The organism is Bradyrhizobium macuxiense (assembly GCF_001542415.1).
Classification (GTDB): Bacteria; Pseudomonadota; Alphaproteobacteria; order Rhizobiales; family Xanthobacteraceae; genus Bradyrhizobium; species Bradyrhizobium macuxiense.
In genome coordinates, this window is the sequence record NZ_LNCU01000029.1 from 1 (window position 1) to 41,601 (window position 41,601).

The following is a 41,601-nucleotide window of genomic DNA, read 5'->3' on the forward strand; positions in this document are numbered from 1 at the left end:
AGAGTCTGACTCAAAAAGCGTGTTGGGGCCTGGCGAGGCGTCTGATCAGGAGCCTGAGATGGGCGACGAGAAGCCAAGCGACTTCGGTTGCCGCGGAGCCCTCGAAGTCCTTGGCGAGACGACGGCACCTGCCGAACCAGGCAAAGGTACGCTCGACGACCCAGCGTCGGGGTAAGAGCTGGAAGCCTTTGACGCCGGGTGGCCGCTGGACAATATCGATGGTCCATTGGCCGCAATGGGACAGTGCGTCGAGCAGCTGTTTGCCGCGATAGACTCGGTCAGCAAAGACATGCTGAAGCCTGGGGAAGTGTTCTCTCAGATGTTCCAGCAGAGGGACAGCACCGTGGACATCCTGAACGTTGGCGGGATGCACGTGGACTGCCAGCAGCAGACCATTGGTGTCAGTGACGATGTGCCGCTTACGTCCATGAAGGCGCTTGCCGGGGTCGAAGCCGCGTGGCCCGCCGGCCTGCGTCGTCGGAGCCGTCTGGCTATCGATGACGGCAGCCGTCGGTCCCGGCTTGCGCCCGAGTTTCCGCCGCGCTTGCCGGACCAAGGCTCCGACGATCCGGTGCCACCGGCCACTGTCGCGCCAGGCATAAAAATAGCCTTGGACCGTCGAGTATGGCGGGAACTCGCTCGGCAGGGCTCGCCATTGGCAGCCCGTCGACAAAATGTAGAAGATCGCCTGCACGACCTCGCGCAAATCGACTTCCCGCGGGCGTCCTCGTCGCTGTCGCGCCGGCATCTTCCGGGATATCAGCGCCCACTCCGCATCGGTCAGATCGCTTGTGTAGCGCAGCCCTTTGCGTTGATACTCGACACGAGTGATTTCGGTCCACGGCATCGTACCCTCCCTCGAATCTTCGCAAATCCGAAGGAATCACAGCCAACCGAAATCACTCACTCCTTTTTCAGTCAGGCTCTGAGGACGCGCCGGGGCCGTCTTTTTGTTTTTGGCGTTGCCGTTGCTTCACGCTGGAAACAGCGTCACAGGCTGGCCAAAGCCCTTCAGGGCATGATCCGAGCCGCCCGCCGTTATCATGCCGCGGGTTCGATCACGCACGGCCTCGGTGACGAGAATCTCGCCCGATCTCGCCACCGCTTGCGCACGGGCCGCGCGATTGACGACGGTCCCAACGGCCGTCAGGTCGCGGTGGCTTTGCCCGAACTCCCCGAAATTGGTCTCGCCGCTATCCATCCCGATTCCGATTCCAATCTCGAGATCGCCCGCGCCGATGATCTGTCCCAGCTCGGCGCGCCGGCGCCCAAAGCTTTGCTGGATTTCGCGGGCGGCCATGAGCGCCTGCGCCGCATGATCTTCCCGCCGAACCGGAAAATTGAAGATCGCAAACACAGCGTCGCCGATGGTCTTGTTGAGGATGCCGTCGTAGCGCCAGATCGCGGCGGCACAATCGTCGTAGAACGCGTCCAACAGCAGCGTCAGCCCGTTCTGCTCGATGGTTTGCGTCAACGCAGTGTAGCCACGCAGGTCGGCGAACATGATCGTGGCGTCGATGGTGACGGCACGCGCCTTCATGATCTTCGAGAACGCCATCTCGCAAATCGTGCATGTGTTCGGATTCATGCGACTGGGCTTGATGCCGAACAGCCGGAATGGGGCCGACAACGGGCCGCGCAACGGAATCGGCATGTGCAGATTCTGCCAGCAGCCGAGACAGACCGATGCAGGTTCGGGTGTCATTGAAGCACCTGCTGTTCCAGTCATGAAACCGGATCAACGTAGCACCATTATCGGCGTCCCGGCAGATAATTGCCGATGGCACTTGCTCAGGCGGTCGCGACGAAGCTCAGCCCGATCCGGGTCTTCTTGCTCCAGATCACCTGGCACTCGTAGACAACAGAAGCATCATTCGCCAAGACCAGGCGAAAGCGATGCGGGACAAAGGCCGGGTTCTCGACCTCGATGGCCGCCCCCTCCGGCGAGATGTTCACGATCACGCAATGCATGACCGAACCGCCCGACGAGATATAAGCGGGTTCGTTGATCTCGGTTCGCGGATGTTTGCGCTTCTCGTCCATCCGATTGGGTCTTGACCATCCACGCCGAGCCTTGGCGATTGGCGCAGAATTAGTCAACGGGCCCACGCGTCAGCAACCGGCTTACGCACCGAGATTTGTGCGCAGCAGCAAGCCACAGGCGCATCGCCTGGGCGCAGACGAGCCCCGCGCCAGCCCCGGCTTGTCGTCCGCGACGGCAGAAGGATAGCCTTGCAGCATCGGCGGTGCGCTGGCGCGACGCCCGTCCCGAACAAGAACGAACAGGCGCCAAGGGGAGACGCCATGTTCGAGATTCTCGATCGCCGGACGACTCTGACCGGCAACCAGATCAAGATCCTCGCCGCCGCCATCGTCGGCGACGCGCTGGAATTCTTCGACTACTTCCTGATCGGCTTCGTGCTCGCCTTCCTGATCGGGCCGTGGAAGCTCACCTTCGGCCAGTCCGCCACCGTGCTGATGAGCTCCGGCATCGGCGCCATCATCGGCGCCTATCTTTGGGGCTGGCTCGCCGACCGGATCGGGCGCCGTATCGTGTTCATCGGCACGGTGCTGAACTTCTCGATCGCGACCGGCCTGCTCTATTTCACGCCCGATAATGGCTGGATCTATCTGGCGATCCTGCGGTTCTTCGTCGGCACCGGCGTCGGCGGCCTCTATTGCGTCGACCTGCCGCTGGTGCAGGAGTTCGTGCCGTCGCACAAGCGCGGCTGGGTCGGCGGGCTCGTCACCTGCGTGATCCCGCTCGGCGTCGGACTTGGCGCAGTGCTGGGAGCGTTCGTCGGCACCGACCAGTGGCGGCTGTTGTTCGCGATGGGTGTGTTGCCGGCGCTTCTGGTGCTGCTGGTGCGATTGTGGGTCCCGGAGTCGCCGCGCTGGCTGTGCCGGCAAGGACGCTATGACGAAGCCCGCAAGTCGCTCGCGTGGGCGCTGCAGGTCGAGCCGTCGGACCTGCCATTGCCGACCGCAGCCGACGCCGGCCCGATCATCAAGACAAGTTTTCTGGACCTCTTCAAATATCCGCGCAGCCTGATCGTGTCCTGGCTCGGCAATGCCGGCGCCCAGACCGGCGTCTACGGCATCACGCTCTGGGCGCCCGCGCTGTTCGTACTGCTCCTGAAGGCCACGCCGCAGGAGGCTGCCAAGATGATGATCCCGCTCACCATCTCCGGCTTCATCGGCCGCGTGTCGTTCTCCTATTTCTCGGAGCTGTTGGGACGGCGCATCGCGGGCGGCCTGCTCGGCGTCGGCGCCGGGGCGCTGACGATCATGGCCGGCTATCACTACGACTCTACGCTGTTTGGCGTGTCGGCATTCTGGCTGCTGTTGATCGCGGCGTTCTTTTTTGCCGACGGCGGGTTTGCCATCGTCGGGCCGTATGCGGCGGAGGTCTGGCCGTCGCATCTGCGCACCACGGGCATGGGCTCGGCCTATGGATTCGGCGGCATCGGCAAGATCATTGGTCCGGTCGGCCTCGCCCTGATCGTCGGCTCGAACAACTACCTCAAGCCGGACGTGCCCCTGACGCAGATTCCGACCGCCTTCGTCTATCTCGGCTGCTGGTTCCTGATGGCCGGCGCTGTCTATTACTTCGTCGGGATCGAGACCCGGGGCAAGTCGATCGAGCAGATCGACAAGGAACTGAACGCGACGGCCGATGTCGCGGCCTCCGCGACGATCCGGCAGATATGAGGGAGGTGGGCGTGAGCGTGACATCATCCGATCTTGTTGGCGATCACGGCGTGATCGCCCGCGCCGAAGCGATACGGAGCGACGTCGCAGCGGCCTCGGACCACATCGAAACGACGCGCCGGCTGCCGCCTGCGCTGCTCGACCGGCTGCACGAGGCGCGGCTGTTCCGCCTGCTGCTGCCGCGTTCATCGGACGGGATCGAGACCGACCCCGTCACCTTCTTTCACGTCATCGAAACCATCGCCAAGGCCGATGCCTCGACAGCCTGGTGTCTGAGCCAGGCGGGCGGTTGTGCGATGTCGGCCGCCTATCTCGACCTGCCGGTTGCGCAGGAGATCTTCGCCGATCCCCGCGCGGTGCTCGCCTGGGGTCCGGGACCGAAGGTCAAAGCGATCGAGTGCGAAGGCGGGTTCCGCGTCACGGGGTTCTGGTCGTTCGCCTCGGGCGGCCGGCACGCCACCTGGCTCGGCGCCCACTGCCCTATCTATACGGCCGACGGCTCGCCGAGGCGGNGAGCAGGTCGAGCGCACCATGCTGGTGCGCACTGAAGACGTCGTGTGGACCGATATCTGGAACACGGTCGGATTGCGCGGCACGGCGAGCGACCAGTTCGCACTGAACGATTTCTTCGTCCGATCTGACCATTCGATCACCCGCGAATTCGATCGCGAATGCCGCGAGGCCGGCCCGCTATACCGGATGAGCGCGCACACCTGCTACCAAGTCGGCTTTGCCGGCGTCGCGTGTGGCATTGCGCGCAGCGCGCTCGACAATTTCGTCGACGTTGCCCGCAACAAGGTGCCGCGCGGCATGAAGAGCCCGATCCGCGACAATGCCGTGGTGCAGTCCGGCCTGGCGCAGGCCGAGGTCAACCTGCGCGCCGCCCGCGCCTTTCTGCTGCAGTCGATGGCCGATATCTGGAAGGATCTGGTCGCCGGCCACAGCATCAGGGTGGCGCAGCGCGTCACCATCCGCATGGCGGCGACGCACGCGATCCACAAGGCGCGGGAGGCCGTGGACTTCGCCTACAACACCGCCGGCGCGACCGCGATCTTCGAGGGCCATCCGCTCGAGCGCCGTTTCCGCGACATCCATACCGTAACGCAGCAGTTGCAGGGCCGGCTCAGCCATTTCGAGACTGTGGGCGCCTGGATGCTGGGCGCCGATGCCGATCTCGCCTTCGTCTAACCCGGTTTCTCAAGGAGAAGAAGCATGCCATTGGGCGGACTGCAGCATTACACGATCGAGCCACAGAATCTCGAGCGGACCAGGGAGTTCTATTGCGACGTGCTTGGCCTGGAGAACGGCGATCGCCCGCCGCTCGATTTCCCCGGCTACTGGCTCTACTCGGGCGGCCAGGCGACCGTTCATCTGATGGGCACCCGCAAGCCGCGCGACGGCATCGTGGTGCGCGGCACCGAGAGGACATATCAGGACACCGGACGCCTCGACCACATCGCCTTTGCCGCCACCGATGTCGACGGCGTTCGAAAGCGGCTGCAGGCCAGCAACGTCAAATTCCGCGAGCAGATCGTGCCGCGTACCGGCGACACCCAGATCTTCCTTTACGACCCCGATGGCATCGGCGTGGAATTGAATTTCCCTAAGACATGAAAGGACGCCGGGTTCCCGACAAGGCCCTGACTCGGCCATCAGTCGGGCGTCATCCGGTCCGCTTTTCTTCAACATTGAATGACGATGTAGCCGGGCCGCGCCGCTGCGGCAGGATAGCCGGGAGCTGCGCCTTTAACCTACCCCAGGGCCTGGCGGCCCGGCTATTCGTCGCGGCGGGACCGAGTTTGCGTCAGTCGAGTCCACGCTCGTGGCTCAGCCGCACCATCTCGTTGATGAACGCCTGCTTCTGCTTGTCGTCCAGGCTGGCATAGAGCGGCTCCGCGGCATCGGCGACGTTGCGCTGATCAACCGCGCGATCGTTGAGGAACTGGGCCTCATTGCGCATCTGCTCGATGATGTCGTCCGGCGGATCGCGTTGCGCCCGCGCGATGCGCAGGTTGAGGCGGTCGGCGCCGTTGTGGCCGAGATAGTGCATCGCACTGCTGAATTCAGCCCAGTGCTTCTCCTGCTCCGGCGTGAGGTTCAGCTCCTTCTTGATCCGCTCGATATTGGCGTCGCTGTTGGCGACGATCTGCTCAGCGGTGAGCTGCGGCGCCCCGTTCTGGGTCAGGACGGCCGCTTGCTTCGATTCCTTGTCCTTGCCGGCCTTGGCCGACTTCGTACCCTTGGCGCCCTGCCTGTTGCCCGGCGCTGCTGGCTGGGACTGCGCGCTCTTGCCGTTCGCCGCGCTGGGTGGGTTGGCGTTGTTGCCGGTGAACACCCCGGTGACGCCGGTCACCACCCCGACCACGCCGCCGATGGCTCCACCCAACACGCCGCCGACCGGCCCGGCGGCCTTGTTGCCTTCGCGCGCCCCTTTTTCGACGCCCTGCACGATCTGCGCATCGACGATGTGAGGTGCTCCAAGAAGCACGACCCCGGCCGCCGCGAGCGCGACACACAGTTTCCACCGCGGACGCGGCTTCCCTACCGGGATGGGCATTGTCGGGTCTCCATGATCGATGGTGGGATTGAAGGCTTCGAGTCCATGCGGCAGCAATGCGGGTCGGTCGACTGATCCTGACCTTATCGTTTCCAACTTCGCCAAGTCTATTGGTCGCGCCGTCGCGACGGCGGCATGCGCGTTGCCTGAGCCGGCTCGCCGACCAACCGGGAACCTGCGGCTCAACCGCGCACCGGGAGAAGACGTGCGCGCTGCAGCCTGCGCGTGCGGCGCAGCATGATCGCAAAAGCTGCAGCAATCGGGCGTGTAATCGTCATCACTGGCAACGCATGGCCTGCGCTTTGACCACAACATTAGTTCTATGCGCGCAAGTCTGTGATTTCTCGACAGACGCCGGCAATTCTGTTCTGATCAACACCAACGAAATCTCTCGACGTCGCGCGAACGCGGCGCACAAAGAAAACAACGAGATTTCCAAAGTCTTTTGTCCGTCGGCTCGCCAGGGAGGGAATGCCATGTCACGGAAGAAGCTTTCACGACGACAATTCGTTACTGCGACAGCGCTGTCGTCGGCGGCGCTGATCACGGCGCCGTATGTGCGTGGCGCCTATGCTGCCGGAAAGCTCTCCATGGGCTTCTGGGATCATTGGGTGCCGGGTGCCAACAAGGCCTCCACCGAACTCGTCAACGAGTGGGCCGCAAAGGAGAAGGTCGAGGTTCAGCTCGACTACATCACGAGTCAGGGCAACAAGAACATCGTGACGATCGCCGCCGAAGCGCAGGCGAAATCCGGTCACGACATTTTCCAGATGCCGACGTGGTGGCCACAAGCCAACGCCGAGTTGCTCGAGCCGGTCAACGACATCATGGAGCCGCTCATCAAGCTGAACGGCGAGGTTAACGGCACCGTGAAGTATCTTGGCCAGGCCGACGGCAAGTGGCTTGGAGTTCCCGCCAGTGTCGGCAGCCAGATCAAGGGCCCCTGCTCGCGCATCGACTTGATGAAGAAGTACGCCAATATCGACGTGCAGGAGATGTATCCGGCCGGAAGCCCACCGAAGGCCGACAACTGGACCCTGGACACATTCCTGAAGGCGGCCGAAGCTTGCCATAAGGCCGGCTTCCCGTTCGGCATTGGCCTCGGCGAGACCAGCGACAGCGTCGACACCGCGGGCGCGATCTTCCAGTCATTCGGCGCGCAACTCGTCGATGCCAAGGGCAATCTGACCGTCAAGACCGACGCGGTCCGCCAGGCCCTCGACTTCTACAAGAAGCTGATCGCTTTCCTGCCGCCGGACGTGTCGGCCTGGGACGACGCTTCCAACAACAAATGGCTGGTGTCCGGCAAGGGCGCGATGATCATGAACCCGCCAAGCGCATGGGCGGTTGCCAAACGCGATGCGCCGCAGGTCGCCGAGCAATGCTGGACCCACGGTTTCCCGGCCGGCCCCAAGGGACGCTTCGCGCCCTATCTGCCGTTCTTCTGGAACATCTGGTCGTTCTCCAAGAACAAGGAGGCGGCGAAGAGCCTGCTGTCGTTCCTGTCGCAGCCCGCTTCGATCGAGAAGATGGTCGTCGCGAGCGGTGGCTACGATCTGCCTGCCTACGAGAAGCTCACGACCTTGAAGGTATGGGCTGAGGAAGAGCCCCCGAAGGGCACGCTCTACCACTACCCGAACCCCTACCATCACCAGACACTGTCGATTGCGGCGTCGCCCGCGCCGCCCAAGGTCGCGCAGCAAATCTACTTCCAGGCCACGCTGACCAAGATGTGCCTGAGATATTATCAGGGCGAGAGCATGGAGAGCACGCTCGCCTGGGCCGAAGGCGAGTGCGAAGGCTTCATGCGAAGCTGACGACAACCCCGGTCCTCGCGACGGTCCGTCCAATCTCGGCCGCGCGAGGACCTGCCTTCGCATCCCGGCTGCCGCTTCGGCGGCCGGCCGTGCAAACAACCCACGCGAGGGACCTGCGTCATGGTTGATGTCACACTGCAATCGAACCGCGTCGCGCAAGCCACGCGAAGGCGCACGGGCTTGCGCAATGCACTGCGACGCAAGTCGATGGTCGCGTTCCTGATGACGCTACCCTTGATCCTCCTCGTCCTCTTGCTGGTGGTCTATCCGGCCTTCTACTCCGTACACCTGGCGACGCTGAACAAGCCGATGACCAAGTTCGTGGGCTTCGGCAACTTCGAGTTCCTGTTCAGGCGCGACACCTTCTGGCTGGTGGTCAAGCAATCATGCATCTTCGCCATCTCGGCGGTGGTCTTTAAGGCGCTGATCGGCTTCATCGTCGCGCATTTCGTGCACAACGTACCTGCCAAGAAGCAGCGCAAATGGCGCGGCATGCTGCTGGTGCCATGGGTTATCCCGCCGGCGATGAGCACCCTGGCCTGGCTGTGGCTGTTCGACCCCTCTTACAGCGCCTTCAACTACACGCTCGGCCTGTTCGGCATCGGCCCGATCCCCTGGACCGGCGACGCCATGTGGGCGCGTTTCTCGGTCATCCTTGTCAACGTTTGGTACGGCGCGCCGTTCTTCATGATCATGTACCTGGCCGCACTGAAATCGGTGCCCGAACAGCTCTACGAGGCGGCGGCGATCGACGGCGCGAACTGGTGGCAGAAGATCTGGTACGTGACGCTGCCGATGATGCGCAACATCATCGCGATCACGACGCTGTTCTCGCTGATCGTCACCTTCGCGAATTTCGACATCGTGCGCATTCTGACCGCAGGCGGACCGCTCGATCACACCCATATCTTTGCGACCTGGGCGTTCCGCGTCGGCATCGAAGGCAGCGATATCCCGCTCGGCGCCAGCGTCTCGTTGTTCATGGTGCCGATCCTGGCGATCGCGGCGATCTTCATCCTGCGCGACGTCACCAAACGCGGGAATGAAGCCTGATGAGCACGGTCACGATCGACAAGTCCGGCCCCACACGCAAAGTCAAATACGGCAGCATGAGCCGCGACCGCGCCTGGGCGCTGCGCTGGTCCTATTTCTTCCTGGTGCTGTTCGCGATCTTCTCGCTGGTGCCGCCGCTCTACATGCTGATCACGTCGCTGAAGAGCAGCGCCGAGATCTCGGCCGCAACCAATCCGTGGTGGGTCTACCACCCGACACTCAGCAACTACGTCGAGTTGCTGACCTCGAACCAGTTCCTGCGGTTTTTCTGGAATTCGGCCTGGGTGTCCATCATCGTGGTCACCATCACGATGCTGATCAGCGTGCCGGCGGCCTTCGCGCTGGCGCGAATGAAGTTCTGGGGCTCGGCGACGCTCGCGACCGGCGTATTCCTCACCTATCTCATTCCGGACAGCTTGCTGTTCATCCCGCTCTTCAAGATGTTTGCCGTGATCGGCGACTGGACCGGAATCCAGCTCATCAATCGCTGGTACGTGCTGCTGTTCATCTATCCGACGCTGACGGTGCCGTTCTGCACCTGGATCATGATCGGCTATTTCGCCTCGATCCCCAAGGAGCTTGACGAAGCCGCGATCATCGATGGCGCGAGCTGGTTCCAGACGCTGACGCGGATCTTCATCCCGGTCGCGTTGCCGGGCCTGATCGCGGCCACGATCTTCGCCTTCACCGTCTCCTGGGCCCAGTTCCTTTATCCGCTGGTGTTCACGACCTCGACCGACCAGCTCGTGCTGCCCGTGGGCATCATCACGACCCTGATCAAGGGCGACGTGTTCAACTGGGGCCAGATCATGACCGGTGCCCTGCTCGGCGCCGCGCCGCCGCTGATCATCTACGCCTTCCTGATGGACTACTACATTGCCGGCCTGACCGCCGGTGCGACAAAGGGTTGAACTGATGGCTGACGTTACGTTGCGCAAGGTGGTGAAGCGTTACGACGACGTCGAGGCGGTGCGCGGCATCGACCTCGACATCGCCGATCATGAGTTCGTGGTGCTGGTCGGGCCGTCGGGCTGCGGCAAGTCGACCACGCTCAGGATGATCGCCGGCCTAGAGGACATCTCCGACGGCGACATCATGATCGGCGGCGACGTCGTCAACGATGTGCCGCCGAAGGACCGCGACATCGCGATGGTGTTCCAGAACTACGCGCTCTACCCGCACATGACGGTGGCCGAGAACATGTCGTTCGGGCTCAGGCTGAAGCACTATCCGAAGGCCGAGATCAAGACCCGGGTCGCCGAAGCGGCGCGCATGCTCGACATCACCGACCTGGTCGACCGCAAGCCGAAGCAACTCTCCGGCGGCCAGCGCCAGCGCGTCGCGATGGGCCGCGCCATCGTGCGCAATCCGAAAGTGTTCCTGTTCGACGAGCCGCTGTCCAACCTCGACGCCAAGCTTCGCGTGCAGATGCGGATCGAGATCAAGAAGGTGCACCAGAAGGTGCGCACCACGACCGTCTATGTCACCCACGACCAGGTCGAGGCGATGACGCTGGCCGACCGCGTGGTGGTGATGAATCACGGGCGCATCGAACAGATCGGCACGCCCAACGAGCTCTATCACAAGCCGGCGACCCGGTTCGTTGCGAGCTTCATCGGCTCGCCGGCGATGAATTTCGTGCCGTGCCGCCTCGAGGACGACGCCGGCAAACTGAATCTGCGGCTGACCGACCGCCTCGCCTTCCCGGTGCCGCCACAGCGTGCGGCCCGCTACCAGGCCGTGCCACGAACCGACAAGTTGCTGCTGGGCATCCGGCCGGAGCATATCGCCGAGTCCAGGCCGCATGCCGAGTCCGGGGTCGAGCCGTTCGAAGCGACGCTCGACGTCACAGAGCCGATGGGCATGGAGACGCTGGTTTATTTCACGCTCGATGGCACTCCGCTCTGCGGCCGGGTCAGTCCGAATGCCGGCGCGCAGGATGGCAGCCCGCTCCGATTGGCTGTGGACCTTAACAATATGCATTTGCTAAACGAGGTGACCGGCGCCGTCCTTTGACGGCGCACAAGAAACCTCAAGGGCAGGAAATGGCCACCAACAAGAACAAGATTTTCGTCACCCAGACATTGTCGCCGGGGGCACGGGCTCTCCTTAATGCACGGGACGACGTCGAACTCGTCGAATTTCCGAACCTGATCTCCGCCAAGGATTTCCAGGCCATGCTGGAGCAGCACGCGCCGGTCCATGGCGTGGCGCTCGGCGCGACCCGCTTCGGCGAGCCGGAGCTCGAAGCATCCAAGGACATGAAGGTCGTGACGCGGATCGGCGTCGGTTATGACGCCGTCGACGTGCCCGCGCTGTCCCGCCGCAAGGTGCCGCTGATGGTCGCCGGCACCGCGAACTCGCCCTCGGTCGCCGAACAGGCGTTGTTCATGATGCTGACGCTCGCCAAGCGCGCCCAGGAGATGCACAGCGTGGTGAAGGACGGCACCTGGGCCAGCCGGCTCGGCGTGCTGCCTTACGATCTCTACGGCAAGACGGTCTTGATCGTGGGCTTCGGGCGCATCGGGACTCGCACCGCCAAGCGCTGCCTTGCGATGGAAATGAACGTGCTGGTGTACGATCCCTACAAGCCCGCCAGCGAGATCACGGCGGCCGGCTGCGAAGCAGTGCCGGATCTCGACGCGGCACTGCCGCGCGCGGATTTCGTCACTATTCATTGCCCGAAGGCACCCGAGACGGTCGGCATGTTCAACGCGGCCCGGTTCAGGCACATGAAGCCGACGGCCTACCTCATCAACACCGCGCGCGGCGGCATCGTCGATGAGAAGGCGCTGCACGATGCGCTGGTGTCGGGCAAGCTCGCGGGCGCCGGCCTCGACGTGTTCGAAGTCGAACCCCCGCCGGTCGGCCAGCCCCTGCACGGCCTGCCGAACGTCATCATGGCGCCGCATGTTGCCGGCGTCACCGTCGAAGCGGTCGATCGCATGAGCGAGCAGACGGCCCGCAATATCCTGAGCGTTCTTGACGGCAATCCGTTGCGCCAGAACGTGATCAACCAGGACGTCCTCGGCTGAGCTTTCAGTCTTCCTCGTTCCCGCCGCGGCCGATTCAACGGTCGGCCCGGCGATGCGGAGCATGATGATGGGTTTCAAGGAATTCGGCGACTATGATGCGGTCGGCCTGGCCGAGCTCGTTCGCAAGAAGGACGTGACGCCAAAAGAGCTGCTTGACGAGGCCATCGCCCGCACGGCGAAGGTCGACCCGCAGATCAATGCTGTCGTCGTCAAGCATTACGACTACGCCGAGCGCCAGATCGCCAAGGGCTTGCCGGACGGTCCGTTCACCGGTGTGCCGTTCCTCCTCAAGGATCTCGATCTCCTCGAAGGCACGCGCACCACGTCGGGCGCAAGCTCATTGAAGGATTTCGTCGCCGATCACAACGGCACGCTCACCCAGCGTTTCCTCGATTCGGGCCTCGCCATCTTCGGCAAGAGCTCGAGTCCAGAATTCGGGTTGATGCCGACGACGGAAACCCGCCTGTTCGGTCCGACCCGCAACCCCTGGAATCTCGACCATTCGTCGGGCGGTTCGTCCGGCGGTGCCGGCGCGGCGGTCGCCGCGCGCATCCTGCCCGCGGCGCATGCCAGCGACGGCGGCGGCTCGATCCGCATTCCTGCATCCGCCTCGGGCGTGTTCGGCATGAAGCCGACGCGGGCGCGCAACCCGGTGGGTCCGGACCGCGGCGAAGGCTGGGGCGGCTTCTCCGTCGGGCATGTGCTCAGCATCAGCGTTCGCGACAGCGCTGTGATGATGGACACGGTCCATGGCGCCGAACCGTCGAGCCCCTATGTCGCGCGTCCGCCGGAACGGCCGTTTTCGCAGGAGGTCGGGCGCGATCCCGGCCAGCTTCGGATCAGCTTCACCGACAAGTCGCCCTATGGCGACGCCATCGATCCCGAGATCGCCGCGGCCGTCCGCGACATCGCCAAGCTCCTTGCGGGTCTTGGCCATCATGTCGAGGAGCGCGCGCCACCGCTTGCCGCCGATCCCGCCCCGGTGATGACCACGATCGTCGGCGGCAACACGGCGTTGACAGTGCGGCTGCTCGAGCAACGTTTCGGCCGGACCTTGACCTCTGACGACGTCGAGCACCTCACGCTCGCCAGCGCGCAGAATTCGATGAAGCTGACCCCGGCGGACTACGTCGCCGCGCAGCTCGCAGCGTTCCAGATTTCCAGGGGGCTCGCGACCTTCTTCGAGGAATGCGACATCTTCCTCAGCCCGACCCTGTGCACGCCACCGGTTCGGCTCGGCGAGCTGAACACGATGGCCGAAGATCTGAGCCACATCGCGCCGATCCTGCGCCGCTACATGCCAGGCACCTCGATGTTCAATATGTCCGGGCAGCCGGCGATGTCGGTGCCACTCGCCTGGAACAAGGCCGGACTGCCACTCGGAATGATGTTCGCGGCCAAGCTCGGCGAGGAAGGACGGCTGTTCCGTCTCGCCGGCCAGCTCGAACAGGTCCGCCCCTGGCGGGACCGGCGTCCGCCGGTTTGCGCCTAGGCTGACAAAGGGGAGCCAAGTCAGGTAGATAGGAGTCGGGCTGGCACGTCCGGCCGGCACCTGCCTGGAGGCCAAACAGTGACTCACGACGACCCGACCGACAATGCGCTTGCGGCGATCGCGAGCATTCTCGATCAGTCAACGACACCTCCCGAACGGCCCAAATCCGAGGCAAAGGCATTCGACCCCGAGGAGCCGGCGGTAGCCGTTGCCCTGCCGCCGCCTCTGTCACAGTCGACCGAGCCCGAGCCGACCGAACCGGAATCAGCCAAACCAGAGCCAGCTGAACCCGAGCAGAGCGAACCTGAGCCGGCTCAACCTGAGCAAGTTCAACCGGAGCCGATCCGACCGATCGAGGCCAACGGCTATTCCAAGACCGGTCCCGGCCCGATGGCCGCGCTCCGCTTCCGCTGGACGGTGCGCGAGGATGGGGGGCGCTACTATGTCGACGAGACCGTTGGCGAGGGAGCGACCCCGCTCGTCAACGGCCCGATGGATGGCGACGCTGCGATCAAGTTCGTCGATAATCGTGAGGCCGAGGCGCACCGGCGCTTCGAGCATTTCAAGCGCGAGATGATCAATCGTAGCGCACCCACCCATCTCGAGCACAAGGACAACGACGAGGCCTAGGCTTGCGTCGATCGATCCAGGCTCCCATGAAAACGGACAGGTAGTAGCGCGAGCCGGTTCGCCCGCGATCATCGAATTTGACGGAGAAGTTGATGTTTCGTGTATTGGCCGGCCTCGCTCTGGCATTGCTCGTTTCGTCGGCGCAGGCCCAGCAGTCGCAAACACCGTCGCGCCTCGACGAGATCGTCAAGCGCGGCACGCTGCGCGTCGGCATGACCGGCGACTACCTGCCGTTCACCTATCTCGACAAGGAGACGAAGACGTTCCGCGGCTTCGATGTCGACATGGCGCAGGCGCTCGGCAAGGCGCTGGGCGTCACGGTCGAGTTCGTGCCGACGTCATGGCCGCAGATGATGAAGGATTTCGATGCCGACGATTTCGACATCGCGATGGGCGGCGTGTCGATCACCTTCGACCGCCAGAAGAAGGGCCTGTTCTCGACCCCGATCATGCGCGAAGGCAAGACGCCGATCGCGCGCTGTGCCGACAAGGACAAGTACGACACGCTCGCCGAGATCGACAAGGCGGGCACCCGCGTCATCGTCAATCCCGGTGGCACCAACGAGCGCTTCGCGCGCGCCAACGTCAAAAGCGCCGATATCCGTGTGTTCGCCGACAACACCAAGATATTCGACGAGATTGCCAAGGGCGACGCCGACCTGATGATGACCGACGCATCCGAGACGCGTTACCAGCAGAAGCTGCATCCGGGCGTGCTCTGCGCGGTGCATCCCGACAAGCCGTTCGACTTCTCGGAAAAGGCCTATTGGCTGCAGCGTGACGTGGCGCTGAAGGCCTTTGTGGACCAGTGGCTACACATCGCGAAGGAAGACGGCTCCTACAAGAAAATCTACGCCGCGTGGTTTGAATAGCCGGCGCGACGTCGTAGCCCGGAATCAAAAAAGCCCCGCCGCTGGCGGGGCTTTTCCTTTTGGCTACCGGCGGCGCATCAGCCGACCTTGCCGTTGTATTCCTCGTCGGTGACGTGCTCCATCCAGGTCGAATAGACGCCGTCGAGCGCCTCCTGCATGGCAACATGGGTCATGCTGTTGCCCGGCGATGCGCCGTGCCAGTGCTTCTCGTTCGGCGGAATCCAAACGACGTCGCCCGGACGGATTTCCCTGATCGGGCCGCCCTTGGCCTGCACGCGGCCGATGCCGGAGATCACATAGAGCGTCTGGCCGAGCGGATGGCTGTGCCAGGCGGTCCGCGCGCCGGGCTCAAACGACACCCGCGAGGCGTTCAGCCGCGCCGGCGCAGGCGCCATGTTGATGGGGTCCTGCAGCACGGTGCCGGTAAAATTCTCCTTCGGCGCGCGGCGGGTCGGCCGCGAGCCGGCAACGTGGATATCCATGGGGTTACCTCGCTTTCTTGAAGTTACTTCTTGCTTGCGGCGTAGCGCGCCTTGGTTTCGGCATTCATCGGGTAGAGGCCGGGCAGCTGGGCACCGTTGTTCACCTCGTTGACGATCCAGGCCTCCATCCGTTCCTGCTCCGGCCCTTCGGCCAGCACATGATCGAGGAACGCCTGCGGAATCAGGACCGCGCCGTCCTGATCGGCGACCACGACGTCGTTCGGGAACACGGCAACGCCGCCGCAACCGATCGGCTCGCCCCAGCCGACAAAGGTCAGGCCCGCCACCGACGGTGGCGCCGCATAGCCGTCGCACCACACCGGAAGGCCGGTGCCGAGCACGCCCTCGACGTCGCGCACCACGCCATCGGTGATCAAGGCCGTCACCCCGCGCTTGACCATCCGCGCGCAGAGGATGTCGCCGAAGATGCCGGCATCGGTGATGCCCATGGCATCCACCACGGCGATGTAGCCGGCCGGCATGGCCTCGATCGCGGTGCGGGTCGAGATCGGCGACGACCACGACTCCGGCGTCGCGAGATCCTCACGGGCCGGCACGAAGCGCAGCGTGAAGGCGGGCCCGACCAGCCGCTTTGCGCCCGGCCGCAGCGGCTTGGTGCCGCGCATCCAGATGTTGCGCAGCCCCTTCTTGAGCAGGACCGTGGTGATGGTGGCGGTGGACACGTGCGACAGCGTAGCGATCGCTTCGGCAGACAGGGACATCGGGACTTAGGCTCCGGTGGAAGGAAACAGACGGCCGCATCTTGCGGGGCCGAGCCCTTGCGTCAAGGGCCGTGCCAAAATCCAGCGATCATCCAAACTTATCGCAGGCATGCCGATTAATTTATTGAAGTTGCTACATCATTTTGCACGACGCGAATTCCGTTTCGCTTCAAAACACGCTAGCTTGATGCCTGACGAGTCCGCTTTGATCCTATGGCCGAAACCCTAAGCCCTCCCCGCCTCTTGCCGAGTGGCGACAGCGCCATCACGGTGGAATTCAGCCGAACTATCGACGATGCCGCCAACCGGCGGGTGCTGGCGCTCGACCGGGTCATCGCCGCGGAGCCGATTGCAGGCATCACCGAGACCGTGCCGACCTATCGGTCGTTGCTGGTGCATTACGATCCCGTGCAGGTCACCTTTGACGCGCTCGGCGGGCAACTGCTTGCGCGGGCGGCGAAGGCGCTGTCGACCGAGGCCGGCACGCGGCGCTGGCGCATCCCCGTCGCCTACGGCGGCGAGAATGGCATCGACCTCGAGGACGTCGCGAAATCGCTCGACACCACACCCGACGAGATCGTCGCGCGCCACGTCGGCGGCGACTATCGCGTCGCCATGATCGGCTTTACCCCCGGCTGGTCCTATCTCAGCGGTCTGGAAAAGTTCCTGCACATGCCGCGGCGGAAGGATCCGCGGCTGCTGACACCGGCGGGCACCNNCTCGATCGGCGGCATCCAGACCGGCGTGCAGTGCCTAGCCGGTCCGAGCGGCTGGCACCTGCTCGGCCGCACTCCTGTCAGAACCTACCAATTGCACCGCGATCCGATCTTCCTGCTGGAGCCGGGTGACGCCATCACCTTCACGGCAGTGGACGCCAAGACCTTCGCGGAACAGGACCGCGCCGCCGAAGCCGGCGAATTCATCGCCGAACTGGTGACGCCATGAGCAAGCTCGTCGTTGCCTCGATCGGTCCGGCAAGTTCGGTTCAGGACGGCGGCCGCCCGGGCTCGCAGCGCTACGGTCTGACGCCGAGCGGTGCGATGGACCGGCTGGCGCTCGCCGCCGCCAACTCGCTTGTCGGCAATGATCTGTTGGCAGCCGCGGTCGAGATCGGCCCGTTCGGCGCCGCCTTCACCGCACGCGGCGGCGCTGTCCGTGTCGGGCTTGCAGGTGCGCCACGCAATGCAGATATCGCCGGCCGCGCGATTGACTTCAACAGTTCAGCGACGCTGGCCGACGGCGAGACCCTCACCCTCGGCTTTGCCCGCGGCGGATCGTTCAGCTACCTCGCGATCGAACACGGCATCGAAGGCGAGCCGATGTTCGGCAGCCTCGCCGTGAACGCCCGCGCCGGGCTCGGCAGTCCCTATCCGCGACCGCTGCAGAATGGCGATGAGCTGAAGACGCAAGCTGCGAGCGGCGCAGCCGAGCGCCGGATCGAACTTCCGGCCGCCGGCGATGCGCCGGTCCGCATCGTGTTCGGACCGCAGGACGACGAATTCTCAGAAGAGGCCAAGAAGCTGTTCCTCGACAGCGAGTGGAAGATATCCGCAACAAGCGACCGCATGGGCTACCGGCTCGAAGGTCCCGTCATCAAGCATCTCGACGGCCACAACATCGTGTCCGACGGCACCGTGAACGGCAGCATCCAGGTGCCCGGCAACGGCCAGCCGATCGTGCTGATGCCGGATCGCGGCACCAGCGGCGGCTACCCCAAGATCGCGACCGTGATCACGGCCGATTTCGGACGCTTCGCCCAGATCTCCGCCGGCCGCCCGTTCCGCTTCAAGGCCGTCACGATGGCGGAAGCGCAGGCGGAAGCGAAGAAGTTCCAGGAACTGTTGCGCTCTCTGTCCGACCGGTTGCGTGGCATCGAGGATTTCGGCCTCAACATCGAGGCACTCAGAGATGCTAATGTCGCGGGCCAGGCGGTCAGCGCCATCGATGCCGCGACCTGGCAGGTCGCCGTGCCCTAAATCAACACCAACAACAACGGAGCGATCGTCATGACCTCAACCATCGATCTCAATTGCGATCTCGGCGAGAGCTTCGGTCCGTGGGAAATGGGCAATGACGCCGCCATGATCGAGCTCGCGACCTCGGTCAACGTCGCCTGCGGCTTCCACGCCGGCGACGCCGACATCATGCGCCACACGGTCGAGTTGGCGAAGGCGCGCGGCGTCAGCGTCGGCGCGCATCCCGGCTACCGCGACCTGCACGGCTTCGGCCGCCGCCCGGTGCCCGGACTGAAGTCATCCGAGATCGAGAACCTCGTCGCCTACCAGATCGGCGCGCTGCAGGCGATCGCGACTGCCGCGGGCCACAAGGTCACGCATGTGAAGGCGCATGGCGCACTCTCCAACGTCGCCTGCGAGGACGACATGACCGCAAAGGCCATCGCCAGCGCGATCAAGGCGGTCGACCCGAGCCTGGTGTTCGTGGTGCTCGCGAATTCGAAGCTGGTGCGCGCCGGTGAAGCCGCCAATCTGCGGATGGCGCATGAGGTGTTCGCCGATCGCGCCTATGAGGACGACGGCAATCTGGTCTCGCGCAAGAAGCCCGGCGCGGTGCTGCACGATCCCAAGGCGATCGCCGACCGCGTGGTGCGGATGGTGCAGGATGGCGCAGTGGTGTCCGTCACCGGCAAGGTGATCAAGATGCAGACCGATACCGTGTGCATCCACGGCGACACCCGCGGCGCCGTCGAGATCGCGCGCGGCGTGCGCGAGGCGTTGAAGACTGCCGGCATCACGGTGGCGCCGTTCACGACGGCGCATTGAATTGCCGGCGCACAAACAAAAGGGCCGGCGCACCGCCGACCCTTTTAGATTCCGTTAAGAGTCTTCCTAAACCCAAACTTGCCGATTGGTTGGTAGGTGCAGCTTCCGAGCCTTCACGTTCCTTTTAGAACATTGGGTACGAAAGCATGTTCCGCACCAGTCTCTCCCTAGCCATTGCCGCGGTTGCCACGGCCGCTTTCACAGGCGCAGCTTCCGCCGGCTGCTACAGCTGCTACACGCCGCCGCCCCAGCCCTGCGCGACCTGCTATCAGGTGCAGACCGTGCCGCCGCAGTATCGCACGGTGCAGGAAACCGTGATGGTGGCTCCGGGGCGCGTCGTCGCGCATCGCACGCCGGCGCAGTATCGTACCGTGATGGTGCCGAAGACGGTGATGGTCGCACCCGGCGGCGTTGCCTATGAGCGCATTCCGGCGCAATACGCCACGCGCGAACACGTCCAGATGGTCTCGCCGGGCTATTCCTACTACGCGCCGGTCCAGCCGACCTGTAACACCTGCGGCGGCGGATACAGCTACGGGTACGGATACTGACCGCACCGATTCCACATCCTCGTAAAGAGAAAGCCGCCGCCTGGGGACATCAGACGGCGGCTTTTCAATTTCTTGGCGCCTCAGAACGGATGAATGGACAGCGTCCCGAACACGATCGCCGCGATCACCGCAAAGGCGCTGTAGAGCGCCACCGTGTGAATGCCGGAGCCGGTCTTTCGTGACAGGTTACGCGCGTAAAGATGCAGGCGGGCTTCCGCCGATAGCTCGCGCATGGTCGATCTCCAACGCCCCATTTGCAGGCTTATGGAATATCGTTGGCGCGTGGGTTCAAGGGGGCGGCAAAAATAGCGATGCTGCCGCCTTCGGGAACCCGGTTCCGAGAGGGAAATTCTTTCGCGCGACTTCGACCGAGAATCTTATTCGGTGCAATTCAAGGCATCCGGAACCCGCGCCAATCCCGCAACAACCAAAAATCTCGAAAACAACCCCAAGCAAAGTAGCCGGAAGGTGGAGCTGAGGCTACTGCCCCGCACTCAGGGCCTCCAGCGCCCGATCTTGAAGGCGGCCAGATGCCCGGGAACGTCGTTGGGATCGAAGGCTGGCCCCGCGAACGCGCCGATGGGATTGGGAGTTCCGACAGATCGCCCCAAAGCCGCGTCGTAGAGATCCGGCCGGAACACGGCCATGGCAGCCTTCAGCGCTTCCGGCCTGAACGGCGCCTGTCCCCAGCGGACCATCTGGGCATAGAGCCAGGCGGCCTGCGCCGGATCGGGCCGCGCCGCAGCCTCGCGCCCGACCAGGAGATAGCGGCGGCTTTCGCGCATGGTGCCGTCGGGCGCGATCTTCAGCCTGCCGTCGAGCGTGCGCTGGATGACGCTGGCGTCGACGCCGATCCGTTCGGGCTGCGCGAGGATGTGAGCCACCTCGGGCCGGTTCTCCGGCTCCTCGATGAACTCCGCGGCACGCAGATGCGCGCGCAGCAGCGCCGCCACCACGTCGGGGTGCTTGTCCGACCAGCTCTGGCGCAACGCCAGCACCTTCTCGACCGCGCTGAGCAGGATGTCGGCGACGAAATGCAGGATATGGCCGATGCCGAGATCGACCGCGATCGAATTCCAGGGCGCGCCGACGCAGAACGCATCGACGTGACCGTTGGCGAGGCTGTCCACCATGTAGGGCGGCGGCAGCACCACGAGCTGGACGTCCTCGTCGGGATCGACGCCGCCGGCCGCCATCCAGAACCGCAATTGGTAATTGTGGGTGGAGAACGGAAACGTCATGCCGAAGGTCAGCGGCTCGGCGCCGCTCTTGCGCCGCTTCGCCACCACGCGGGAGAGCGCACGCGACGTGGCCATCGGATCGAAACGGTCGCCGTCGATCTCCTCCATCAAGGCTGCGTGCAGCGCCGGCGACACCGTGATGGCGTTGCCGTTGAGCCCGAGATTGAACGGAGCTGCGATCGGCACCTTGACGTGGCCGAGCCCGAGGTGTGATGCGATCGCGACCGGCGCCAGCAGATGGGCGGCATCGAACAGGCCGATATTCAGCTTGTCGCGAACGTTCGACCACGACACTTCCCGCACCAGCGTGACGTCGAGGCCCTCAGTGGCGGCAAATCCCTTGTCGACGGCCACGATCAGCGCGGCGGCGTCGACCAGCGGAATGAACCCGATGCGCAATGGTCCGGTCATTTGAGCAGCTCCGACGCCGTCAGGATCGATTGCGCGATCTCCCCAATCTTCTTCTTCTCGCGCATGGCGGTCGAGCGCATCAGCACGTAGGCCTCCTCCTCGGTGAGCCCCTTCATCTTCATCAGGATGCCCTTGGCGCGGTCGATCACCTTGCGCTCCTCCAGCGCATGCTTGGTGCGGTCGAGCTCGTCCTGCAGCTTGGAAAAAGCGTTGAAGCGGGAGACGCAGAGATCGAGGATCGGCTTGATGCGCTCCTTCTTCAGGCCGTCGACGATGTAGGCCGAGACCCCCGCATCCACCGAGGCCTGGATCGAAGCGGCGTCGCTCTGGTCGACGAACATCGCGATCGGCCGGCGGACGGCGCGGCTGACCTGGAACATCTGTTCCAGCACGTCGCGGCTCGGGTTCTCGAGGTCGATGACGATGATATCGGGGTCGAGCCCGTAGATCCGCGCGAGCAGGCTCTGCATCTCGCTGATATGGACGACGTCGGTGTACCCCGCCTCCCGCAGCCCCTCCTCCAGGATGGCTGCGCGGATCGGGCTCTCGTCGACGATGACGATCTTGGGAGACGACTCAGCGCTCATCGACCACTCGCGCATGATGCGATCCGACGGGATCGTATCATGCTCTCATTCTTTTGTTCGGACGCGTTTTCTTCACGCGAACCGGTACCCACTTCGCTCGAAAACGCGCTCCGAGGACCCGGTATGAGCCATCCATAACACGTCAATCGGCCCGGCAAAGGGTTGTAATTCTCGGCAATTGGGACTAGCTCCTGCCCATTCATCAGGCAGATCAGAGATATGCAGCAGGCCGCCGCGCCGAAAGTGAGCTTTGTGTCCTTGGGATGCCCCAAGGCATTGGTCGATTCCGAGCGCATCATCACGAGGTTGCGCGCGGAAGGCTATGAGCTCGCGCGCAAGCATGATGGCGCCGATATCGTGATCGTCAATACCTGCGGCTTCCTCGACAGCGCCAAGCAGGAATCGCTGTCGGCGATCGGCGAGGCCATGGCCGAGAACGGCAAGGTGATCGTCACCGGCTGCATGGGCGCCGAGCCCGAGCAGATCGAGACCGCCTATCCCGGCGTACTTTCGATCACCGGTCCGCAGCAATATGAGAGCGTGCTCGAGGCCGTGCACCGCGCGTTGCCACCGGCACACAATCCGCATCTCGACCTGGTGCCGCCGCAGGGCGTGAAGCTGACGCCGCGGCACTACGCCTATTTGAAGATTTCCGAGGGCTGCAACAACCGCTGCAGCTTCTGCATCATCCCGAAGCTGCGCGGCGATCTCGTCTCGCGCCCGGCCAACGACGTGCTGCGCGAGGCCGAGCGGCTGGTGAAGGCCGGCGTCAAGGAATTGCTTGTTATCTCGCAGGACACCTCGGCCTATGGCGTCGACCTGAAATATGCCGAGAGCCCGTGGCAGGATCGCAGCGTCCGCGCCAAGTTCTTTGACCTTGCAAAGGAACTGGGCGAGCTCGGCGCCTGGGTCCGGCTGCAATATGTCTATCCCTACCCGCATGTCGACGAGGTCATCGGCCTGATGACCGAGGGCAAGGTGCTGCCCTATCTCGACATCCCGTTCCAGCACGCGAGCCCCGACGTGTTGCGCGCGATGAAGCGACCGGCCGCGCAGGAGAAGACGCTCGCCCGGATCCAGAAGTGGCGCGAGCAGTGCCCCGAGCTGACGCTGCGCTCGACCTTCATCGTCGGCTTCCCCGGCGAGACAGACGCCGATTTCGCCTATCTGCTCGACTGGCTGGAGGAAGCCCAGATCGACCGCCTCGGCTGCTTCAAATACGAACCGGTCGCCGGCGCTTCGTCGAACGCGATTGCCAATGCCGTGCCAGACGAGGTCAAGCAGGAGCGCTGGAATGCGCTGATGGCACGTCAGCAGAAGATTTCGACCAGGCGCCTGAAGCGCAAGGTCGGCACCCGCCAGCAGGTGATCGTCGATGAGGTCGGTCCGACCGTGGCGAAGGGCCGGTCAAAAGCCGACGCGCCTGACATCGACGGCGCCGTCTATCTCTCCAGCCGCCGCCCGCTGAAGGTCGGCGAGATCGTCACCGCGAAGATCGAACGCTCCGACCCATACGATCTGCACGGCAGCGTCGCGGGATTCTGACGCTTGACATGATCTGGCGTTCGGCTGTATGGGCCTGCGCCATGAACCTGAACCGGACCAACCGCCGCGCCATCTGCCGTCGTCGTACCAACGACGATGATGGGTCGCGCCGTGTCCGACGCCAGCGCTGATTAGATAAATCAGCCCAGGTTTTCGAGAAGGCCGCGCCCCAAAGCGCGGCCTTCTCGCTTTTTCGGCCTGCCCTTTCCCCACACCAGCACTGCACAGAGGAGATCGACATGACCAACGCCACCCATCCGTTCGATGCGCTGATGGACATCACCGCCCGTCCCGAGGTCGTGTTCGTGCGCGGTGCGGGCTCGTATTTGTGGGACGACAACCGCAACCGCTATCTCGATTTCGTGCAGGGCTGGGCCGTCAATCCGCTCGGCCACGCGCCGACCGTGGTTGCGGAGGCGCTGGCCGCGCAGGCCAAGCGGCTCTTGACGCCAAGTCCCGCTTTCTTCAATGGCCCCAGCCTTCAACTGGCCAAGGCGCTGGTCGAGCAGAGCTGCTTCGATCAGGTGTTCTTCGCCAATTCAGGTGCGGAAGCCAATGAGGGCGCGATCAAGCTCGCGCGCAAGTTCGGCGCCAAGTACAAGAACGGCGCCCACGAGATCATCACCTTCGAGGGTGGCTTCCACGGCCGGACGCTCGCGACGATGTCGGCGTCGGGCAAGAAAGCGTTCGAGCCGCTGTTCGAGCCCAAGGTCCCGGGCTTCCCGAAGGCCAAGCTGAACGATATCGAGTCGGTCCGGCGACTGATCTCGGCGTCGACGGTCGCAGTGATGCTGGAGCCGATCCAGGGCGAAGCCGGCGTGTGGCCCGCGACCGACGAATTCCTGAAGGAGTTGCGGGCGCTCACGCAGCAGCGCGGCCTGCTCCTGATCGTCGACGAGATCCAGACCGGCATGGGCCGGACCGGAAAGCTGTTCGCCTATGAGCATGCCGGGATCGAGCCTGACATCATGACGCTCGGCAAAGGCATCGGCGGCGGCGTTCCGCTCGCTGCCCTGCTCGCAACCGAGCACGCGTCATGCTTCGATCACGGCGATCAGGGCGGCACGTTCAACGGCAATCCGTTGATGTGCGCCGCCGGCCTTGCGGTGCTGGCGCAGATCGGCCAGCCCGATTTCCTGAAATCGGTTGCCGATACCGGCTTGTTCCTCGAGAGCGAACTGCAGCGGCTGTCGTCGCGGCACGGGCTCGGTGACATCAGGGGCCGCGGCCTCCTGCTCGCGCTCGACCTCAAGATGCCGATCGGCGCTGCCATCGTTGCGCAGGCCTTCGCAGCCGGCGTGCTGGTCAACTCGCCGCAACCCGACACGCTGCGCTTCATACCGGCACTCAACGTCACGCGCGAGGAGATTCTTGCGATGATTGATTGCCTGGATACGGTGCTGACGAAGGTGGGTGCTGCAAGGCGGGTGGCATAAGCTCCTCCACACCCGTCATTGCGAGGAGCGAAGCGACGAAGCAATCCATTCGCGCCGCACATGCGGATAGATGGATTGCTTCGCTTCGCTCGCAATGACGGTGAATGCTGCTACGGCCTCAGGATCGCCGCTCCGGTGGTCGCGCGGCTCTCCAGGTCGATATGCGCCTTCGCGACGTCCTTCAGCGCGTAGGCGTGATTGATCGGCACGTGCAGCTTGCCGTTGATGACGGCGGCGAACAGCGTGTCGGCGCCTTCGAGCAATTCCTTGCGGGTGCCGACATAGTCGTTGAGCTTCGGCCGTGTCGCGAACAGCGAGCCGTGGTTGTTGAGCTCGGCGAGCGGGAACGGCGGCACCGGACCGGAGGCGTTGCCGAACGAGACGAACAGGCCGCGCGCCCGCAGGCACGACAGCGACCCCGGGAACGTGGTCTTGCCGACGCCGTCATAGACGACGTCGCACAGCTCTCCGCGGCTGATCTGCTTGACGCGTTCGACGAAATTTTCCTCGTTGTAGAGGATGACGTGGTCGCAGCCATTGGCGAGGGCGAGATCGGCCTTCGCTTTCGAGCCGACGGTGCCGATGACATGCGCGCCGAGCGCGTGGGCCCATTGGGAGGCGAGCAGCCCGATGCCGCCGGCTGCGGCGTGGATCAGCACGCGATGGCCGGGCTCGACCTTGAAAGTCTTGTGCAGCAGGTACCAGACCGTCAGGCCTTTGAGCATCAGCACGGCGCCCTGCTCGTAGGTGATATGGTCGGGCAGCTTGACCAGCTTGTCGGCCGGGATGACGCGCTCGGAGGCATAGCCGCCGAGGTTGTAGTAATAGGCGACGCGGTCGCCAGGATGGAAATTGGTCACCCCGGGGCCGACGGCCACGACCTCGCCGGACGCCTCGTTGCCGGCGATGAACGGCAGGCCGGGCGCCTTGTAGAGGCCGGTGCGGAAGTAGACGTCGATGAAGTTGAGGCCGACCGCGTGCTGCCGGATGCGCACCTCGCCCGTGCCGGGTGCGGGCACCTCGACATCCTCATAAGTCAGGACTTCCGGGCCCCCTACCTTGTGCACCCGTACAGCCTTGGTCATGTCGATCGCTCCCTTATCTCAAGTGAGGCGAGCGAATGCCATCAGGGCCGTCTTGTCAACCGAGCCGTCCGAAACCGGCCTATCCCGCCGCCTTCTTGCGGTTGCGCCTGGCCAGCACGTTGAACATTTCGACCGCGGCCGAGAACGCAATTGCGAAATAGATGTAGCCGCGCGGGATGTGGAATTTGAATCCGTCGGCCACCAGCGCCACGCCGATCAGCACCAGGAATGCAAGCGCCAGCATCTTGGTGGTCGGGTGCTCTGCGACAAATCGCGCCACCGGGCCAGACGAGATGTACATGATGAGACAGGCGATCACGACCGCCGCGATCATGATCTCGAGATCCTGCGCCATGCCGATCGCGGTGATGATCGAATCCAGCGAGAAAACCAGATCGACGATGATGATCTGCACGATCACCCAGAAGAACGCGTTGGCGCTCGGCTTGCTCTTCTCGTCGGCGTCGCGCGCCTCGACCTCGCCGTGGATCTCGTGGGTCGCCTTGGCGATCAGGAACAGGCCGCCGCCGATCAGGATGATATCGCGCCAGGACAGTGCGACGTCCTTGATGGTAATCACGGGCTGCGTCAGCCCGATCAGCCACACCAGGATGCTGAGCAGGATGATGCGGAACACCAGCGCCAGCAGCAGGCCGATCTGCCGCGCGCGACTGGCCTGCGGCTGCGGAATACGCGAGACCAGCACCGACAGGAAGATCACGTTGTCGATGCCGAGCACGATTTCCAGCGCAGTCAACGTCAGCAGCGCAGCCCAGGCCTCGGGGCTCGCGATCAATTCCATCATTCCCTGAATGCCCTCATCCGGCGGATCACGGTGTCGCTGCCGACGATGTAGGCGGCGATGGCGCAGAGGGCGAAGGTCACCGATGCTCCGACCATGAAGTCGTTCGCCACCGTATACATGGCGAGCAGCGTCCAGGCGGCGAGCAGCCCAAGCGTCAGCCAGCGCAGCCGCACCACGCGCAACGGGTGCAGCACGTGAAACGGCGCGAAGGTCAGCGCGATCAGGATCGCGACCACGAGCGTCGAGATCACCGGCGGCAGGTGCAGCAGGAACAGATAGAACGCCGCGGCATTCCACAGCGCCGGAAAGCCGCGGAAATGATTGTCGTCGGACTTCATCCGGCGATCGGCGAAATAGAGCGCGCTGGAGACCACGATGCCGATGCCGAGGATCGGCGCGGCCAGCGGCAGCAGCATGCCGCTCGCCGTGATTGCGTAGGCGGGCACGAACACATAGGTGACGAAATCAACCACCAGGTCGAGCACCTCGCCCGACCAGTTCGGCTGCAGCCGCACCACGTCGAGCTTGCGCGCCAGCGGGCCGTCGATGCCGTCGATGACCAGCGCTACGCCGAGCCAGCCGAACATGCTGGCCCAGTGCTCGCGCACGGCTTCCAGCATCGCCAGCAGCGCGATCCCCGCGCCCAGCGCCGTGAAGATATGAACGGAAAATGCGGCGGTCCGCTTCCGTTCCGGCAACGCGTCCGGCTGGCTGGTCTGGTCCATTTGGCCGCAGTGCTATCAGGAATCGGCCCGGTTTGCATATGCACTCTTGCGTCGTTCCGCCGCGTAGGGCGCGGGAAATTTTTGCTGGCTAGCGACCGCTTGAAAATCGGGCGAACCATGTCATTTGTCCTGACATGACCGACGATCTGCAGGTTTATGACGTTATCGTAATAGGCGGCGGCCCGGCCGGATTGACGGCTGCAATCGCCCTGGCCGATGCCGGCGCGAAGACCGCGCTTCTGGCGCGGCGCGCACCCTATGCCGACAACCGCACCACCGCGCTGTTGGGGGCCTCGACCGATCTCCTGGAACGGCTGGACGTCTGGCGGCGCTGTGCCGACAAAGCCGCCGCGCTGAAGACCATGCGCCTCGTCGACGACACCGGCCGCCTGATCCGTGCACCCGAAGTGCGCTTCTCCTCCGGGGAGATCGGGCGCGAGCAGTTCGGGTTCAACATCGACAATCGCTCGCTGGTCGCAGCGCTCGAGGAGCGCGCCGGCGAGCTCGCGACGCTGACGCGGTTCGACGATGAGGCGGCTTCGATCCACCTTGGCGACGCCGCGGTCGAGGTGCGGACCCGGCTGGGCCAGTCACTGTCAGCTCGGCTCGTGGTCGGCGCCGATGGGCGCAATTCGCTGTCCCGCGAGGCCGCCGGCATCGAGGTCGTAAGCCGCCCCCTCGGCCAGTCCGCCCTCACCTTCAACATCACGCATTCAAGGCCGCACCGGAACAGCTCGACCGAGTTTCATACCGAACACGGCCCCTGCGTGTTCGTGCCGCTTGGCGGCAACCGAAGCAGCGTGGTCTGGGTCAGCGCGCCCAAGGAGGCCGAGCGGCTGAAGGCGCTTGGCGACGACGAACTGTCCGCGGCGACGGAGAAGCAATCCCATTCCATCCTCGGCCGCGTCCAGGTCGAGCCCGGCCGTCATGTGTTCCCGCTCGCCTTCGAGCGGCCCCGGCAATTCGCGAAAGACCGTATCGCACTGGTCGGCGAAGCCGCGCACGTGCTGCCGCCGATCGGTGCGCAGGGTCTCAACATGGGACTGCGCGACGCGGCCGATATCGCCGAGATCGCGGGCCAGGCAATCGCGCACGGCGACGATCCGGGCGCGTCGCTAGTGCTGTCGCGCTACGAGACGGCGCGGCGCCCCGACGTCGCCAGCCGGACCTGGGCGATCGACCTCGCCAACCGTTCGCTGCTCAGCGACTTCGTGGGAGTTCAAACCCTGCGCGCCGCCGGTCTGCACCTGATCGGAGCGGTCGGCCCGCTGCGGCGGCTCGCAATGCGCGAGGGGCTGGCACCATCGTGGCGGCGTTAGGCAAAGCGTCCCAACCGATGAAGATCAGGCAGAAATACGGCAGCGCCCGATTGAGGATATCGATTATTCTGAAAGTAGATTCTTGGCGGTATTCCCTGTCGGTTGCACCCGGCTAGAATCGGTAAACCACGGGTTAAATCAGCTTTCTTGCCCCTAGCATCGGCCACAATGATGGTCTATCGACGAAGCATGATCAAAGCGCGCACCGCCAAGTTTCAGATCGGACAGATCGTCCGTCACCGGGTGTTCTCGTTCCGGGGCGTGATCTTCGACATCGATCCGGAGTTCAACAACACCGAGGAATGGTGGCTGTCGATTCCCGAGGACGTCCGCCCGCACAAGGACCAGCCGTTCTACCACCTGCTCGCGGAGAACTCGGAGTCCGAGTACGTCGCCTACGTCTCCGAACAGAACCTGCTGCCCGACGATTCCGACGAGCCGATCCGGCATTCCCAGGTTGCGGAGATCTTCATCAAGGACAAGTCCGGCGGCTACCGCCCGCGCAACCCGTCGCTGAACTGATCATCCCATTCCGCTCAAGCTTCACGACGCCGACGTGCCGTGAGCGCGGTCGCCTAAACCTTGTCCTGCGCGGCCAGCGCCGCCGCGACCGCCCAGACGACGAAGCCGGCCAGCGCCAATCCCGCGCCGACGACGCCGGTCGACGTCCAGCCATAGCCCGCGGCAACCGCCATTCCGCCGAGCCACGGCCCCAGCGCATTGGCGACGTTGAAGGCGGAATGGTTGAGCGCGGCAGCGAGGCCCTGCGCTTCGCCCGCCACGTCCATCAGCCGGGTCTGCAGCACGGTGGCGAGCGCCCCGCCGAGTCCGATCAGCAGCACGTCGATGATCAGCGTCCAGAAATTCGTCGCCGCCAGCGGATAGAGCGCGAGCGTCGCCGCCGACCATAGCAACAGCCCGCCGGCGGTCGCCATCAACGCACGGTCGGCGAAGCGCGGCACGATGATGTTGCCCGCCGTTAGCCCGGCGCCGAACACGCACAGCGCGACCGGCACCAGCGCGGGCGACACGTGCGTCACCTCCAGCATGGCCGATGCGAGATAGGTGTAGACGGAGAACAGCCCGCCGAAGCCGATCGCGCCGATCGCAAGCGTCAGCCAGACATGCTTGCGTCCGAGCGCGGAGAGTTCGCGCAGCGGGCTCGCCTTGGTGTCGGCGACATCGCGCGGCGCGAAGATCAGGACCAGGATGGCGGTCAGGAGCGCGAGGCCCGCGACGATCGCGAACGCCCAGCGCCAGCCGATCGCCTGTCCCACTCCATTCGCCAGCGGGACGCCGATGGTCGTTGCGATGGTCAGGCCGAGCAGCACGCGGCCCACCGCGCCGGTGCGCTTATCCAGCGGGACGAGCGAGGCAGCGACCAGCATGGCGATCCCGAAATAGGCGCCGTGCGGCAATCCTGCCAGGAAGCGCAGCGCCAGCATGGTGTGATAGTCGGGCGCGAGGCCCGAGAGCCCGTTCATCAGCGCGAAGAACAGCATCAACCCGATCAGCAGCGTCCGCCGCGCGACCCGCGCCGAGAGCACGGCGATCACGGGCGCGCCGACCACGACGCCAAGGGCGTAGGCGCTGATGGCGTCGCCCGCCTCGGGCGCGCTGATATGCAGATCGCGGGCGAAGAACGGCAGCAGGCTCATCGTTGCGAATTCCGTGATGCCGATGGCGAAACCGCCCATCGCCAGCGCGAAATGCACGATGCCCGGATGGAACGCCCCGACGGCGTTGTCCTGCTTCACCCCAGCACTGGCGTCAGGCGAAGCCCGATGAGGCGGCGGGCTCACCGGGCGGTCGAGCGGTTTCCGCTGCTGCTGGCTTCCACGCTGGGACATTGAACGAATTCCACGACTGCGAATGGCGGACGGATGCGCGGCCCGAATGAACTCCGACCGCATCGCGCCATCACTCGTCCGCTCGGCATGGCCAGGGTTCGCGGAACGCGCATGCACGCGTTGCCGCAGCGAAGGCGCGTGTGCGCTCTCGTCTGGCCTCCCGTACAGATTCTGTGATTTTGCTTCGATGCCGGGGTCGCCCGGGCGGGCAGCAACGATGCGCGCATGCGACTCTGACGCGCTCGAACGATGCCCGCGCAAAAGATCGCACACGATGCACGGAACGACCAGCGCAGCAGGTCGCGATCAGCCAGACGTTATCGCATGGCGCCGCATCTTGAATGACGCGAAGTAGAAACCAAAAAGGCGCCCGCTCGGGCGCCTTTTGTTTTGCGATGGTCCGCGTGCCTTACTTGGCAGGAGCTGGAGCCGGCGCTCCCGGCTGGGCGGCGGCGCCCGCACCCTCGAGCTTCTTGCGCTGCTCTTCGGCGCGCTTCTGCAACTCTTCCTGCAGCTTCTTCTGGTTTTCCTCGAACTGCTTCGGATCGGTCGGCGGGCCGTCATAGGCCTTGGCGAACTCGCCGTTCAGCGGCAGCGGCAGGGTCAGCGGCGCGCCGTTGGAGTTGATCGCCTGAACCACGAGGTTCTGGCCCTTCTTCAGGTTGTTGATCATCTCCGGCGTCGCTTCATAGTCCGACATGCAGCCGTTCTGGAAGCAGATCACATAAGGCGCCTGCTGCGGCGGGTTGCCGTCGATGATGATGCGGGTGCCGTGAACGAGCTGCATGCCGAGCGGCAGCGTCACGCGCAGGATCTTCTTCGGCTCGCCTTCCGGCTCGATGACGACGGCGGCGATGACGGGCTGGCCCGACTCGATGCGGCCGTCCTTGCCGGTGAAGCAGACCTGCTTGGCGTTGGCTTCCTGGCCCTTCAGGCAGAACTTGGTCCAGGGGGCATAGATGAGCTGAATTTGCTGATCCTGCGGCGGCTGAGCGCCGGCGGCCGGCGGGGCGGCCTGCTGCGGGGCCGCAGGTGCCGGGGCGCCCTTCGGGGCTGCCTTGGGTGCCGCCTTGGGCGCAGCCTTCGGAGCCGCCGGCTGCTGGGCCTGAGCGGCAGGAACCAGGAGCGCTGCGGACAGTGCCGTTGCCGCCATCAGGGCGACAATTCGCCCCTGCGGCCGAACCGAAGCGGCCAAGATACGGAAATTCATTGCGGAAAACCCTTTCTGAACGGCAGCGCCCGAAACCGCTGCAGGCGCCGACAGTTAGCCGTTTGGGGCGGCTGTCTCCTAGTGAATTGAGGCGGATACGTGACAGGCGTTTCCGCCCGGACCGAGTGCACGCTTTCAATACAGCGGCGCGCGGAAAGATCAATGGCGACCAACCGATTTGCGCCGATGTCACGGCGAGTTGCGGCCGCCTGTGGTAAAGCTCCGGCGTGACGTTTCGCGAATCAAATCCGGCGCCTCACGCAGCTGTTCCCGGGCGCTTCGGACGCCGCGCATTGGCCTGCCTGTTCCTCTGCCTGCTCCTTGGTCAGGCCGTCCTGACGACGCAACCTGCCCCCGCCGCGGCGACCGAGAGTTACGCGATCGCAATGCACGGTGCGCCGGCGTTGCCCCCCGACTTCACGCACCTGCCCTACGCCAATCCCGACGCCCCCAAGGGCGGCCGTCTCGTGCAGGGCCTGATCGGCACCTTCGACAGCCTCAATCCGCTGATCGTCAGGGGCGTTCCCGTGCAGCAGGTCCGGGGCTACGCGTATGAGCGCGGTTACGTCTACGAGAGCCTGATGGTCCGGGGCAATGACGAGCCCTTCACGCTGTACGGCCTGCTGGCGCGCAGCGTCGAGACCGATGATAACAGGAGCTACGTCACCTTCCACATCGATCCGCGTGCGCGCTTCTCGGACGGTCAGCCGGTGCAGGCCGCCGACGTGCTGTTCTCGCTTGCGCTGCTGCGGGACCACGGCCGCCCGCTCTTCCATCAGTATTATTCGAAAGTCGCAAAGGCCGAGGCGCTCGACCCGCTCACGGTGCGGTTCGATTTCGGCGGCGTCGCCGATCGTGAGCTGCCGCTGATCCTCGGCCTGATGCCGATCCTGCCGCGGCACGCCATCGACGCCGCGAAGTTCGAGGAAACGACGCTGACCCCTCTGATCGGTTCCGGTCCCTACCGGATCTCCGCGGTCAATCCCGGCACCAGCGTGACCTTCACCCGCAATCCCGACTATTGGGGTCGCGATTTGCCGATCAATCGCGGGCTCTGGAACTTCGACGAGATCAGGCTCGATTTCTACCGCGACGCCAACGGCCTGTTCGAGGCCTTCAAGCGTGGCCTCTATGACTTCCGGAGCGAGAACGAGCCGTTGCGCTGGCACGACGGTTACGACTTCCCGGCGGCGCGCAACGGCGAGGTGATCCGCGACACGATCAAGATCGGCATTCCGCACCCGTCCGAGTTTCTGGTGTTCAACACAAGGCGGCCGATATTCGCCGACGTCAGGGTGCGCCGGGCGCTGATGATGCTGTTCGACTTCGAGTGGATCAACCGCAGCTACTACTTCGGGCTGTACTCGCGCTCCGGCGGCTTCTTCGCGGGATCGGAATTGTCGGCCTACGGCCGCCCCGCCGACGATCGCGAGCGCGCGCTGCTGAAACCGTACCTTGCACAGATTCCGCCCGATATCCTCGAAGGACGATACCACCTCCCGGTCACCGACGGTTCGGGGCGCGATCGCACCGTGCTTCGCGACGCGCTCGCGCTGCTGTCCGCGGCCGGCTACGAGATCGACGGCACCGTGCTGAAGCAGCGCGCGACGCACGCCCCGCTCAGCTTCGAGATTCTGGTCACGACACGCGAGCATGAGCGCATTGCACTCGCCTATCAGCGCGACCTGAAGCGCGCGGGGATCAACGTCTCGGTGCGGGTGGTCGACGCGGTGCAGTTCGAACAGCGCAGGCTCGCCTATGATTTCGACATGATCCCCAATCGCTGGGACCAGTCGCTTTCGCCCGGCAATGAGCAGGCGTTCTACTGGGGCAGCCAGGCCGCCGACGTCCCCGGAACCAGGAACTACATGGGCGCCAAGGATCCGGCCATCGACGCCATGATCGCGGCGCTGCTGGCGGCGCGGGAGCGGCCGGCTTTCGTCTCGGCGGTTCGGGCGCTGGACCGGACGCTGATGTCCGGCTTCTACGCTATCCCCCTCTTTGACGTCGGAGAGCAATGGATCGCGCGCTGGAATCGGATAGAACGGCCTTCGACCACGGCCTTGTCGGGCTACCTGCCGGAGACTTGGTGGCACAAGGCCGGCCCCAAGTGATCGACCCGAAGCGATACGACCTGATCCGATCCGTTTGTTATCCGATCCAAGTCCTGCAACCGACGTTGAACCCGTGAGCCAGCAGATCACCTCGCCGACGCTCGATACGCTGTTCAAGCGCAGCCTGGTGCGGCATCCCGAGGCGCTGGCGCTGGTCGACCCGCTCAACAAGCAGCGCATCACCGGCCAGACCCGCAAGCGCCTGACCTACGCCCAGGCCGATCGCGCGATCTCGGCGATCGCAGCCCACTTCATCGAGAGCGGATTGCCGGCCAATACCGTGATCGCGGTCCAGCTCCCCGCCACCGTCGAGTTCGCGTTGACGGTGCTGGCAGCCCATCGCGCCGGGCTGGTGGTGGTGCCGCTGCCGCTGTTGTGGCGGCAGGCCGAGCTGACCGCAGCGCTCAACCGCACCGCGGCGCGCTCGATCGTCACCTGCAGCAAGATCGACGGCGTCTCCTATGCCGACCTCGCCATGAACGCCGCGGCGGAAGCGTTCTCGATCCGCCATGTCTGCGGCTTCGGCAGCGGTCTGCCCGAAGGCATGGCCTCGCTCGATGAGGCGATCCTGGAGGACTCCCAGACCTCGCGTCACGTGATCCAGGACGGCCGCAAGGCTGCGCTGATTTCCTTCGACGTCACCAACGAAGGACCGCGCCCGGTGCCACGCGCGCATTACAGCCTGATCGCCGGCGGGCTCGCGATGTCGCTGGAGAGCGACCTGGCGCAGGGCGCCACCATCATGTCGGCTTTCGCGCCAATGTCATTTGCCGGTCTCTGCGCCTCGCTGGTCGCCTGGCTGCTGACGGGCGGAACGCTGGTGCTGCATCACCCCTTCGATGAAGAAGTGCTCGAGACGCAGTTCAACGACCACGCCTGCGACACCCTGATCGCTCCGGCGCAGCTCGCGCTACGGCTTGACGAGCGCGGCCTGGCGGAGCGCCTTCCGAGCCTGCGCAACGTCATCGGTCTGTGGCGCGCGCCCGAACAGGTCACCTCCAGCGCAAATTGGACCTCGCGGCAGGTCAGCCTGACCGACGTCTATGTGTTCGGCGAGGCCGGGCTGTTCGGCGCCCGCCGCAGCGCGGAGGACGGATTGCCGGCCCCGATCAAGATCGGCCCACACGGCACGCCGCGCGAAGCGCCGGGCGCCTCGGTCGCCGGCGAGATCCTGCTGACGCCGAAGGGCACGCTGGCGCTCCGCGGCCCCATGGTGCCGGTTGCCGCCTATGCGCCGCCACCCCCGAGCGAGATCATGATCGCGGCGCCGGCCCGCGATTTCGTCGATACCGAATATGCAGCTCGGATCGATCGCGCGACCGGCGCCGTCAGCATCACGGCGCCGCCGACGGGTGTCATGACGGTCGGCGGCTACCGGTTCCTGGCCCAAGAGCTCCAGGAATGGTCACGCCGCCTCGGCCAGGGCGCGCTTTTGACGGCGCTGCCGGACCGCCTCAGCGGTCATAAGCTCGCCGGACGGGCCCAGGATAATGCGCGAGCTCGCGATGCGTTGACCGAACTTGGGCTTAACCCCTTGATGGTTGAAGCATTTCGCGATCGTACGCCTTCAGCATAGATACAACTTTCGCGATTGCGTTGACGCTGCATTAAGCGTGGCGAACTAGCATCGTGGCCGTTGTTTATCCGCGCTTCGGTCCCGAGCTTTCCCCATGTCCCAACAAGGTCCGGTTCTCATCGTGTCGGCGACGGCAAAGCCGTCCTTGGCCGCCGTCCTCGATGAGACGAAACTGTTCCCGGTGCTGGTCACCGACTGGAGCGAGGCCGGGCGCGCCATCGAACAGGTGAAGCCGGCGGCCATCATCGCCGCGACCGAGGGCGTCGACTACCCGGCCCTCGCGACGCTCGCCAAGCGCGCCGCCGCCCGCGCGCCCTATCTGCCGCTGATCGCCGTCGATCCGGCGACCACCTTGCCCGATACCGCGATTGCCTTCTTCCATCGGCGCAGTCTGCCCGATCGCCTGATCGCGCGACTGAACGCGTGCCTGCGCGTGCGCGCTCTGCATGCGACCGTGATGCGGCGCCTAGTGCCGCCGGCGCCGATCGCGATGTCCGACATCGACCCCGTAGGCGAAGCGACCACGCTGCTGATCGGGCGCGGCGCCGCCTATCCGGCGCTGTCGGTTGCGCTCGGAGAGCGCGCCGGAGTGGTCGGCGCCCTCAGCATCGAGGCCGCGGCCAAACATCTCTCGAGCCGCGACATCGACGGCATCGTCCTCGCCGAAGGATTTACGCCGCGCGTGATGGATGCATTCCTGACGGTGCTGACCGAGGACGTCCGCTTCCGTCCACTTCCCGCGATCGTGGTCTCCGGCGAGCTCGCGCCGCGCTACGATCTGCCCAATCTCGAGATTGTCGCCGCCGGGCCGTCGCGCATCGCTGATATCGCCCTGCCGATGATCCGGCAGCATGCCTACGAGGCGCGGCTCAGCCGCATGCTGCGCGCCATCGACGCCAAGGGCCTGATCGATGCCCGCACCGGCCTGCTGACCAAAACGGCGTTCGAACGTGACTTCGCGACCGCCGTCTACCAGACCGCGGAGCGCGGCGGCACGCTGTCGGTAGCGCGCTTCAACTTCGACAGCGCCCATCCCCGTGCGCAATTCGATGGCGCGCGGATCATCAGCAAGCTGATGCGCCAGGCCGACTTCGGCGCCGCGCTGGACGCGACGTCGATCATCGTGGTGTTCGCCGGGACCGACCTGCGCAACGCCCATGCGATCACGCGGCGGCTCGCCAGCGTGATGCGCCATACCCACCACGGACGACGCGACGCCCGCGCCGAACCCGTCATCAATGTTGCAACGCTGCTCGCAGGCGACACTGCGACGTCACTGCTCGGACGCCTCAATCAAATGCAGGAACGCGCGGCGTCGTAAGACCGAGATCGCGGCCCATCGTCATTGCGAGCGAAGCGAAGCAATCCATCCGTCCGCGCAAACGGAGGCGTGGATTGCTTCGTCGCTTCAGCGCAAAATTGTTTGCAATTTTGTCGCGAGCTCCTCGCAATGACGGCGTGGAGAGTTCAGCGATCCCTCACGCCGCCTTCTTGCTCTCCGCGAGGTTGGCGAGCTGGCGCAGGATCTCGGTGGTGCCGGCGAGCCGCTCCTCCGGCGTCTCCCAATCCTGGAAGAACACCACCTTCATATCCGGTCTGACCTTCGCGGCCTGGCCGTGCTGGTGGATGAACGCGACCAGCCGCTCGGGATGGGCGAAGGCGTTGTCGCGGAAGGTGATCACGGCACCCTTCGGCCCGGCATCGACCTTCTCGACATTGGCTCTCCGGCAATACGCCTTGATCGCCGCGACCTTGAACAGATAGCGCACCTCGTCGGGCAGCACGCCGAAACGATCGCGCATCTCGGCGGCGAAATTGTCGATCTCCTCGTCGGTCTCGAGATCGGCGAGCCGCCGGTACAGCGACAGCCGCACGCTGAGGTCGTTGACGTAATCCTCCGGGATCAGCACCGGCATGCCGATCGTGATCTGCGGCGACCAGCGGTCGGCGGCAGGCTCGGCGACGCCGGCCTTGAGGTTGACGATCGCCTCCTCCAGCATCGACTGGTACAGCTCGAAACCGACCTCCTTGATGTGACCCGACTGCTCCTCGCCGAGCAGATTGCCGGCACCGCGTATGTCGAGGTCGTGAGAGGCGAGCTGGAAACCGGCGCCCAGCGTCTCCAGCGACTGCAGCACCTTCAGGCGACGCTCGGCCTGTGCCGTGATCTTCTGCTGCGCCGGCAGCGTGAACAACGCATAGGCACGCAGCTTGGAACGGCCGACGCGGCCGCGGAGCTGGTAGAGTTGCGCGAGGCCGAACATGTCGGCGCGGTGCACGATCAGCGTGTTGGCATTCGGGATGTCGAGGCCGGACTCGACGATCGTGGTCGACAGCAGGATGTCGTATTTGCCGTCGTAGAACGCGGACATGATGTCCTCGATCACGGTCGGCGGCATCTGGCCGTGCGCGACCGCGACCTTCATCTCCGGAACGTTCTTGTCGAGGAAGTCCTTGACGCTGGCGAGGTCCTCGATCCGCGGCACCACGTAGAACGCCTGCCCGCCGCGATAACGTTCGCGGAGCAGCGCCTCACGGATCATCAGCGGATCGTGCGGTGCGACGAAGGTGCGGACTGCAAGGCGGTCGACCGGGGGCGAAGCAATGATCGAGAGTTCGCGGACGCCGGTCAGCGCCAGTTGCAGCGTGCGCGGGATCGGGGTCGCCGACAGCGTCAGCACATGCACCTGGGCGCGAAGTTGCTTCAGGCGCTCCTTGTGGCTGACGCCGAAATGCTGCTCCTCGTCGACGATGAGAAGGCCGAGGTCCTTGAACTTGATGGTCTTGCCGAGCAGCGCATGGGTGCCGACCACAATGTCGACGCCGCCGTCGGCGATCCCCTTCTTGACCTGGTTGAGCTCCTTGGTCGAGACCAGCCGCGAGGCCTGCGCGACATTCACCGGGAAGCCGCGGAAGCGCTCGGTGAAGGTCCTTGAATGCTGCCGCGCCAGCAGCGTGGTCGGGACCACGACCGCAACCTGCCTGCCCTCCAGCGCGACCGCAAAGGCTGCGCGCAATGCCACCTCGGTCTTGCCGAAGCCGACGTCACCGCAGATCAGCCGGTCCATCGGGCGGCCGATTTCGAGGTCCTTCAGCGTCGAGGTGATGGCGCCCAGCTGGTCCTCGGTCTCCTCATAAGGGAAGCGCGCGCAGAACTCGTCATAGACATGCGGTTGCAGGGGGAACTTCGGCGCCTCGTGGAGCTGCCGCTCGGCCGCGATCTTGATCAACTCGCCCGCGATCTCGCGGATGCGGTTCTTCAGCTTGGCCTTGCGCGCCTGCCAACCGCCGCCACCGAGCCGGTCGAGCTCGACATTGGCGCTGTCGGAGCCGTAGCGCGACAACAGCTCGATGTTTTCGACCGGCAGGAACAGTTTGGTCTCGGCCGCATAGTGCAGCTCGAGACAGTCATGCGGCGCGCCGGAAACCTCCAGCGTCTGCAGGCCGACGAATCGGCCGATGCCGTGCTCGACATGCACGACGAGATCGCCGGTCGCGAGGCTCGTCACCTCCGAGATGAAATTGTCGAGCTTCCGGCTCGCCTTGCGCGGCCGCACCAGGCGGTCGCCCAAGATGTCCTGCTCGCTGATAACGGCGAATTCGTCGGTCTCGAAGCCGGACTCCATGCCGAGCACGGCCAGCATGGTCTCGTTGCGCGGCGTCGCCTGCACGATCCGCCAGGTGTTGACGCTGGTCAGGTTCAACAGCTTGTGGTCGCGCAGCATCGCGCCCATGCGGTCGCGCGAGCCCTCGCTCCACAGCGAGATCACCACCTTCTTGCGTTGCGACTGCAGCGCCCCGACATGGCCGACGACGGCCTCGAACACGTTGACGTTGGTGTCGGCGCGTTCCGGCGCGAAATTGCGGCCCTGCCGCGCGCCGGCATCGAACACCTCGCCCGCGCCTTCAGGCACGGCGAATGGCGTCAGCCGGGCCACCGGCGCATCACTCAGCAGCTTGGCCCATTCGGTCTCGGTCAGATAGAGCTTGTCAGGCGGCAGCGGCTTGTAGATCGCGCCGCCGCCCGGATGCTCCAGCGCCTCGCGGCGCGCCTCATAGTAATCGACGATCTGCTTGATGCGCTCCCGGGCCGCGTCCTCGCCTTGCGGCTCGATCGCGATCGTTGCGCCGTCCAGATAGTCGAACAGCGTGTCCATCCGCTCCTGAAACAGCGGCAGCCAGTGCTCCATGCCGGGATGACGGCGGCCCTCGGAGACGGCTTCATAGAGTTGGTCGTCGCGTTCGGGCGCGCCGAAGGCCGCAACATAACCCATGCGGAAACGGCGGATCGTTTCCGTCGTGAGCTGGAATTCCGAGACCGGCACCAGATCGAGCCCGCGCATGTCGAGGTGCGTGCGCTGTGTCTCGGAATCGAAGGTGCGGATCGATTCCAGGGAGTCTCCGAAGAAGTCGAAGCGCACCGGCTGATCGAGGCCGGCGGGATACAGATCGAGGATGCCGCCGCGCACGGCATACTCGCCGGGCTCGCGCACGGTGGAGGAACGGGTGTAGCCGTTGTGCTCGAGCCAGGCCACGACCGAATCCATCGGCACGACGTTGCCGGGCGCGACCGACAGCGCCTGCGCAGCGACCAGTTCGCGCGCCGGCACCCGCTGCAAAGCCGCGTTCACGGTCGTCAGCACGATCAGCGGCTTTTCGCTGCCGACCAGTCGCGACAGCTTTGCCAGCGCGGTCAGCCGCTGCGCCAGGATGCCGGCATGCGGCGAGACGCGGTCGTAGGGTTGGCAGTCCCAGGCTGGAACCTGCATCACGCCGATATCGGGTGCGAAGAACTCCAGCGCCCGGGCAAGCTGCTGCATCCGCGCGCCGTCGCGGCACACCACGGCAAGGCTCACCGCCGATCGCTTCGGCTTCGCCGCGATCGCCCGCGCCAGATCCGAGATGACCAGCCCCTCGGCGCCCTCCGCGACATTGGCGATGGTCAGCACCCGGCCGGCTGCCAGCATGGCTGCCGGGGATTTGGCAGGCGGCTTCATGCGCCGTAATCCGCAACGCGAAACGCCTTGAGGCGGTCGAACAGCGCGGTCGCATATTCGGCCGGCAGCACCTTGTCGCCGGTCAGCGCGGCATAGAGGTCGGGGTCGGGCACGTCGATCAGGTGCTCGAGCTCGCCGAGTTCCTGATCCGACAGATCGGCAATCGTCGCGTCGGCGAAGCGGCCGAGGATCAGGTCCATTTCCCGGGTACCGCGATGCCAACAGCGAAACAAAAGCCGCTTGCGGCGGTCATCGAGACCATTGCTCGATCGTGTCGATCCCGTCATGTCCAAAATCCATCCAACGCCGAAAGCCCGGACGTGCCGGGCGGGGGTTGATATAGCGACTGACATGGTCGATGTCAGCATGCGTTGTCACAGTCATGGCTCCCAAATTCGTCATGGCCGGGCTTGACCCGGCCATCGACGTCGTGGCCACAAAAAGACGTGGATGCCCGGCACAAGGCCGGGCATGACGAAGCGAAACGGTCCTAGATTCGCCTGATGCGCCCCAGCCTGCTCAATGCCTTGTTTGCCCCGGTCACGACGCTTTCCGGCGTCGGACCGAAGCAGGACAAGCTGTTGCGATATCTGCTCAGCCGCAACGAGACCCCGCGGCTGGTCGACCTGCTGCTGCATCTGCCGGCAAGCGTGATCGACCGCCGCGCGCGGCCGAAGATCCGCGACGCCGTGACCGGAACCATCGTGACGCTGGAGGTCACTGTCGACCGCCATCGTCCACCACCGCCGCGCAATTCCCGCGCGCCGTACCTCGTCTATGCAAGCGACGACACTGGCGACGTCGTGCTGACCTTCTTTCGCGCCAAGCCCGACTATGTCGCGAAGCTGCTGCCGATCGGCACCAAGCGCTACGTCTCGGGCACTCTGCAGATGTATGACGGCATCCCGCAGATCGTGCATCCCGACCGCGTCGTTGACGAGGCCGGCTTCGCGAAACTGTCGGGGATCGACCCGGTCTACCCGCTGACCGAGGGGCTC

General features: G+C 64.8%; 40 protein-coding genes and 1 pseudogene. 25 read left to right on the top strand and 16 right to left on the bottom strand.

Features of this window, described 5'->3' with window-relative positions; all coding sequences use genetic code 11:
• Nucleotides 1-10: 10 nt before the first annotated feature.
• The 3 genes from AS156_RS06260 to AS156_RS06270 all read right to left on the bottom strand — a co-directional run bounded on the left by AS156_RS06260 (nucleotide 11) and on the right by AS156_RS06270 (nucleotide 2,043).
• Nucleotides 11-847 (bottom strand): IS5 family transposase, encoded by an 837-nt coding sequence (locus tag AS156_RS06260; RefSeq protein ID WP_066499812.1) that lies wholly within the window; start codon nucleotides 845-847, stop codon nucleotides 11-13.
• A gap of 126 nt (nucleotides 848-973) precedes the next feature.
• On the bottom strand, nucleotides 974-1,705 hold the full coding sequence (locus AS156_RS06265) for an adenylate/guanylate cyclase domain-containing protein (RefSeq protein ID WP_066501444.1): 732 nt from the start codon (nucleotides 1,703-1,705) through the stop codon (nucleotides 974-976).
• 86 nt (nucleotides 1,706-1,791) lie between these two features.
• A complete protein-coding gene (locus AS156_RS06270; RefSeq protein WP_066501447.1) occupies nucleotides 1,792-2,043 on the bottom strand; it encodes a PilZ domain-containing protein in 252 nt (83 codons plus the stop codon).
• Between the two features lie 261 nt (nucleotides 2,044-2,304).
• Here AS156_RS06270 and AS156_RS06275 point away from each other — a divergent pair, with 261 nt between their 5' ends.
• The 4 genes from AS156_RS06275 (at nucleotide 2,305) to AS156_RS06285 (ending at nucleotide 5,325) form a co-directional block, all read left to right on the top strand.
• Nucleotides 2,305-3,711: an MFS transporter gene (locus tag AS156_RS06275; RefSeq protein ID WP_066501449.1), complete on the top strand. Its 1,407-nt coding sequence runs from the start codon at nucleotides 2,305-2,307 to the stop codon at nucleotides 3,709-3,711.
• Between the two features lie 11 nt (nucleotides 3,712-3,722).
• A partial coding sequence (locus tag AS156_RS40390; protein WP_347336612.1) for an acyl-CoA dehydrogenase family protein occupies nucleotides 3,723-4,223 on the top strand: 501 nt, incomplete at its 3' end.
• A 187-nt stretch (nucleotides 4,224-4,410) separates the two neighbouring features.
• The gene (locus AS156_RS45925) at nucleotides 4,411-4,899 is read left to right on the top strand and encodes an acyl-CoA dehydrogenase family protein (protein WP_430641781.1); all 489 of its coding nucleotides are present in this window, start codon (nucleotides 4,411-4,413) and stop codon (nucleotides 4,897-4,899) included.
• 24 nt (nucleotides 4,900-4,923) lie between these two features.
• The gene (locus AS156_RS06285; protein WP_066501451.1) at nucleotides 4,924-5,325 is read left to right on the top strand and encodes a VOC family protein; all 402 of its coding nucleotides are present in this window, start codon (nucleotides 4,924-4,926) and stop codon (nucleotides 5,323-5,325) included.
• Nucleotides 5,326-5,515: 190 nt separating this feature from the next.
• Here AS156_RS06285 and AS156_RS06290 read toward each other — a convergent pair whose 3' ends face one another.
• Complete coding sequence (locus tag AS156_RS06290) at nucleotides 5,516-6,268, bottom strand: Spy/CpxP family protein refolding chaperone (RefSeq protein ID WP_066501557.1); 753 nt, start codon at nucleotides 6,266-6,268, stop codon at nucleotides 5,516-5,518.
• 476 nt (nucleotides 6,269-6,744) lie between these two features.
• Between AS156_RS06290 and AS156_RS06295 the strand changes: the two genes are divergently transcribed.
• The 8 genes from AS156_RS06295 to AS156_RS06330 all read left to right on the top strand — a co-directional run bounded on the left by AS156_RS06295 (nucleotide 6,745) and on the right by AS156_RS06330 (nucleotide 15,167).
• Nucleotides 6,745-8,085: an ABC transporter substrate-binding protein gene (locus AS156_RS06295; RefSeq protein ID WP_066501453.1), complete on the top strand. Its 1,341-nt coding sequence runs from the start codon at nucleotides 6,745-6,747 to the stop codon at nucleotides 8,083-8,085.
• Nucleotides 8,086-8,205: 120 nt separating this feature from the next.
• On the top strand, nucleotides 8,206-9,138 hold the full coding sequence (locus tag AS156_RS06300) for a carbohydrate ABC transporter permease (RefSeq protein ID WP_066501456.1): 933 nt from the start codon (nucleotides 8,206-8,208) through the stop codon (nucleotides 9,136-9,138).
• Nucleotides 9,138-10,049, top strand: a complete 912-nt coding sequence (locus AS156_RS06305) for a carbohydrate ABC transporter permease (RefSeq protein ID WP_066501458.1) — start codon at nucleotides 9,138-9,140, stop codon at nucleotides 10,047-10,049. The genes AS156_RS06300 and AS156_RS06305 overlap by 1 nt, the downstream gene beginning before the upstream one ends.
• A 4-nt stretch (nucleotides 10,050-10,053) precedes the next feature.
• Entirely contained in the window at nucleotides 10,054-11,154 is a 1,101-nt protein-coding gene (locus AS156_RS06310) for an ABC transporter ATP-binding protein (RefSeq protein ID WP_066501461.1), read from the top strand.
• 29 nt (nucleotides 11,155-11,183) lie between these two features.
• Nucleotides 11,184-12,173: a hydroxyacid dehydrogenase gene (locus AS156_RS06315; RefSeq protein WP_066501463.1), complete on the top strand. Its 990-nt coding sequence runs from the start codon at nucleotides 11,184-11,186 to the stop codon at nucleotides 12,171-12,173.
• A gap of 67 nt (nucleotides 12,174-12,240) precedes the next feature.
• Nucleotides 12,241-13,665, top strand: a complete 1,425-nt coding sequence (locus AS156_RS06320; RefSeq protein ID WP_066501562.1) for an amidase — start codon at nucleotides 12,241-12,243, stop codon at nucleotides 13,663-13,665.
• A gap of 78 nt (nucleotides 13,666-13,743) precedes the next feature.
• Complete coding sequence (locus tag AS156_RS06325; RefSeq protein WP_066501467.1) at nucleotides 13,744-14,295, top strand: hypothetical protein; 552 nt, start codon at nucleotides 13,744-13,746, stop codon at nucleotides 14,293-14,295.
• Between the two features lie 92 nt (nucleotides 14,296-14,387).
• Complete coding sequence (locus tag AS156_RS06330) at nucleotides 14,388-15,167, top strand: transporter substrate-binding domain-containing protein (protein ID WP_066501565.1); 780 nt, start codon at nucleotides 14,388-14,390, stop codon at nucleotides 15,165-15,167.
• Nucleotides 15,168-15,244: 77 nt separating this feature from the next.
• Here the strand turns inward: AS156_RS06330 and AS156_RS06335 are convergent, their stop codons facing one another.
• Both AS156_RS06335 and AS156_RS06340 read right to left on the bottom strand, forming a co-directional pair.
• Entirely contained in the window at nucleotides 15,245-15,649 is a 405-nt protein-coding gene (locus AS156_RS06335) for a (R)-mandelonitrile lyase (RefSeq protein ID WP_066501468.1), read from the bottom strand.
• 23 nt (nucleotides 15,650-15,672) lie between these two features.
• The gene (locus AS156_RS06340) at nucleotides 15,673-16,371 is read right to left on the bottom strand and encodes a ribonuclease activity regulator RraA (RefSeq protein ID WP_066501471.1); all 699 of its coding nucleotides are present in this window, start codon (nucleotides 16,369-16,371) and stop codon (nucleotides 15,673-15,675) included.
• Nucleotides 16,372-16,584: 213 nt separating this feature from the next.
• On the opposite strand from AS156_RS06340, the gene AS156_RS06345 reads away from it, so the two are divergent.
• The 5 genes and pseudogenes from AS156_RS06345 to AS156_RS06360 form a co-directional block, all read left to right on the top strand.
• Nucleotides 16,585-17,088: 5-oxoprolinase subunit B family protein (locus AS156_RS06345; RefSeq protein ID WP_245312568.1), on the top strand; the 504-nt coding region annotated here is incomplete at its 3' end.
• Between the two features lie 2 nt (nucleotides 17,089-17,090).
• Nucleotides 17,091-17,316 (top strand): annotated as a pseudogene (locus AS156_RS43990) (carboxyltransferase domain-containing protein); the annotation flags it as partial.
• Complete coding sequence (locus AS156_RS06350; protein WP_066501474.1) at nucleotides 17,313-18,347, top strand: 5-oxoprolinase subunit C family protein; 1,035 nt, start codon at nucleotides 17,313-17,315, stop codon at nucleotides 18,345-18,347. The pseudogene AS156_RS43990 and the gene AS156_RS06350, both read left to right, overlap by 4 nt.
• Nucleotides 18,348-18,377: 30 nt before the next feature.
• Nucleotides 18,378-19,151 carry a LamB/YcsF family protein gene (locus tag AS156_RS06355; protein WP_066501477.1) on the top strand — a complete coding sequence of 258 codons (774 nt, stop codon included), beginning with the start codon at nucleotides 18,378-18,380 and terminating at the stop codon, nucleotides 19,149-19,151.
• 146 nt (nucleotides 19,152-19,297) lie between these two features.
• Nucleotides 19,298-19,702, top strand: coding sequence for a hypothetical protein (locus AS156_RS06360; protein ID WP_066501478.1), 405 nt, complete (start codon nucleotides 19,298-19,300; stop codon nucleotides 19,700-19,702).
• 80 nt (nucleotides 19,703-19,782) lie between these two features.
• Here AS156_RS06360 and AS156_RS41805 read toward each other — a convergent pair whose 3' ends face one another.
• The 3 genes from AS156_RS41805 to AS156_RS06370 all read right to left on the bottom strand — a co-directional run bounded on the left by AS156_RS41805 (nucleotide 19,783) and on the right by AS156_RS06370 (nucleotide 21,941).
• Complete coding sequence (locus tag AS156_RS41805) at nucleotides 19,783-19,935, bottom strand: hypothetical protein (protein ID WP_201456000.1); 153 nt, start codon at nucleotides 19,933-19,935, stop codon at nucleotides 19,783-19,785.
• 261 nt (nucleotides 19,936-20,196) lie between these two features.
• On the bottom strand, nucleotides 20,197-21,354 hold the full coding sequence (locus tag AS156_RS06365; protein ID WP_066501480.1) for a CmpA/NrtA family ABC transporter substrate-binding protein: 1,158 nt from the start codon (nucleotides 21,352-21,354) through the stop codon (nucleotides 20,197-20,199).
• Nucleotides 21,351-21,941, bottom strand: a complete 591-nt coding sequence (locus tag AS156_RS06370; RefSeq protein WP_066501566.1) for an ANTAR domain-containing response regulator — start codon at nucleotides 21,939-21,941, stop codon at nucleotides 21,351-21,353. The genes AS156_RS06365 and AS156_RS06370 overlap by 4 nt, the downstream gene beginning before the upstream one ends.
• 219 nt (nucleotides 21,942-22,160) lie before the next feature.
• Between AS156_RS06370 and rimO the strand changes: the two genes are divergently transcribed.
• A complete protein-coding gene (gene rimO / locus AS156_RS06375) occupies nucleotides 22,161-23,486 on the top strand; it encodes a 30S ribosomal protein S12 methylthiotransferase RimO (protein ID WP_066501482.1) in 1,326 nt (441 codons plus the stop codon).
• Between the two features lie 239 nt (nucleotides 23,487-23,725).
• Nucleotides 23,726-24,922, top strand: a complete 1,197-nt coding sequence (locus tag AS156_RS06380) for an acetylornithine transaminase (RefSeq protein ID WP_066501485.1) — start codon at nucleotides 23,726-23,728, stop codon at nucleotides 24,920-24,922.
• Between the two features lie 110 nt (nucleotides 24,923-25,032).
• Here AS156_RS06380 and AS156_RS06385 read toward each other — a convergent pair whose 3' ends face one another.
• The 3 genes from AS156_RS06385 to pcsA form a co-directional block, all read right to left on the bottom strand.
• A complete protein-coding gene (locus AS156_RS06385; protein ID WP_066501486.1) occupies nucleotides 25,033-26,007 on the bottom strand; it encodes a quinone oxidoreductase family protein in 975 nt (324 codons plus the stop codon).
• A 79-nt stretch (nucleotides 26,008-26,086) separates the two neighbouring features.
• On the bottom strand, nucleotides 26,087-26,812 hold the full coding sequence (locus tag AS156_RS06390) for a TerC family protein (protein WP_066501488.1): 726 nt from the start codon (nucleotides 26,810-26,812) through the stop codon (nucleotides 26,087-26,089).
• Complete coding sequence (gene pcsA, locus AS156_RS06395) at nucleotides 26,809-27,537, bottom strand: phosphatidylcholine synthase (protein ID WP_066501490.1); 729 nt, start codon at nucleotides 27,535-27,537, stop codon at nucleotides 26,809-26,811. The genes AS156_RS06390 and pcsA overlap by 4 nt, the downstream gene beginning before the upstream one ends.
• 134 nt (nucleotides 27,538-27,671) lie before the next feature.
• Here pcsA and AS156_RS06400 point away from each other — a divergent pair, with 134 nt between their 5' ends.
• Complete coding sequence (locus tag AS156_RS06400) at nucleotides 27,672-28,856, top strand: UbiH/UbiF family hydroxylase (RefSeq protein WP_066501492.1); 1,185 nt, start codon at nucleotides 27,672-27,674, stop codon at nucleotides 28,854-28,856.
• 189 nt (nucleotides 28,857-29,045) lie between these two features.
• The gene (gene hspQ / locus AS156_RS06405) at nucleotides 29,046-29,378 is read left to right on the top strand and encodes a heat shock protein HspQ (protein WP_066501569.1); all 333 of its coding nucleotides are present in this window, start codon (nucleotides 29,046-29,048) and stop codon (nucleotides 29,376-29,378) included.
• A 53-nt stretch (nucleotides 29,379-29,431) separates the two neighbouring features.
• On the opposite strand, the gene AS156_RS06410 is transcribed toward hspQ, so the two are convergent.
• Together AS156_RS06410 and AS156_RS06415 are read right to left on the bottom strand one after the other, a co-directional pair.
• On the bottom strand, nucleotides 29,432-30,706 hold the full coding sequence (locus tag AS156_RS06410; RefSeq protein WP_082747363.1) for an MFS transporter: 1,275 nt from the start codon (nucleotides 30,704-30,706) through the stop codon (nucleotides 29,432-29,434).
• 409 nt (nucleotides 30,707-31,115) lie between these two features.
• Entirely contained in the window at nucleotides 31,116-31,916 is an 801-nt protein-coding gene (locus AS156_RS06415) for an invasion associated locus B family protein (RefSeq protein WP_066501495.1), read from the bottom strand.
• 386 nt (nucleotides 31,917-32,302) lie between these two features.
• Between AS156_RS06415 and AS156_RS06420 the strand changes: the two genes are divergently transcribed.
• From AS156_RS06420 to AS156_RS06430, 3 genes are all read left to right on the top strand, one after another.
• Nucleotides 32,303-34,030 carry an extracellular solute-binding protein gene (locus tag AS156_RS06420; protein WP_136626054.1) on the top strand — a complete coding sequence of 576 codons (1,728 nt, stop codon included), beginning with the start codon at nucleotides 32,303-32,305 and terminating at the stop codon, nucleotides 34,028-34,030.
• A 73-nt stretch (nucleotides 34,031-34,103) separates the two neighbouring features.
• Nucleotides 34,104-35,606: an AMP-binding protein gene (locus tag AS156_RS06425; RefSeq protein WP_066501498.1), complete on the top strand. Its 1,503-nt coding sequence runs from the start codon at nucleotides 34,104-34,106 to the stop codon at nucleotides 35,604-35,606.
• A gap of 94 nt (nucleotides 35,607-35,700) precedes the next feature.
• Nucleotides 35,701-36,927 (top strand): hypothetical protein, encoded by a 1,227-nt coding sequence (locus tag AS156_RS06430; RefSeq protein ID WP_066501500.1) that lies wholly within the window; start codon nucleotides 35,701-35,703, stop codon nucleotides 36,925-36,927.
• A gap of 157 nt (nucleotides 36,928-37,084) precedes the next feature.
• Here AS156_RS06430 and mfd read toward each other — a convergent pair whose 3' ends face one another.
• A complete protein-coding gene (gene mfd / locus AS156_RS06435) occupies nucleotides 37,085-40,603 on the bottom strand; it encodes a transcription-repair coupling factor (protein WP_066501504.1) in 3,519 nt (1,172 codons plus the stop codon).
• Complete coding sequence (locus AS156_RS06440; RefSeq protein ID WP_066501508.1) at nucleotides 40,600-40,890, bottom strand: FAD assembly factor SdhE; 291 nt, start codon at nucleotides 40,888-40,890, stop codon at nucleotides 40,600-40,602. Before AS156_RS06440 ends, mfd begins: the two co-directional genes overlap by 4 nt.
• 216 nt (nucleotides 40,891-41,106) lie before the next feature.
• Between AS156_RS06440 and AS156_RS06445 the strand changes: the two genes are divergently transcribed.
• Nucleotides 41,107-41,601: OB-fold nucleic acid binding domain-containing protein (locus AS156_RS06445; RefSeq protein ID WP_347336613.1), on the top strand; the 495-nt coding region annotated here is incomplete at its 3' end.

What these genes read in the sequence shown, in the direction of transcription:
- AS156_RS06275 (WP_066501449.1), top strand. Translation starts at nt 2,305, where the DNA reads ATGTTCGAGATTCTCGATCGCCGGACGACTCTGACCGGCAACCAGATC.
- AS156_RS06295 (WP_066501453.1), top strand. Translation starts at nt 6,745, where the DNA reads ATGTCACGGAAGAAGCTTTCACGACGACAATTCGTTACTGCGACAGCG.
- AS156_RS06340 (WP_066501471.1), bottom strand. Translation starts at nt 16,371, where the DNA reads ATGTCCCTGTCTGCCGAAGCGATCGCTACGCTGTCGCACGTGTCCACC.
- AS156_RS06355 (WP_066501477.1), top strand. Translation starts at nt 18,378, where the DNA reads ATGACCTCAACCATCGATCTCAATTGCGATCTCGGCGAGAGCTTCGGT.
- AS156_RS06335 (WP_066501468.1), bottom strand. Translation starts at nt 15,649, where the DNA reads ATGGATATCCACGTTGCCGGCTCGCGGCCGACCCGCCGCGCGCCGAAG.
- AS156_RS06285 (WP_066501451.1), top strand. Translation starts at nt 4,924, where the DNA reads ATGCCATTGGGCGGACTGCAGCATTACACGATCGAGCCACAGAATCTC.
- AS156_RS06310 (WP_066501461.1), top strand. Translation starts at nt 10,054, where the DNA reads ATGGCTGACGTTACGTTGCGCAAGGTGGTGAAGCGTTACGACGACGTC.
- AS156_RS06300 (WP_066501456.1), top strand. Translation starts at nt 8,206, where the DNA reads ATGGTTGATGTCACACTGCAATCGAACCGCGTCGCGCAAGCCACGCGA.
- AS156_RS06365 (WP_066501480.1), bottom strand. Translation starts at nt 21,354, where the DNA reads ATGACCGGACCATTGCGCATCGGGTTCATTCCGCTGGTCGACGCCGCC.
- AS156_RS06400 (WP_066501492.1), top strand. Translation starts at nt 27,672, where the DNA reads ATGACCGACGATCTGCAGGTTTATGACGTTATCGTAATAGGCGGCGGC.
- AS156_RS06350 (WP_066501474.1), top strand. Translation starts at nt 17,313, where the DNA reads ATGAGCAAGCTCGTCGTTGCCTCGATCGGTCCGGCAAGTTCGGTTCAG.
- rimO (WP_066501482.1), top strand. Translation starts at nt 22,161, where the DNA reads ATGCAGCAGGCCGCCGCGCCGAAAGTGAGCTTTGTGTCCTTGGGATGC.
- AS156_RS45925 (WP_430641781.1), top strand. Translation starts at nt 4,411, where the DNA reads ATGAGCGCGCACACCTGCTACCAAGTCGGCTTTGCCGGCGTCGCGTGT.
- AS156_RS06410 (WP_082747363.1), bottom strand. Translation starts at nt 30,706, where the DNA reads ATGTCCCAGCGTGGAAGCCAGCAGCAGCGGAAACCGCTCGACCGCCCG.
- AS156_RS06430 (WP_066501500.1), top strand. Translation starts at nt 35,701, where the DNA reads ATGTCCCAACAAGGTCCGGTTCTCATCGTGTCGGCGACGGCAAAGCCG.
- AS156_RS41805 (WP_201456000.1), bottom strand. Translation starts at nt 19,935, where the DNA reads ATGCGCGAGCTATCGGCGGAAGCCCGCCTGCATCTTTACGCGCGTAAC.
- hspQ (WP_066501569.1), top strand. Translation starts at nt 29,046, where the DNA reads ATGATCAAAGCGCGCACCGCCAAGTTTCAGATCGGACAGATCGTCCGT.
- AS156_RS06305 (WP_066501458.1), top strand. Translation starts at nt 9,138, where the DNA reads ATGAGCACGGTCACGATCGACAAGTCCGGCCCCACACGCAAAGTCAAA.
- AS156_RS06290 (WP_066501557.1), bottom strand. Translation starts at nt 6,268, where the DNA reads ATGCCCATCCCGGTAGGGAAGCCGCGTCCGCGGTGGAAACTGTGTGTC.
- AS156_RS06380 (WP_066501485.1), top strand. Translation starts at nt 23,726, where the DNA reads ATGACCAACGCCACCCATCCGTTCGATGCGCTGATGGACATCACCGCC.
- AS156_RS06420 (WP_136626054.1), top strand. Translation starts at nt 32,303, where the DNA reads ATGCACGGTGCGCCGGCGTTGCCCCCCGACTTCACGCACCTGCCCTAC.
- AS156_RS06440 (WP_066501508.1), bottom strand. Translation starts at nt 40,890, where the DNA reads ATGACGGGATCGACACGATCGAGCAATGGTCTCGATGACCGCCGCAAG.
- AS156_RS06330 (WP_066501565.1), top strand. Translation starts at nt 14,388, where the DNA reads ATGTTTCGTGTATTGGCCGGCCTCGCTCTGGCATTGCTCGTTTCGTCG.
- AS156_RS06320 (WP_066501562.1), top strand. Translation starts at nt 12,241, where the DNA reads ATGGGTTTCAAGGAATTCGGCGACTATGATGCGGTCGGCCTGGCCGAG.
- AS156_RS06385 (WP_066501486.1), bottom strand. Translation starts at nt 26,007, where the DNA reads ATGACCAAGGCTGTACGGGTGCACAAGGTAGGGGGCCCGGAAGTCCTG.
- AS156_RS06390 (WP_066501488.1), bottom strand. Translation starts at nt 26,812, where the DNA reads ATGATGGAATTGATCGCGAGCCCCGAGGCCTGGGCTGCGCTGCTGACG.
- AS156_RS06415 (WP_066501495.1), bottom strand. Translation starts at nt 31,916, where the DNA reads ATGAATTTCCGTATCTTGGCCGCTTCGGTTCGGCCGCAGGGGCGAATT.
- AS156_RS06260 (WP_066499812.1), bottom strand. Translation starts at nt 847, where the DNA reads ATGCCGTGGACCGAAATCACTCGTGTCGAGTATCAACGCAAAGGGCTG.
- AS156_RS06265 (WP_066501444.1), bottom strand. Translation starts at nt 1,705, where the DNA reads ATGACACCCGAACCTGCATCGGTCTGTCTCGGCTGCTGGCAGAATCTG.
- AS156_RS06270 (WP_066501447.1), bottom strand. Translation starts at nt 2,043, where the DNA reads ATGGACGAGAAGCGCAAACATCCGCGAACCGAGATCAACGAACCCGCT.
- pcsA (WP_066501490.1), bottom strand. Translation starts at nt 27,537, where the DNA reads ATGGACCAGACCAGCCAGCCGGACGCGTTGCCGGAACGGAAGCGGACC.
- AS156_RS06370 (WP_066501566.1), bottom strand. Translation starts at nt 21,941, where the DNA reads ATGAGCGCTGAGTCGTCTCCCAAGATCGTCATCGTCGACGAGAGCCCG.
- AS156_RS06315 (WP_066501463.1), top strand. Translation starts at nt 11,184, where the DNA reads ATGGCCACCAACAAGAACAAGATTTTCGTCACCCAGACATTGTCGCCG.
- AS156_RS06360 (WP_066501478.1), top strand. Translation starts at nt 19,298, where the DNA reads ATGTTCCGCACCAGTCTCTCCCTAGCCATTGCCGCGGTTGCCACGGCC.
- mfd (WP_066501504.1), bottom strand. Translation starts at nt 40,603, where the DNA reads ATGAAGCCGCCTGCCAAATCCCCGGCAGCCATGCTGGCAGCCGGCCGG.